The organism is Duganella rhizosphaerae (assembly GCF_040364205.1).
Taxonomy (GTDB): Bacteria; Pseudomonadota; Gammaproteobacteria; order Burkholderiales; family Burkholderiaceae_D; genus Rugamonas; species Rugamonas rhizosphaerae.
On the sequence record NZ_BPWK01000004.1, the window covers coordinates 222,543 to 279,548 of the forward strand.

Here is a 57,006-nt window from a genome sequence, read left to right on the forward strand (position 1 = left end):
TATATTTACTCTGTTGTTACAATGGAAAACCACAGAGGCCACGCCAACCTGCAGCGCGAGCTCTGTGGTTAAAAGGTACTGTTTTCCGTCACCGAGGTGACGAAAGAACCTTAGTGTAAGGTTTTATGCAGCCCTTGTAAATCGTACACTTGCAACTCGTCCAAATGACGGATGCCTTCGACCGCCGCTTCCGCGCCGGCGATGGTGGTGTAGGTGGTCACGCGCGAGGCCAGCGACGAGGTGCGGATCGCACGCGAGTCGGTGATGGCGCTGCGTTTCTCTTCCACCGTGTTGATCACCAGGACGATCTCGTGGTTCTTGATCATGTCGACCACGTGCGGACGGCCTTCGACCACCTTGTTCACCGGCGTGACCGGAATCCCGGCCGCCGCGATGACGGCGGCGGTGCCCTTGGTCGCCACCAGCGTGAAGCCGATGTCCACCAGGTCGCGCGCCACTTTCACGGCGCGCGGCTTGTCCGACGATTTCACCGACAGGAACACCTTGCCCGATTTCGGCAGCTTGATGCCTGCGCCCATCTGCGACTTGACGAAGGCTTCGCCGAAGGTCTTGCCGACGCCCATGACTTCACCGGTCGATTTCATCTCAGGTCCGAGGATGGTGTCGACGCCCGGGAATTTCACGAACGGGAACACGGCTTCCTTGACGCTGAAGTAAGGCGGCACGACTTCTTTCGTGATGCCCTGCTGCGCCAGGGTCTGGCCGACCATGCAGCGCGCGGCGATCTTCGCCAGCTGCAGGCCGGTGGCTTTCGACACGAACGGCACGGTGCGCGATGCGCGCGGGTTCACTTCCAGCACGTAGACCACGTCGCGCATTTCGCCGTCGCGTTCCTGCTTCTGGATCGCGAACTGCACGTTCATCAGGCCGACCACGTTCAGGCCCTTGGCCATCAGCGAGGTCTGGCGCTTCAGTTCATCGATGGTCTCTTGCGCCAGCGAGTAAGGCGGCAGCGAGCAGGCGGAGTCGCCCGAGTGCACGCCGGCTTGCTCGATGTGTTCCATCACGCCGCCGATGAAGGTGGTTTCGCCGTCGGAGATGCAATCGACGTCGCACTCGATGGCGTCGTTCAGGAAGCGGTCCAGCAGCACCGGCGAATCGTGCGACACCTTGACCGCTTCGCGCATGTAGCGCTCCAGGTCGCGCTGCTCGTGGACGATTTCCATCGCGCGGCCGCCCAGCACGTAGGAAGGACGGACCACCAGCGGGTAGCCGATTTCCTGCGCCAGCGCCAAGGCGTCGGCTTCGGTGCGGGCGGTGCGGTTAGGCGGCTGGCGCAGGCCCAGCGTGTGCAGCATCTGCTGGAAACGCTCGCGGTCTTCGGCGGCGTCGATCATGTCCGGCGAGGTGCCGACGATAGGCACGCCGTTCGCTTCCAGGTCCAGCGCCAGTTTCAACGGGGTCTGGCCGCCGTATTGGACGATCACGCCGACCGGCTTTTCCAGGTCGACGATTTCCAGCACGTCTTCCAGCGTCAGCGATTCGAAGTACAGGCGATCCGAGGTATCGTAGTCGGTCGACACGGTCTCCGGATTGCAGTTGACCATGATGGTCTCGTAGCCGTCTTCGCGCATCGCCAGCGCCGCGTGTACGCAGCAGTAATCGAATTCGATACCCTGGCCGATACGGTTAGGGCCACCGCCCAGCACCATGATCTTCTTCTTGTCGGTCGGAGCGGACTCGCACTCTTCATCGTAGGTCGAGTACATATAGGCGGTGTTGGTCGAGAACTCCGCGGCGCAGGTGTCCACGCGCTTGTACACCGGACGGATGTTCAGTTCATGACGCTTGGCGCGCACGGTCTTGGCATCGGTCTGCAGCAGGAAGGCCAGACGGCGGTCCGAGAAGCCTTTTTGCTTCAGCTTGTACAGCGTAGGCTTGTCGATCTGGTCCAGCTTCTGCGTGTCCATCCACAGTTCCAGGTCCACGATTTCTTTAATCTGGATCAGGAACCACGGGTCGATCTTGGTCAGGTTGTGCACTTCTTCCAGCGTGAAGCCCTGGGCGAACGCATCGCCCACGTACCAGATACGCTCAGGACCTGGCTCGCCCAGTTCCTCTTCGATCTTCTCGCGGTCCTTGGTTTTTTCGTTCAGGCCGTCGACGCCGACTTCCAGGCCGCGCAAGGCTTTCTGGAACGATTCCTGGAAGGTGCGGCCGATCGCCATCACTTCGCCGACCGATTTCATTTGCGTGGTCAGGTGGTGGTCGGCGGTCGGGAATTTCTCGAACGTGAAGCGCGGGATCTTGGTGACGACGTAGTCGATCGACGGTTCGAACGAGGCCGGGGTCGCGCCGCCGGTGATCTCGTTGCGCAGCTCATCTAAAGTAAAACCAACAGCCAGCTTGGCCGCCACTTTGGCGATCGGGAAGCCGGTGGCTTTCGACGCCAGTGCCGACGAACGCGATACGCGCGGATTCATCTCGATGACGATCATGCGGCCATCTTCCGGATTGATCGAGAACTGCACGTTGGAGCCGCCGGTGTCGACACCGATTTCACGCAGCACCGCCAGCGAGGCGTTGCGCATGATCTGGTATTCCTTGTCGGTCAGCGTTTGCGCAGGAGCGACGGTGATCGAGTCGCCGGTGTGCACGCCCATCGGGTCCAGGTTTTCGATCGAGCAGATGATGATGCAGTTGTCCGCCTTGTCGCGCACCACTTCCATCTCGTACTCTTTCCAGCCGATCAGCGATTCTTCGATCAGCAGTTCGGAGGTCGGCGAAGCTTCCAGGCCGCGTTTGCAGATGGTCTCGAATTCTTCTTCGTTGTAGGCGATGCCGCCGCCGGTGCCGCCCATCGTGAACGACGGACGGATGATGACCGGGAAGCCCAGCGTGCGCTGCACGGCCCACGATTCATCCATGGTGTGGGCGACGCCCGACTTGGCCGAACCCAGGCCGATCTTGGTCATCGCGTCCTTGAACTTGGAGCGGTCTTCGGCCTTGTCGATGGCTTCCGGGGTGGCGCCGATCAGTTCAACCTTGTACTTGTCCAGGATGCCGTGGCGATGCAGGTCCAGCGCGCAGTTCAGCGCGGTCTGGCCGCCCATGGTCGGCAGGATCGCGTCCGGCTTTTCCTTGGCGATGATGCGTTCCACCACTTGCCAGGTGATCGGCTCGATGTAGGTGACGTCGGCCATTTCCGGGTCGGTCATGATGGTCGCAGGGTTGCTGTTGACCAGGATGACTTTGTAGCCCTCTTCGCGCAGGGCCTTGCAGGCCTGTGCGCCGGAATAATCGAACTCGCAAGCCTGGCCGATGATGATCGGGCCAGCGCCAATAATCAGAATACTTTTAATGTCTGTACGTTTAGGCATCTTATTTTTTCTCCGTTGCTTCCATCATGCCGATGAAGCGGTCAAACAGGTAAGCGACGTCAGTCGGGCCGGGCGATGCTTCAGGGTGGCCCTGGAAGCAGAAGGCCGGCGTGTCGGTGCGGGCGAAGCCTTGCAGCGAACCGTCGAACAGCGATTTGTGGGTTACGCGGCAGTTGGCCGGCAAGGTGTCAGGGTCCACTGCGAAGCCGTGGTTCTGGGACGTGATCAGCACTTGTTTGCTGTCCAGGTCCTGCACCGGGTGGTTGGCGCCGTGGTGGCCGAATTTCATCTTCAGGGTTTTCGCGCCCGAGGCCAGGCCCATGATCTGGTGGCCGAGGCAGATGCCGAACAGCGGCAGCTTCTTGGCCATGAAGACCTTGGCGGCGGCGATCGCGTAGTCGCATGGCTCAGGGTCGCCTGGGCCGTTCGACAGGAACACGCCGTCCGGGTTCAGCGCCAGCACGTCGGCGGCGCTGGTTTGCGCCGGCACCACGGTGACTTTGCAGCCGCGCGCGGTCAGCATGCGCAGGATGTTGCGCTTGACGCCGAAGTCGTAGGCGACCACGTGGAATTTAGGATCCGTCAGTTTGCCGTAGCCTTCGCCCAGCGTCCATTCGGTTTCGGTGAAGTCGTAGGCCGCCTTGACGGTGACTACCTTGGCCAGGTCCATGCCGGCGATGCCGGGGAAGGAGCGGGCCAGGTCCAGCGCTTGCGCAGCCGACGGCTCGTTGCCTTGGGTGCCGACCAGGATGGCGCCGGACTGGGCGCCCTTCTCGCGCAGGATGCGGGTCAGCTTGCGGGTGTCGATACCGGCGATGCCGACGATGTTCTCGGCCTTCAGGTAATCGGCCAGCGATTGGGTGGAGCGGAAATTCGACGCCATCAGCGGCAGGTCACGGATGATTAAACCGGCCGTGTGGACTTTGGTGGATTCGACGTCTTCCGGATTGACGCCGGTATTGCCGATATGAGGATACGTCAGGGTGACGATCTGGCGGCTATAGGAAGGATCGGTCAGGATTTCCTGATAGCCGGTCATGGACGTATTAAAGACTACTTCGCCGGTTGTATGACCGGCGGCGCCGATCGAAAAACCTTTGAAAATAGTTCCGTCAGCGAGGGCCAGTATGGCTGGAACGGCAGGGCCAGAAAAAAATGGCGGCAAGGGCAACTCCTGATAAAGTTACCGTAGCTGCGCCACGTCAGACGACCGTCGTGTGTCCCCCGCCGTCGCAGGCCAGGGTGGAAGGTCAATTGATGATGGAGTGAGTGGTAGTCGCTACGGTAGAGGTGAGATTGGCTAAACCTTTGAATTATAACCAAATCTCCCCTGCTTGGCAATGGACCGTCGGCGAAATACCGGCAAAAATTTCCCGCAGATAGAGGGGCTTTATTTACTCGCAATATTGGAGGCTGGCTTGGGTGTCGACTCGGCGGGTAGCTGCGGCAAGCCCTGCCGCCCCACATAATCCGAGATCGCGACAGACAGCAATTGATTAACACTACATCCTTGCAATTGCGCCAATTCTGCAACATCCCTGTGCAGGCTACGTGGAATACGTAACGCAACCTTCCCGCTAAAATCAAATGGCCGTATCGGCTCTGCGATCGACTGCCCGTGAGCAAGCGAAACCGCGAGCCAGGACGCAGCAGCTTTATCCAGATTGATCAACGCTTCATCGGCACTCCCACCTTCGGCGACACACCCCGGGAATTCATGGATATAAGCGGTATAGCCACCCGCCTCGTCAGGCAAGAGCCGGCGAACATAGGGCCGAGAAAGAATGGCCCGGACTTTGCTCTCACTTTTCGCTACCATCGCGCTCTCCTTGTAAATACTTCTCCCATTGCGCCACATCGCCAAGCAAGGTATCAATAATACTTGCGGCTGTCCCCACCCTCACGTCTGGGTTGTGGGCGGGAATACTAAGCGGTCGTGTCAACTCAGGGGCTTGCCGGCGCATATAGGTAGGTTTTGGCCAAGTGCTTTGGGGTCATGGCATCGCAGCGATATCGCTGGCGATATCACATTATAGACATGCCGTTTGCATGCTGCGACGATTCTCCAATAGAAAATGCCGCCTGGTTTTGCGCCAGGCGGCATTCTTGTGCTGCGGTCGGTTGTGGCTGGAGCTTAATTCAACGCGGCGATGCCGGCCTTGGCAACCTGCACATCCTCTGCCGACTTGACGCCCGAGACGCCGACGGCGCCGATGACGTGGCCGTCAACGATGATGGGGACGCCGCCTTCCAGCAGGCCGTCCGCCATCGGCGCCGGGGCGCTCAGGAAAGCGGTGCGGCCGTTGTTGATCATGTCTTCGTAGATCTTCGATTCGCGGCGGCCCAGCGCCGAGACGCGTGCCTTGGCCGGGGCGATGTGCGACGACAGCGGCGCGGCGCCGTCCTGGCGTTGCAGCCACAGCAGGTGACCGCCGTCGTCGACGATGGCGATGACGACCGGCCAGTTGTGGGCGACCGCCTCGGCTTCGGCGCCGGCAGCGATCTTCTTGATGTCGGCAAGCGACAGGTATGGTTTGGTTTGCATGTGCTCTTCCTTATTCTTGGACCGGATATTGTACTGCTACGGCCTGCGCTTGGCTTCCAGTTTCTGCTTGATCTGCGACATCACCTGCGCGGCGGCCTGCTCGCCGGCCAGGATCGCCTGGTTGCGGCCGGCGAAATCGTTGCCCGCCATTTTGCCCAGGCTGGGCGCGATGACCACGTCCGCATCCTTCAATTCGTACTGGTTGATGCGCTGGCCCATGATGCTGAAAGTCTGCATGATGACGTCGAGCGAGCTGACGGTGGCCTGCACGTCGGCCTGGGTCGAGATGTTGACGGCGATGACGAAGTCCGCGCCCATGTCGCGCGCAAAGCGCACCGGCACCGGCGCCACCAGGCCGCCGTCCACATACGAGCGGCCGTTGATCACCACCGGCTGGAACACGCCCGGCACCGACGACGACGCCCGCACCGCCATGCCGGTATTTCCGCGCTGGAACAGGATGGGCTGGCCGGTCTTCAGGTCCGACGCCACGGCGCCGAACGGGATCTTCAACTTCTCGATCGGCTGGTTGTTGACCGCCTTGTTGACGTAGGATTGCAGCGCCTCGCCTTTCAGCACGCCGGAGCTCTTGCCGAACAGCGGCACGGCCCAGTCGGAGATCGCCGCTTCGTCCATGTCCATCGCCACTTTCTGCAACTGGAAGCCGGTATTGCCGGCGGCGTAGAGCGCGCCGACCACCGAGCCGGCGCTGGTGCCGACCACGATGTCCGCATAAATCCCCTGCGCCTCCAGCGCCTTGATCACGCCGATGTGCGCGAAGCCGCGCGCCGCCCCGCCGCCCAGCGCCAGGCCGATCTTGATCTTCTTGGGAGGCAGCGGCTCCGGCACCGCCAGCGGCGGCGCCGTCGGCGTTTCGATCACCGGATTGGTTTTGCAGCCGAAGATGGCGGCTGCGGCGAAGATGGTTAAAGCGACAAGGGAAAGGCGGCGTGAGGGCATGTAGGGGTTCAATCTGCTGGTGCTGGGTTTGGGCGCAGCAGATTGTAACCTACGATGGTCATCCGCCTCAGAGCGCGAAGATCGGCTTGCGCGTCTTCCAGGCCCCGGCCGTGAAGTCCGGGAAGTCCAGCGTCTGGAAGTTCTGCGCGATCGACTGCTCCGACAGCGGCGTGATGGCGCTCCACGTCACCGCGTCGTAGATATCGATCGGCATCGGCGCCCTCGCCTTCAGCGCTTCGATGAAGGACTGGATGACGAAGAAGTCCATGCCGCCATGGCCGGCGCCCTCCGCGTCCTTGGCATGCTTGCGCCACAGCGGGTGGTCGTACTTGTCCTGGTAGGCCTGGAAGTCCTCCCACTGGTGCGGCTTGCTCTTGCCCTCGATGTGGATGGAATTGTTCACGTCCATCCACAGGCCGTCGGTGCCCTGCACGCGGAAGCCCAGTGAATAAGGGCGCGGCAGCGAGGTATCGTGCTGCAGCAGGATGGTCTCGCCGTTCTCGCACGACAGCGTGGTGGTGACCACGTCGCCCAGCTTGAATTGCGTCTTCGCACTCGGGCTGTTGGCGCCGCCCGGCTGCTTGACGATGTAGTCGTGCAGGCCGCGCGCCTTGGTGGCGAAGCTGTTGATGCGCGTGAAGCGGTTGCCGCGGTTGATGTTGGTGTACATCGCGCACGGGCCGATGCCATGGCTCGGATACAGCTCGCCGTTGCGCTGCACCGAGTGCTCGGTGCGCCACTTGGCCTCTGACCAGCCTTTGGCGCCGAACTCCACGCCGCCGCCATACGGCTTGGCCGGATCGCCGCTATTGAGCTTCACCGCGCGCAGGTCGTGCTGGTAGCCGCCCTGCAGGTGTATCAGCTCGCCGAACAAACCGGAACGCACCATCTGCAGAACCGCCATCACATCGCGGCGGAAGCAGACGTTCTCCAACAGCATATACGGCGTGTTGGTCTTGAGCTGGGTATTGAGCACATCCCAGTGGTCTTGCAGCGTGATGCCGGCGACCACCTCGCAACCCACGGGCACCTTGGCCTGCATGGCGGCGATGGCCATTGGCGCATGCCACTCCCATGGCGTGGCGATAATCACGCCATCCAGCGCGCCGGCATCCAGCATGCGCTTGTAGGCTTGCGGATCGCGGTCCTCGCCGAAAGTCTTCGGCTTGGCCTTGCCGGATTTTTCCACCTGCTTGAGCGCACGGCCCAGCATGATCGGTTCGATGTCGCACAGCGCGACGACTTCCACGTCGTCGCGGCGCAGCAGTTCCTGCAACAACACCTGGCCGCGCATGCCGGTGCCTATCATACCGATGCGCACCCGCTCGCGGGTGGCGCCAAAGGCGGTCGGCAGCATCAGGCTGCCCGCCAATGCTGCGCCGGCGGTCAGGAAGTCGCGTCGATTAAAAACTGATTTCATGGTGCTCCTCTTAAAATTCTTCTTATTGCTGCGGCAGCGTGGCCACATCCACCGCCGGCTGCTGGCCGGTGGCGGCACGGGTGAAGTTCTGGTTCACCGGCACATAGTCGCCGAAGAAGCCGCCGTTGCGCAGGTAGAACTGACCGTTATCCAGGCCGCCGGCGTAGTCCATGCGTTGGACGTTGGTCACGGTGGCGTCGCCGGTGAAGCGCGCCTTCGTCACCTCGGACCATGCGCCCGACACGGTGCGCGCCCACTGGTTGCCGAACGATACACGCCGTCCAGTATAGCCTTTGGTATCGATGAAGTTCTCCAGGAAGGAGTAGGCTCCGGTCAGATACGTGGTGGTGGCGGGACGCTTCCAGGTGGCGATAAAGCGCCACACGCCCAGCTCCGGCGCGTAGAACCACGCAGAGTAGTCGGTGGCGCCGGCGCCGTCCGGCCGCGCGCGGGTGATGAAGCGATAGGTGTTCCCGCTGATCCAGTTATAGCTCAGGTAGGACTGGCCGCCCGTGCCCTCGCCGCCGAAGCTGTTGTCCACCACGCCAGCGCCCTTCTTCACCAGCGTGGTCTTGCCGCCGCCGTCCGGGTCCCACACCGAGAACAGCACCCAGCGCTCGCTGGGCGACTTGACCTGGATGCCGAAGTAGCCCTGGCCGAAGCCGTTGGCCATGTAGTAGGAGCCTTCCGGGTCCTGCCCCGCCGGCACCGTCACCTCGTTGTAGAAGTACTCGGTGTTGGCCGGCGTGGTGTAGCCCATGTGGACCGAAGGTCCGCGCCGCGACCAGTAGTAGTTGGCCGCGTCGTCGGCGTAGTTGATCGCGGACGTGGTGGTTACCCGCAGCGCCGAGACGTCGCCGAAGTAGCCGCCGTCCTTGCTCACACCCTGCAGGTCGACCTTCACATAGCCCGGCGCCGCCACGTTGACGGTGCCGACCTTGTAGGTCCTGCTGCCGTTGACGGACAGCTTGACCAGGAACGGCGTGCCGTTGACCGTGACGCGTATGGTGCTGTTGTTGCTGCCGGCCAGCCGGGCGTCCAGCCCCAGCGTGACCGAACCTGCGGACGCCATGCGGAAGTAGGCGCTGGTGACGGTGCCCGGGTTGCTCCAGTTGGCCAGGCCGTTGTCGTTGATTTCCTCCTCCGCGTCGGCCGGGGCGCTGGTGATGAAGGCATTGCCGGCCAGCGCCACCGTCTTCGAGTTGGCGGCCACGATGCCGGCCTGCGGCCCGCCCATCACCACCTGCGCGGCCGTCTTGTCTGCCTGGCCGCCGGTGCTGGCGCCGCCGCAGGCGCTCAACGTCAATGCGGCGGAAAACAGGAACACGCGTCTTTGGTTAAAAAGTCGTCGATTCATGGAATCCTCCTCAGAAGAACTTGTAGTTGGCCGAGAACGAATACATGCGGCCGAACAGGTTCTGGCTATGGTTGTAACCTTCCCAGCCGTTCGGATCGTAGGTGGGCTGTTTGTTCAGCAGGTTCTTGATGTTCATGCCCAGCTCCAGGTTCTTCATCGGCTTCCAGTTCAGGCCCAGGTTGACCGTGTAGTACGACGGAGCGCCGCCGCACAGGTTCTGAGGCAAGGCGACAGAAGCGGCCGTGCAGTTCTCCGGCGTGTTGTCGGTATCCCACGGAGCGTAGGCCCACTTGGTCTTGCCGGTGTAGTTGACGAACAGGCTGGTGACGAACTTCTCATAAGCCCAGTCGGCATTGAAGGTGGCGCGCACGCGCGGCGAGTCGTAGAAGCCGACGTAGTTGCCCGAGAAGCCGGCGCCGTCATCCAAGTTATAGAGCTCGCGGCGGCGGATAGTGGCCGCCACGCCGGTGTTCAACTTGCCGTACTCGCCCAGCGAGAAGCGGGTGCGGGCATCGATATCGACGCCGTCGACCAAGGTTCGGCCACGGTTGGCGTAGGAGTTGATCAAGCCGCCCAGGTTACCCACCGAGTACTTCGGCGCGCCGCCGGAGCAAGCCGCCGCGTTGGCCGGGTTGTTGCACATGGAGGCGACGGCCGCCATGTTGGCGCGATCGGCGTCGGTGATCGGATTGCGGATGGCGGCGCTGGTGCCGGCCAGGCCCGGGCCGTATTTCTCCACCAGTTTCGTGAACAGCTCATTGAAGTCCTGGCGTATGATCTCGTTGCGGCGGTAGACGAACCAGTAGTCCACCGAGATGCTGACATCCTTGACCGGTTGCAGTACCAGGCCGGCGGTCGAGATCTTGGCTTTTTCCGGACGCAGCGACGGGTTGGGCGGCGTCAGGCCGCCGACCGTGGTCGAACAGTTCGAATTGAGCAGGTTCTTGCCCTGCTCCGCTTCGGCCGGCGAGACGGACTTCATCAGCACCTTGGCTATCGCATTGGTTTCGTCGCAACGCACGGTGTCGCGGATGCCGCCCACCTGCGCGAACACCCCGCCGCTGCCCGATTCGGCCAGGTTAGGGGCGCGGAAGCCTTCCGAGTAGGTGCCTCGCACCATCACTTCGGGACGCGCGCGCCACAGCACGCCGATCTTCGGCGCCAGGTTGGCCGGGAAGTTCGGATATTTGTCGAGGCGCGCGGCGGCGTTCACTTCCAGCTTGTCGGTCACGGGTATCACCACTTCGCTGAACAGCGCGGCGATATTGCGCTGGCCGTCGAACCAGGAGCCGCCCTGCTGCGTGATGTAGCCGTTGGCCGCATCCTGGTTGCCCGGCGTGTAGAAGCTCTCGCGCATCAGGCTCGCGCCGAAGGCGGCGCGCACTTCGCGCTCGCCGATCTTGGCGATGGTGCCTTCCAGCTTGCCGTCCCAGGTAATCAGCTTGGTCCAGGACTGGATGTCGAAGGTCGGATAGGCGGCGCGCAGCAGCGCGGCGTTGCTGTCGCTGATCTCGCCGAACTTGTAGGCCGGATTGTCGGCGATGTAGGTGCGGCCGCTTGCCGCGTCGGTGGTGAACGGGCCGAAGGCCTTGGCGAAGCCCTGGGTGTTGATGTTAACCGTCTGGAACAGCGTCGAATGGCTGCCCGCGACGCTGAGCGCCGTCTCGAAGTCCCAGCCGCCGCCGATGCTGCCGCGCAGGCCCGCCACCGCGCGGTAGTTGTTGTCCTCATTGGTCTGGCCGAAGTGGCCGGGGGCGTCGAGCATGAGGTAGTTCAGCCCCGCCGCGCCGCCCATCTTGGCCGCCATGTCGGCATCCAGCTTGCCTTTCAGGTAGGCGTTGTTCGGTCCCAGGTAGGGCGTGACGAAGGTGTTGAGCGTGGTGCCGGTATTGCGCGCGAACCAGTTGCTGGTGCTGCCGCTGTTGAAGCTGCGCGGGCCGTTCTCGCCGCGCAGCTTGATGTGGGTGAGGGTCGCTTCGGCGTAGCCTTCCAGGTTCTCGCTGATCTTCAGGCGGCCGCTGAGGAAGCCGGTGGCGCGGTCGGAGGTCGGGCCGGTGTCCAGCTGGTACGGCAGCGAGTTCCACACGCAGCGGCTGCCAGAGGCCTCGGTGATGGAGGTAGTGCAGCCATTGACGGCGCGCTGGGTGCGGGCATTGTTCTTGGACTTGTCGAAGACGAAGAAGGTGCCGGGATTGACCACGCCAGGCTCGCTGCCGACACCGACGCGCATGCCCGAGACAAAGGTCGGATTGTTGACGTAGAAGTAGTCGGGCCGCTTCAGGTAGGTGTCCGCCGACGAAATGCGGTCGCGCTGGTAGACGTTGAGGGCGCCGTAGACGTTGTAGCCATCGGTGTTCAAGTCACCCAGGCCGTAGATCACACTGGCCTGGCGTTCGCCGTAGGATTTGACGCTCGGCGTGGAGTCGTTGGTGGCGCGGACTTCCAGGCCCTTGTAGTTCTTCTTGGTGATGACGTTGATCACGCCGGCCACCGCATCCGAACCGTAGACGGCCGATGCGCCGTCGGTCAGCACCTCCATGCGCTCGATGGCGGCGGCGGGAATCGCGTCGATGTTGACGAACATGGTTTGGAAGCCGGCCGGCGCGCCATAGAACGACAGGCGGCGGCCGTTCAGCAGCACCAGCGTGCCCTGCGCGCCCAGGCCGCGCAGGTTGGCCTGCGAGGCGCCGTCGGAACCGGTGAACATCGAGCGGAAGTCCTGCTGCGCCGGACGCGCGGCCGGCAGGTTGTCCAGCACTTGCAGCAGCGTGCGGGCGCCCATGTTTTCGATCTGCTTGGCGTCGATCACCTGCACCGGCGACGCGGTTTCGGCGTTGATGCGCTTCAGGCTGGAGCCGGTGATTTCAACCCGCGTGAGCTTCTGCTCATTCGCGCTCTTTTGTGCCTGCTCATCCAGCTCGTCGGCGGCCAGCGCCGTGGAAGCCAGACCCACCGCTACCATCGCGGCCACCAGTTTTTTCATATGCATCTTTATCTCCCTATTATTAGTGGTTTATTTGAGGCTGCAACCGCCCCTCCCCGGTCCGTGGAGGGGCTCTTTCTTGTGAAGCTAGAGGGTGAGGTCAGCGCGGCCGGACGGTGCTGCCCTCTGTGCCTATCAGGACCGCATTGGCCCAGTTGCCGCAGACCTGGGCCGGCTTGCTGCCGCGCGCGCCCAGGGTGCGCAGGCTGAGTTGACTCAGTCCGCGCACATCGATTTCCGGCTTGACCACGGCGGGCGCCGTGATCAGGCCACTGTCGTACAACATCCGTTCGCCGCTCCAGACCTGGAACTGCATGCCGCCGGCGCTGCGGCAGCTGTCGTCCACGCCCAGGTCGGCGCGCAGCAGGTTCCAGTTGCCGGCCAGTTGCAGGTCGACGCGGCTGGTCGCGCCCACGCCCAGGCCCTTGCGGAACCACAGGCCGTTCATGCGCATCTCGGTGCCATGCGCGGGCTTGTCGCGGCTGATGTTCTTCGGCAGCGCCAGGTCGGACAGGAACTGCTGTACTTCCGGGCCTTCCTTCGGCTGGTAGGCCATCACGTGGAACTCGGACAGCGTGATCGGCTGCACCTCGCTCGGCACGGCGGCGTTGTAGGCGCGCGCGGCCGGCGTGGCGACGGCGGTCACCATCGGATCGGTGGCGGCTGCGCCATCGCCCTCGGGGTTCTGCGTGCTCATGACGCGGAAGCGCAGCAGGCGGCCGGCGGCCGGCGGGAAGCTGATCGTCTGCAGGCCCTGCTCCAGCTTCAACTGGCCGCGCTTGATCGGCTGGCCCCAGTCGCCGTTGTTGTCGCCCATGTAGATCTCGTAGTCGCGGATCTGGCCGTGCTGCCAGTGCTGGTCGGTGCGCGGCGCGAGTTCGATGCCATCGATCAGGCGGCGCTCGGTGAAGCCGATCACCCATTCATGCGGACCGCCCTGCACCGCCGGGCTGCGCGTGGTGCGGAACCAGGTGGCAGGGTTGTTGTCGAACGCGTTTTCCAGCGGGTGGCCGGTTTCTTCGGCTGGACGGTTCATCACCATCATGGCGTCGGCCGGGATGGCGCGGCCCAGCACTGGGGCGGACGGGAAGGCGTCGTCGGCGACGGCGACCGCCACACCGGTCTGCACGGAGAAGCGCAGCGGCTGGCGGATGTCCTGGCTGGCGGCCTTGACATGCAGCGTGCCCTGACGATCGGCGGCGTCGAAGTACCAGCCTGCGGCGGCGGCGTCGAAGGCGGCGCGGTCGGCCAGCGGCGGCAACACTGCACTGCCTGTGCTGACGGCGGCCGGACGCTGGCGGGTCAGCAGGCGCAATGCGTAGGCGCGGCGCGCCGGCTGGCCGGCATAGCTGCCCACCACCGGCTCAACGTCGATCTTGACGCCATCGGCTGCGGCATTCATGCGGATCAGCTGCTGGCTGAAGGCGCCATCCTGGTATTTGCGGGTGTTGCCGTCATCCTCGTACAGCGTGAATTCGGAAGCGCCGTGCGGATACAGGTCCAGCGTCAGCACGTCCTTCGGCTTCTCGCCGTCGTACAGCATCTCCGGGTACATCGGCAGGATGGCGCCGGCGCGGACGAACACCGGCAGCTTGTCCAGCGTGACGGCGAGGTCGATATCGCGCCCGCCCTTGCCGGCCGTGGCCTGGCGGCCGTCCCAGTAATCGAACCACTGGCCCTGCGGCAGGTGGATGCCGCGGCGCCAGCCCTGGCTGACGGCCTGGCTGCGGTAGACCGGCGCCACCAGCAGGTCGCGGCCCAGCAGGTACTGGTATTTGTAGGCTTCGGTGTAGGCCGCCGGATCTTCCGGGTTATCCCACATCAGGCCGCGCACCAGCGGGGCGCCGCTCTGCTCCGCCTCGCGCATCAGCGTGTACATATAGGGCGTCAGGCGCATCTTCAACTTCAGGTAGCGGCGGTTGATGCTGACGTAAGGCTCGGCGAACCACCACGGGTGCTTGCGCTCCGCCGCCGCCCAGCCGGACATCCCCATCAGCACCGGGGTAAAACTCTTCCACTGCAAATCGCGGGTGTAGGTCTCCGGGCTGCCGCCGAAGATCGCGTCGACGTCGCCGGTGGCATAGGCCTGGCCGGACAGGCCGGAGCCGATCAAGGTCGGCACGTGCCAGCGGATGTAGTCCCAGCTGGCGCTCTGGTCGCCGGTCCAGGTGACGGCGTAGCGCTGGGTGCCGGCCCAGCCCATCACAGTCCAGATGAACGGACGGCCATCGGAATTATTCAGGATGCCGTCGTAGGCCGACTTGTTGGCGTCCAGCGAGAACTGATAGCCCTTGCCGGTCCACGCCACGTCCAGCTTCTGCACGCGGGTGCCGGCGGTGCCGACTTCCCACGCCATTTTCTCGACGCCGTTCTCGGTCCACAGGCCGGTGCGGAAGCCGTATTTCGCCAGGCCCTGCACCGTCTCCGGCAGCGCCGAATAGCCGCAGCCGTAGCCGTCGTTGGGCAGGATCCAGCCGCCCGGCATGTCGTGCTCGCGATACTGGCGCGCCACGGTTTCGATCACGTCCGGCGTCTTGCCGGTGGGGCCGTCGGTCCAGCCTTTGGGCACGGTGCCCGGCTTCTTGACGTTGTCGCCGTCGTTGTAGCAGTCGGCGTCGCCGTATTCCAGCGCCCAGCGCGGCAGCATGCGCGCGCGGCCGGTCCATTCGGTGTAGCGGGCCAGCACGTCGCGCAGGTCCTTGCCGACGAAGTAGTAGGCGTCGAAGCGCGCTTCGTTGTGCTCCAGCGAGATCTGGTCGTTCTGGCGCAGATCGTAGCTGCCGTCGGACCAGGTGTTGCGCAGCATGCCCCAGCCGCGTGAGCTCATCAAAAACGGCGCGGGGCTGGGACGGTCGCCCTCTTCCCAGCCGCCGGAGTACGACACCTGCAGCTGCTTGCCCTTGAATTCATAGCGGCCGTTCTGCTGGCCGCCGCCGAAGAAGCGCTCGGCCTTGTCGCTCGACAGCGTCTGCACGCTTTGCTTGTCGCCCAGCTCCAGCGGCTGGATCTCGCGCCACAGCGGCTGCGCGTCGCCGGCGCGGAACAGGGTGAAACGCAGCGGCTTGCGGTCGATGCGCAGGCTCAGGGCCGCCGTGCGGATCAGGATATGGTCGGCCTGCTCGCTGACGCTGTGCTCCACCGTGGCGGCCGGCGTGGCGACGACGATGGGCGCGGCCTTGTCGCCGGCGCCGGTCAGGCCGGACTTGGGGCCGGCCCAAATATGCAGCACATCGGCGCGCGGAAGGCTAAGCTGTATGTGGGCGCCGGTGTCGGTGACCAGATCCCATTGCTGGCCGGCGCCAGCGGTGACGGTGCGTAGATTGCCGATCGGCGCGGCCAGGGCCAATAAAGGTGCGCTGGCCAGCAAGGCGGCAATGGCTGAAATCTGTTTCATAGTCTGCTTCTCGAAAGAAAATGCGTTGCGATGCAATTACTCTAGGAACAAAAATAAGCCCGGTCAACAAAAAGAAAGGAAATATTTAAAAAGAGTCGGTCAAATCTTTCGTATTGATAGTTGATCGAATAATATACTTTCGTTTCCGTGGCAAAAGTGCTACAACCACACGTATCAGCGTCGCGAACCAACTTTCTTTTTGCTTTCGAATTTGACATTCCGAAAATAAAACCTTATTCTTTCCCTGACTTAACCAGACTAATTCTTTCGATGACCAACTTACTCCAACGTGCCCCCCAAGCCTGGCGCGATATCGGCGGCCTCGATACCGCCGAAGAAATCGTCCATCAGCCAGCCCTCTGGCGCGAACTGGCGACGCACCTCGCCACGGAAAAAAGCCGCATCGCCGCCTTCCTGGGCGACACCCTGAGCAATCCGCAGCAGCGCGTGATCCTCACCGGCGCCGGCAGCTCGGCCTATGTGGGCGAAATCATCGCCGACGAAATCAACGCCGCCTGGCCGTGCCAGGTGCGCGCGCTGTCGACTACCAGCCTGCTGACCCACCCTGCGCTGTACCTGGAACGCACGGCGCCGACGCTGGTGGTGTCCTTCGCCCGCAGCGGCAACAGCCCGGAAAGCACAGCGGCGGTGCAGCTGGTGCGCGACATGGTGCCGACCGCGCGCTTCCTCAACATCACCTGCAACGCCGAGGGTGCGCTGGCCCTGCAAGGCGCCGACGACGGGCAAACCCTCAACCTGATGATGCCGGCCGCCAGCTGCGACCGCGGCTTCGCCATGACCAGCAGCTTCACCTGCATGCTGCTGGCCGCGCTGTGCGTGCTCGATCCCGACTTCCAGCCGGAGCGCCTGGACACCTTGGCGCAACTGGGCGAGCAGGCGCTGGCCGCGTGGTCGGCGCCGGTGGCCGAACTGGCCGCGCAGCGCGTCTCGCGCGTGGTCTACCTGGGCAGCGGTCCGCTGGAAGCGCTGGCCAAGGAAGCGGCGCTGAAGATCCTCGAACTGACCGCCGGCAGCGTGCTGGCGATGGCCAACAGCGCGCTCGGTTTCCGCCACGGCCCCAAGGCCGCGCTGAACAAGGAGACGCTGGTGGTGCTGTTCCGCAGCTCCGATCCGCTGTCGCGCCGCTACGAACACGACCTGCTGCTGGAGCTACAGCGCGACCAGGTCGCCGGCCGCTGCCTGACCGTGGGCGCCGGCGCCGACATCGGCATCGACGCGCCGGCCTGGCCGGACGCCTGGCTGGCCCCTTTGTGGCTGCTGATGGCGCAGCAGTACGCGCTGCACCAGTCGGCGCTGCTGCAACTGCGTCCCGATAATCCTTTCGCCGGCGGCACCGTCAACCGTGTCGTGCAGGGCGTCACCATCTACCGCCATGACGAATTCTGAACCAAGCGGCTATCACGGCATCGACATCGGCGGCACCAAGATCGAGCTGGTGGCGTTTGCCGAGCAAGGCCATGAACTGAAGGAATTCCACCGCGAGCGCATCGCCACCCCGGGCACCGATTTCGCCGAATTCCTGCTGGCGATCCAGGGGCTGGTGGGCCGCGCCGACAAGGCGCTGGGCCTGCGGGCGCCGGTCGGCATCGGCCTGCCCGGCGTGATCGACAGCGCCACCGGACGCCAGCTCAGCTCCAACGTGCCGGCGCTGAACGGACGCGCCGTGGCCCATGCGCTCAAGGACGCGCTGGAACGCCCGGTCGTCGTCGGCAACGACTGCCAGTGCTTCGCGCTGTCGGAAGCGCAAGGCGGCGCGGCGCACGGCAAGCCGACCATGTTCGGCGCCATCATCGGCACCGGCGCCGGCGGCGGCTATTGCGTCGACGGCCGCCTGCTGCGCGGGGCCAACGGCGTGGCCGGCGAATGGGGCCACTGGCCGCTGCCGGCGGCGCTGCTGGTATCGCAATGGTCCCCTGCCGCGTTGCCCGTCTTCGACTGCCCCTGCGGCCGGCGCGGCTGCCTGGAGCGCTATGTCTCCGGCCCCGGCATGAACCGGCTGCACCAGCACCTCGGCGGCGGCGACGAGACGCCGCTGGCCATCGTCGCGCAGGCGCGCGCCGGCTCGGCCATCGCCGCCAAGACCATGGCGCTGCACGCCGATCTGCTGGCCCACGTGCTGGCCACACTGGTGCTGACGCTGGACCCGCACGCCATCGTGCTGGGTGGCGGCCTGTCGCAGCTGGCCCACCTTTACGACCAGCTGCCGGCCGCGATACGCCGCCACCTGTTCCCCGGCGTGCGCGTGCCGCCCATCCTGCCGCCGAAATTCGGCGACGCCGGCGGCGCGCGTGGCGCCGCCCTGCTCGCCCGTCAGCAACTGACCGCTCACTGACCGCTCAATAAGCAAACGCATATGAAAACTACCGAAGCCCTGTCCCCCGTCCAGCAAATCGTCGCCGCCCACCGCCGTGGTGAAGCAACAGGCTTGTACAGCGTGTGCTGCAGCCATCCGAGCGTGCTGCGCGCGGCGATGCGCGTGGCGGCCGACTACGACACCGTGCTGCTGGTGGAGGCGACCTCGAACCAGGTCGACCAGTTCGGCGGCTACACCGGCATGACGCCGTCCGCCTTCCGCGACTACGTGCACAACCTGGCGCGCGGCCAGGGCTTCCCGCTGGAGCGCCTGGTGCTGGGCGGCGACCACCTCGGCCCCAACGCCTGGCAGGGACTGGACGCGGTCACCGCCATGCAGCACTCGGAGACGCTGATCGCCGCCTACGCCGCCGCCGGCTTCCACAAGATCCACCTCGATTGCAGCATGCGCTGCGCCGACGATCCGCAACTGCTGAGCGATGAAACCATCGCCGCCCGCTCCGCGCGCCTGTGCGCGGTGGCGGAAAAGGCCGCCGAACAAGCCGGCCTGCCGCCGCCGGTGTACGTGATCGGCACCGAAGTCCCGATCCCGGGCGGCGAAGCCAATCTGGCGCAGGCCGGCGCCGTCACCTCGCCCAAGGCCGCCGCGCGCACGCTGGACGTGCACCGCCTGGCCTTCTTCGCGATGGAACTGCACGACGCCTGGCGCCGCGTGATCGCGATGGTGGTGCAGCCAGGCGTGGACTTCGACCACAGCCAGATCCAGCACTACGACGCCGCGCAGGCCACCGCGCTGTCGGCCTTCGTCGCCGGCCAACCAGGCCTGGTGTTCGAAGCCCACTCCACCGACTACCAACGCGAATCGGCGCTGCACGACATGGTGCGCGACCACTTCGCCATCCTCAAGGTCGGCCCGGCCGCCACCTTCGCGCTGCGCGAGGCCTTGCAGGCACTGTGCCTGATCGAGGAAGAACTGGTGGCGCCGGGCCAGGTCTCGCGCCTGATGCAGGTGCTGGACGAAACCATGCTGGCGCAACCCAAGCACTGGGCCAAGCACTACCCCGGCAGCAGCGCCGAACAGCGCCTGCTGCGCCGCTATGGCCTGAGCGACCGTTGCCGCTACTACTGGGGCGAGCCGGCGATCGTGGCCGCCGTCGACAAGCTGTGCACCAACCTCGATGCGCTGGCGATCCCGCTGTCGCTGCTGAGCCAACACCTGCCGGAGCAGTATCTGGAAGTGGTGCAAGGCCGGCTGGCCACCAAGGCCGAAACGCTGCTGGAGCACAAAATCGGCCGCCTGCTGGCGCAATATGCGCGCGCCTGCAACCGCAACGGGGCGGCAAATACGGTATTCAATGCCACCGCGCCTGCTGGCACAGCGGCTGCGATCTGTTAAGCTCGACGTTTTTGTAAACTCGACTGCACAATAATGCGAAATACCAGTCAACGCCGCGCCTCCATCCTGCAAGCGCTTACCCAACACGGCTCGGTCCAGGTGGCCGCGCTGGTGGACCAGCTGGGCGTGTCCGCCGTCACCATCCGCAGCGACCTCAGTGCGCTCGAATCGCAGGGCCTGGCCACGCGCAGCCACGGCGGCGCCACGCTGACCCGCACGCCGCCGCCCGAGCAGACCATACCGCAGAAGGACGCGCTGAACCACGAGCAGAAGGAGCGCATCGGCGCCTGGGCCGCGCGCATGGTGCAGCCGGGCGACAACATCATCATCGATTCGGGCACCACCACCATCTCGCTGGCGCGCCACCTGCACGAGGCGCAGAACGTGACGGTGATGACCAATGGCCTGAACATCGCCTGGGAACTGGCCGACGCCCCCGGCGTCGACCTGATCCTGACGGGCGGCCTGCTGCGCAAGCAGTCGCTGTCGATCCAGGGCACCCAGGCCGAAGCCTGCCTGCAGGCCTACAGCTTCGACAAGCTGTTCCTCGGCGTCGACGGCTTCGACCTGCAATTCGGCGTCACTACCCACCACGAGGCGGAAGCGAGCCTGAACCACAAGATGGTGGAGCGTGCCAAGAAAATCATCGTCCTCGCCGACGCCTCCAAATTCGGGCGCGTCAGCCTGCACCGCATCGTGCAGCTGGATCGCGTCCATACCGTCATTACCGACGCCAGCATCAGCGCGGAATACCGCGATGGCCTGCTGGAAGCCGGCATCGAACTCCTGATAGCGGAATAACAGTGTTAAGCAACGAAGTGTTAAGCGGCAGAATCCTCACACCACAAGGCTGGATCACGGGCAGCATCGCCTTCAGCGAGCAAACCCGGCGTATTCAAACCATCCAGGCGGACGCGCAGGCCGGCAACAGCAGCGGCCTAACCATCCTGCCCGGCTTTATCGACCTGCACGTGCACGGCGCCGCCGGCGTCGACATCATGCAGGGCGGCGACGCCGGCGCCAGTGTGGCGCGCAGCCACGCGCGCCACGGCACCACGGCGATGCTGGGCACCACCATGACGGCCACCGACAATTCGATCCGCCGCGCGCTCAAGGGCCTGGCCGGCGTGATCGCCGAACGCCCGGCCGGCGCCGCGCGCATGCTGGGCGTGCACCTGGAGGGGCCGTTCCTGAGCATCCACCGCCTCGGCGCGCAGCCGGCCGACGCGGTGGCCGTGGCCAGCCTGGAGCTGGTGCGCAGCTATCACGAGCTGGCGGCCATCCGCGTGCTGACCCTGGCCACCGAAGTGGACGGCCACCTGGACCTGATCCCGATGCTCAGGCAGATGGGCATCCGCGTGCAGCTGGGCCACAGCAACGGCAGCTACGAGGACGGCGTGGCCGCGCTCAACGCCGGCGCGGCCGGCTTCACCCATCTGTTCAACGGCATGACGGCGCTCAACCACCGCCACCCCGGCATCGCTGGCGCCGCGCTGGCGCACGCCGAATACGCCGAGATCATCCCCGACCTTCAGCACGTGCACGAAGGCGCGATCCGCGCCGCGCTGCGCGCCATCCCGCGCCTGTACGGCGTGACCGACGCCACCTCGGCCACCGGCATGCCGGACGGCGAGTATGGGCTGGGCAGCCAGCGCGTCTACAAGTGCCTGGGCTGCGTGCGGCTGGCCACCGGCTCGCTGGCCGGCTCGGTGCTGACCATGGACCAGGCGCTGCGCAATTTCGTCGGCCTCGGGCTGGACCTGGCCGACGCCTCCAACCGATTGTCGCTCTACCCCGCCGACTACCTGGGCGAGACGGAGCGCGGCCGCCTGGCGCCCGGCGCCTGGGCCGACCTCGTCGTTTTGAATGCCGATCTGCAGCCGGTGGCCGTCTTCGTTGAAGGCGAAGCCATCGATCTTTCTTCACACTAGCCGGAGTTTCGATGCAAGCCACCCTGCCAACCGCACCCGCCCGCGCCATGGGCTTTCTGCTGTTTATCGCCGGTATGGGAGGGCTGCTTTACGGGATAGACGTCGGCATCATCGCCGGCGCTCTGCCCTATCTGGAATCGACGGCGTCGGTGGCGTGGAAGCTGAGCGCGCAGCAGCTGGGCTTTATCGTCGCGGCGGTGCTGCTGGGGTCCGTGCTGTCGTCGCTGTTCGCCGGCGCGCTGGCCGACCTGGTCGGACGACGCGCGGCGATGGTGCTGGCCGGCGCCCTGTTCACCTTGAGCATACCGCTGATCGCGCTGGCCGACGGCTACCTGCCGCTGATGCTGGGCCGTCTGCTGCAAGGCGTCAGCGGCGGCTTGATCGGCGTGGTGGTGCCGCTGTACCTGGCCGAGTGCCTGCATGCGCGCCATCGCGGCCGCGGCGCGGCGCTGTTCCAGCTGCTGCTGACCATCGGCCTGGTGGCGGCGGCGCTGATCGGATTGTTCCAGGCGCAGACGGTGGAAACCGCCACGGCGGCGGCGCAGCACTTGGCGGAGGCGGCCCGCGCCGACGCCGTGTTCGCGGCCAAGGACCACGCATGGCGCAGCATCTTCTGGGTGTGCCTGGCTCCGGGCCTGGTGTTCACGCTGGGCGGCCTGCTGCTGTCGGAATCGCCGCGCTGGCTGGCGCGCAAGGGCCGCATCGCCCAGGCCCGCGCCGCGCTGCTGCGCACCCGTCCCGCCGCCGAGGCGGAAGCGGAACTGCGCGACATCGAACTGGCACTGTCGCCGGTGACGTCGACCGGCGGCGCGGTGGTCAACGATCGACTGCTGAGCCGCCGCTACGTGCTGCCCTTCCTGCTGGCCTGCCTGGTGCTGGCCCTGACGCAGGCGACCGGCATCAATTCCATCCTGGCCTATGTGGTCACGATCCTGAACCAGGCCGGCCTGCCCGGCGCCACCGCCAACATGGCCGACGTCGCGCTCAAGGTGCTCAACGCGGTGATGACGGTGGTGGCGGTGGCGCTGGTGGACCGCAAGGGCCGCAAGTTCCTGATGATGCTGGGCACCGGCGGCATCGTGCTGGCGCTGTTGACGGCCGGCCTGCTGTTCCGCAGCGTGGAGGGCGAGCAGCGCGACATCAGCGCCATGCTGCAAACGCGCGTGCACGCCGAAGCCCTGGAACTGCGTCTCGACCCGGCCACCCTGCAGACGCTGGGCGCCACACCGGCCGATGGCGCGCCGATGCAGCTGTCGATCGCCTATTCCTACGGCCCATTCACCAACGTGCAAAGCCGCCGCAGCGACGATCCGGCGCTGCCGCTGCTGCGCGTCGCCCGTGAAGACACGGTGCAGGCGGACAGCGTGATCGGCGCCTTCTTCCGCCGCCTGCATCTGAATCCGTTCGCCGATCCGGCCGAAGCGGTCGGCGCTCCGCTGCGCATCGAGCAGGCGCACCTGTCGGCGGTGCCGCCGTCCACACACGGCTGGCAGGTGGCGCTGGCGATCTGCCTGTTCGTCGCCAGCTTCGCGGTCGGCCCCGGCGTGTGCGTGTGGCTGGCGCTGTCGGAGCTGATGCCCAACCGTATCCGCTCCAACGGCATGAGCGTGGCGCTGCTGATCAACCAGTTCGTGTCCACCGTGATCGCGGCGGTGTTCCTGCCGACGGTCGGCCAGTATGGCTACGCCACGCTGTTCTTCTACGGCGCCGGCTGCGCGCTGCTGTACTTCCTGACCGCCACCTTCCTGCTGCCCGAAACCAAGGGCAAGACGCTGGAAGAAATCGACGCCCACTTTTCGCGCTGAGCGCGCGGCAGGCGCGGGCGGCTTAGGCCAGGCAGGCTTCGAGCGACGTTTCGAGCAGCGGGAAGTGGCCGCTGTCGACCAGGCGCACATTCGCTTGCGGGAAGATGGCGCGCCAGATGGCGCCATCCCGTTCCGCATCGATCATCGGATCATGGCGGCCGAACAGCACCGAGACCGGTCCGTTGAAGGCGCTGCGCCCCGGCGGCTGGAAGCTGGCCGCAAAGTCATCCGACACGGCGACCGAGGTCGGGCCGTCGAAGGCGCCCGGCTGTTGCAGCACTTCGAGGAAATGGCGCGGCGCATCGCCGGCATCCGGGCCGAAATACAAGGACGGCACATCCGGCAGCAGTTGCAGCACGCCGAACACGTCCCAAAAGCGCGCCCGCCCCGGTGACGCTTCGTAGGCCGCCAGCGCCGCGGCGACCTTGGGGGCGTCTGCATGGCCGGCGTTGCGCGCCAGCGCGTGCCGCGCCAGCCGCAGCGCGGCCTGTTCGGGATTATAAGTCGGCGCCAGCAGCACCACGCGCGCCACCAGTTCCGGCGCGTGGTTGGCGACATGGGTCGCCAGGTGCGCGCCGAAGGAACTGGCCATCACGGTCAGCGGCGCGCCGTGCGCCTGCGCGCTGCGGCGAAACCCGGCCAGCGTGGCCTCCAGCAAATCCAGGTAGGGGCGCTGCGCGCACGGCGCCGCAGGCGGCTGCTGCCACCATTCCACGTCGCAGGCCTGCGGGAAGCGCGTGCTTTCAATGGCGACGCTCAGGCCTGGGCCGCCATGCAAGTAGAAAATCGATGCCATGCTTGCTCCTTGTGTGTGGGCTGGCTCCAGCGTAACGCAAGAGTGCTTTTTTAACAAGTATGCAGCTAGTTGATTGACTTCGCCGGGCGCTGTGGTCAAATGGGCGCATGAAAAAATATCTCCTTGCGATGTCCCTGCTGCTGGCGGCCGCCCATGCGCCGGCCCAGGTGCTGCCCGTACGCGAACAGGCGGCGGTGATCAACCAGCTGCTGGCCGAACGCTTCGACACGCTGCTGCCGGACATGATGGCGCAGACCGGCATCGATATGTGGATCGTGGTCTCGCGCGAATACAACGAAGACCCGGTGCTCAAGACCATGCTGCCGGCCGAGTGGCTCAACGCGCGCCGCCGCACGGTGCTGCTGTTCTACCGCGATCCGGCCAGCGGCCGCGTCGACAAGCTGGCGGTGGCGCGCTACAACGTCGGCAAGAGCATCGCCGCCGCATGGGACACGCAGAAATTCCCCGAACAGTGGGCGGCGCTGGTGGCGCTGATCCAGCAGCGCAAGCCGGGCAAAATCGCGCTCGACACCTCGCGCCATTTCGGCCACGCCGACGGCATCGACCACACCGACTACGCCGAGCTGCTGCAAGCGCTGCCGCCCGAATACCGCACCAGGGTGGTGTCGGCCGAGCCACTGGCGGTGCGCTGGCTGGAGACCCGCACCGAACGCGAGATGCAGATCTATCCACAGCTGGTCGACGCCACGCACAAGATCATCGCCGAAGGTTTTTCCGAGCGCGTGATCACGCCCGGCATCACCACCAGCGAGGACGTGGTGTGGTGGTTCCGCCAGAAGATCCGCGACCTGGGCTACGACACCTGGTTCCACCCGTCGGTGGAGATCCAGCGCGCCGGCAAGGGCCTGGCCAACGCCGACGTCATCATCCCCGGCGACCTGCTGCACGTGGACATCGGCATCACCTACCTGCGCCTGAACACCGACGTGCAGCAGCATGCCTATGTGCTCAAGCCCGGCGAGAGCGCCGCGCCGGCCGCGCTGGTGCAGGCCTTCGCCCGCGCCAACCGCCTGCAGGATATCCTGACCGCGCAGTTCCGCCACGGCCGCACCGGCAACCAGATGCTGGCCGCGGCGCTGGCGCAGGCGCGCGCCGAGAACCTGAACCCGACCATCTACACCCATCCGATCGGCTACCACGGCCACGCGGCCGGCCCGACCATCGGCATGTGGGACATGCAGGACGGCGTGCCGGGCAGCGGCGACGAGGCGCTGCGCTACCGCACCGCCTACTCGATCGAGCTCAATGCGGCCACCGCGCTGCCGGGCTACGCGGAGCCGGTGCGCATCATGCTGGAGGAAGACGCCTACTTCGACCAAGCCGGCATCCGCTACATCAGCGGACGCCAGAAGGAGCTGCTGCTGGTGCCGCGCTAGCCCTTGCGCGTGAAGCCGTCGTCGCTCCACGTCTCGCTGCCGACGCCGTGGCGCACGAAGAACAGGCCGTGCGGATCGTACTGCCGCTTGGCGCGCGCCAGCCGCTCGTAGTTGGCGCCCCAGAACGCGGCCTGCCAGTCCTTGAGGAAGTAGTCGCTCTCCGACACGTAGGAGCCGGCCTTGGGCGCGGCCTTGTACAGTTCCGCCATCGCCCGGCCAATCGCGGCGGCCCGTTCACGGCCGCGCTGCGCGCCCTTCTCCGCATCCTCTTGCGCGCCTGGCATGCCCGGATAGCGCGGGCCGTCGCCACCGGCGATGATGGCCAGCGCGAAGGCGCCCAGCACGTCGGGATTCATCGCCGTGTCGCGCGCGGCGGCCAGGTCGGCGGCCGAGGCGCCGGCCAGTCCCTTGTTGAAGTGCAGGCCGACGCGCCAGTGCCGCGTGCTGCGGAACAGCGCGTCGGCCAACCGCGCCTGCTGCTCGGCGGCCAGCAGCGTGGCCGGCAGCCAGGCCGACTGGTAGCCGTGGATGAACCAGCCCGCGTCCTCGGCGTCGCCCTTCCACACGCCGTGGTGCGCCGGGGCGCCGGGACGCTCGTCGGCCAGCATGAAGCCGGGCGCGTATTTCTTGAAGAAGGCCACGTTCCAGAACTGCCGCGCCGGCAGCGCCACCGCGCGGAACGGTTTCTCCAGCGTGTACTCGGGCCGCTCGCCCAGCCAGGCCAGGAACGGCGCCCACACCGCCTCCGCCTGCTGCTGGTTCAGGCCCTGGAACACCATGGACACGTCCACCGTGTTGCCGGTGTTGAAGCCGATCTGCTCGCCCCAGTTGGCGTTGAACAGCGCGCCGGCGTAGAACGCCAGCACCTGCGCGATCAGCGCGCGGTAGGCGTCGTCGGAGCCGGCCTTGATGGTGAAGAACACCGCGCCGAAGGTCTCCGGCAGTTCGCGCGTGCGCAGCGTCAGCCGCGTGACCACACCGACGCTGCCGCCACCGCCGCCCTTCAAGGCCCAGAACAGCTCGGGGTTGGTGCAGGCGTTGGCGATGCGCACCTGGCCGTCGGCGGTCACCACCTCCGCTTCCAGCAGGCCGGCGGCGGCGGTGCCGTAGTTCTTGGAGAAGCTGCCGAAGCCGCCGCTCTGCACCAGCCCGGCGACGCCGACCGTGGTGCAGCCGCCGCCCTGCACGTAGCGGCCGCCGCGCGTGGTGACGGCGTCGTAGGCGTCGATCCACATCGCGCCCGCGCCCAGCGTGACGGCCGGCTGCGGCGCGTCGTTGCAGCCCTGGGCGACGAAGGCCGGTTGCAAGGTGGCGTCGTTCATCTGGCGCGTCCAGACCAGCAGCGAATCGGGCGCGTCGGACGTGCCCTGGTAGCTGTGGCCGCCGCCTTTGACCACCAGCCGCAGATTATGCTCGCGCGCGAAGTTGACCGCCGCCACCACGTCGGCCGTGCCGCGCGCCGCCACCGCGTAGGCGCTCGGCTGCGAGGACCAGGCGTCCAGCCAGCCGCTGGTCTGCGTCAGCGCCGGCTGGTCGCCGATGGCGTAGGTGTTTTTCAGCTCGTCCAGCGCGGCGGTGCAGGCCGGCGCAACGGCGCTGGCGGCGCAGGCGGCGAACGGCGCATCCAGCTTGAGCAGGCGGCCATCGACCCGCGCCTTCAATTGCTGCCAGGCCGTGGCCGACGGCCAGGCGGCGTCGCCGGGGCGCACGCGGCGGCGCGGCGCGGTGGCGGCGGCGCTCCACGCAGGCAACGAGGTCAGCGAAATCAGCGGCAAGGCCGCCACCGACTTGAGCAAGCTTCTTCTTTTCATGGACTGGCTTTCATGAGTGATAGGGACAGCGCCACCTTAGCGCAGCCGTCCGCCGCCGGTCCACCGCTATGTGGCGAGACGGACAAGGGCGTGGCGAAGCGGATAATCTATTGACCAGGCAAAACGAATGATGCCGGCAAGCTCTGGTGTGGCAAAAACAGGCCGCACCTGCCAAGATAGTGCTACAGGCGTCCGGCCAGAGCGCCTGTAACAGCACGCTCTCTTTGGCCCAACACCATCCAGGAGAAGTACATGAATTCGTTTGTGGAAACCATTTCGCCAGCAGCAAAAAATCACGCGCTCGCCCGCATCGACTATTTCAGCGACCTGACGCTCGCCACCCTGCAATCGGTGCGCCAGCTGTCCGAGGTGAACCTGCAATTCAGCCGCGACTGGCTTCAGGATTCCACCGCAGCGCTGCGCACCGCCCTGCTGACCCCGCAGGCGGAGCGCACGCAGGCCGGCACGCCGTCGACCGAACAGGCGGCGCACAAGCTGCAGGCGTGGCAGCAGCAGCTGAACCAGATCGCCAGCGAGTATCAGACCAGCATCAACCAGGTGGTGCAGCAGCATGCGCCGCAGGCGGCGCGCACCGCGACCGAGCTGGCCGAGGCGGTCACGCACAAGGCCGTCGCCCAGGTCGACCAGCAGCTGCGCCAGGGCAAGGCTGCCGGCAAGGAAATCATCGACCAGGCCCACCACTTCGCCAGCGTGGCGGCGCAGAACGGTTCGATGGCGCAACCGGCCTCGATGCAGAGCGCCGACGAGCATGCCGGCGCCTCGGGCAACAAGAACTAGGCGCCGTTACAGGAAGCGTTCCGGAATATCCTCGATGAAGGGATACATCGAGAAGTACGGTTTCGCTTCGTCCAGCACCTGCTTGACCGACGGGCGGCCCACCAGCCGCTCGAAGTAGCCGTTCAGGTGCTGGTATTCCTCGGGGAACGGCAACAGCGTGGCGGCGTAGAACAGCGCGGGCGCCGCCGCGCAATCGGCCATGCTGAAGGCGTCGCCGCACATCCAGCTGCGCGTGGCCATGCGCTTCTCGATCATCTTGTACGCCGTCTTGAGCTTGGTGCGCTCCTTGGTCTGGTCGCACTGCAGGCCGCTCAGGTGGCCGCCGACGATGGTCTGCACCGGCTCCTGCACATAGTTGTCGAAGAAGCGGTCCCACAGGCGCACATCGAGCGCCGCGTCCCAGTCGGCCGGGATCAAATCCTGCGGGCCGGGAAAGTAGCGGTCCAGGTATTCGATGATGACCGAGGTCTCCGGCACGTCGCGCCCGCGCTGGTGGTCGCGCAGCACCGGGAACTTGCACAAGGGCCAGATCGCTTCCAGCTCGGCGCGGTCGGCTTCGTCGCCCAGGTTGATCAGGCGCCGTTCGAACGGCGTGGCGTTCTCGTACAGCGCGATCAGCACTTTGTGGCAGAACGAGGCCAGTGGATGGTAGTACAGCGTCAGGGACATGGTTGGCTCTCAGGAGGTCGGGCACCGCCACGCGGTACCAATCAATTCAGCAGATGATACTTCAGACAAGCCGGTAGCGGCGGACGGGAAATGTTGCGACACTTCGCTCCGTCATACGCCGGGCCCACTCTGACAAGCGCCGGCGGACCTCCGAACCATCATCTCACAGGATCCTTCATGCGCCTTGCCATTAGCCTTGCCCTCGCCTCCCTTTGCGCCTTCAGCGGCAACAGCCACGCCGACGCCCTCGACCTGCCTTCGTCGTCCGGTCCGCAAACCGCGCCCGCCGCCGGCGACAGCCTGACCGTGGGCGGCGGCATCGCCTATGTGCCGGAATACGCCGGCAGCAAGAAAAGCCGCGTGGTGCCGCTGCCCTACATCGAACGCACTTTCGACAATGGCATCTTCCTCAGCACCATGCGCGGCATCGGCTTCCAGACCAGCGCGAGCGGCGTCGGCCTGAGCGCGGCGCTGAGCTACGGCGGCGCGCGCGCCGACCACAAGCGCAATACCTTCGAGGGCTCCGACGCGCTCAAGGGCATGGGCGACATCCAGGGCGCGGTCCAGGCAGTGCTGGGCGCCAGCTATCAGTTGGGCACCGTCGGCATCAGCCTGGGCACCACGCAGAACCTGGCGCACCGCGAGCACGGCGCCACCTACACGCTGGGCGCGTCGACGTCGCTGTACACCACCGCCAGCGACCAGGTCGGCCTGAGCCTGTCGACCGAGTACGCCGACAAGAAGCACATGCAAACCTATTTCGGCGTGACCACCGCGCAAAGCGCCGCCTCCGGCTACAAGGCTTACACCGCCAAGAGCGGCATTGCCAACGTCGCGGCCAGCGTCAGCTGGAACCACGTGCTCGACAAGAACTGGTCGGTGCACACGGTGCTCGGCGTGACGCAGCTGGCCTCCGATGCCGCCGACAGCCCGCTGACCAAGCGCAAGACCACGCCGTTGCTGATGACGGGTGTTGCCTATAAGTTCTAAGCCGCTTAGCTGGATGATACTATTGAGGGAAATTCAATTTACCGTTTCCCTCACATGCCGACTCTCACGCTGCTGACCTTTATCGCCCTCGCGCTGTCTGTTGGGGCCGTCTGGCTCCCACGTTTTTCCCACCTCCCGCTCGCGCCATGGCAAGCCTTGTTTGCCGTGGCGCTGCTGTGCGGCGCGCTGTCGGGCGTGCTGCAGGCGCCGGCCTTCATCGCGCTGGCCTTGTTCGGCGGCGCGGCCTGGCTGACCGGTGCGGCGTCCAAAAAATATCTGCGGGTTGTGTTTGGCGTGGTCACGCTGGTGCTGGCGTTTGCGCTGGCGATCCACAAGCTGCCGGGGTTCAGCAATCCGGTGGTGATCGCCGGCGCGGTGTTCTCGGCCGGCGCCAAGCCGTTTACGCAGTATGCGAATTTCGACAAGGGCGCGGTCGGCCTGATACTGCTGGCCTTCCTTTGCCATCGCACTGCGTCGCTGGCTGAATTTGGCGGCGTGCTGAGGAAGACTGGGCCGGTGCTGTTGCTCACCGTGGCGGCCGTGATGGCGTTTGCCACCGGCGTCGGCTTCGTGCAGCCGGCATTCAAGCTGCCGGAGGTCACACTGCAATTCCTCGCGGTGAATCTGTTCTTCACGGTGGTCGCCGAAGAGGCGTTCTTCCGCGGCTTCCTGCAAGCACGACTGGTATCGGCGCTGTCCGGCTTCCGTCATGCCGCGTGGGTGGCGCTGATCTGCTCCGCCCTGCTGTTCGGCGCCGCCCATCTGGCGGGCGGTCCGCTGTACGCCTTGCTCGCCTCGGTTGCCGGCCTGGGCTATGCCTACGTTTACCACATCACGCAGCGCATCGAAGCGCCCATCCTCGTGCACATCGCGCTCAACGCCGTGCACTTCATCTTCTTCACCTACCCATAATTAAATGAATTTCAGCTTCACGAAAATTTTGCTCGCAATCGTGCTTGCGGTAAGCGCCGTCATCGCCAGCGGCGTCTCCGGTTTGCTTTTTGTAGTCTGGCCAACCGGTCTGTCCGACCGCGCGATCGTCGTCACGCCAACGATGCGGGCCCAGCTCGCGCAACTGAAGGCGGAGCAGAAATTCCTGCCGGACCTGCTGCACGCGTATCCCGGCGCGCCGAACGAGAGCGTACGGGCGCAGGCGCAGGCGGAAGTCGACGCAGTCCTCGTCACGTTGATGACGGATCTTCCATCACATGCACGCCGATCTTTTGTCCTGAAGACGTTCAAGTCCGCATTGGGAAAGTTCGATAGCGCCGAATCCGAGGAGCGCGATCAATTCCTGTCCTACCTGCAGCACATGATGGTCATTATCGGCGTCAGCGATAGCGCCGAACTGTTCAACGTCTGGCGCTATGGCTTTCCATATGGCTGGATGATAGGCTGAGCAGGGGGTATAGGACAGACAGCCAGATCATCGCACGCTTGACGGCAAAGCCACGAAGAGTATTGTTATAGGCAGTGTGGATAGCGACTTCAAAAGGACGCGATGATGCTGCTTTCTGAAACGTCAAATATTGAGATTCAAGACACTTTGGCCAACGTCGCACAGACGGTAGACCTGGCCGAAGGCGATCAGCGACAGCTAAACATTCGCGACTTTGAAAATGCCTCGCGTGTGGTAAGCGCTCAGCGCTTGCGCTTGGAGCATCAGGTTGCAAAGGTTCGGGCGACCTTGACCCCAGACATCCTGGATCCAGAAATGGCGATACATGGCCGTTTGGAAAAAATGAAGGAAAGCCTGCGCATCGTCCGCCGCAGAATCTTAGACCTGCAACAGGAAGAGCGCCAGCTTCCAAACAGCCTCAAGCTTCAACAAGCCATCGCTGATCTACGCAACATCACAGAAGAAACGTACACGACCGCGAACAAGCTGCAATGGGAAATCGCCGAACATGATGCGACCAGCGACTCGCGAGGCGCCCCCTGGTTGGTGACTAATCAGGACCAGCTGGATAACGCGCTGAACAAAATTCAAGGTCTATACGAGTCATTTGACCAGCAACGACTCGCACAAAGCCAGCTTTACGTTTGAGAACCACACAGCGTTCATGCGTAACTGCGGCACCCATGACGAAGTCGACAAAAACCCCTGAACGCATTAGTTAAGTAGCAACTCCGGCTGCTGCTGCACGATGGCGGTCTTCGGCAGGCAGACGATGAAGGAGCTGCCCTTGCCGGCCTCCGACTTGATCTGCAAGGTCGAGCCATGGCGCAGCAGCACGTGCTTGACGATCGCCAGTCCCAGCCCGGTGCCCTGGGTCTCGCGCGAACGGCTCTTGTCGACCCGGTAGAAGCGCTCGGTCAGGCGCGAGATATGCTCAGGGCTGATGCCGATGCCGGTATCTTCCACCATGAACTTGACGCCGCCTTCATACGCTTTCCACACCAGCTGGATCTTGCCGCCGGCCGGCGTGTAGCGCACCGCGTTCGAAGCCAGGTTGCCGAAAGCGCTGTGCAGCTCTTCGTAGCTGCCCATGATGTCCGGCCCGTTCACGGCCATGGTGATCTCGTGCTTGCCGGCAGACAGTGCCCGCGCGTCGCGCAATACCTGCTCCATCAGCTTGGGCACGTCGACCTGCTCCGGCCGCATCGGATAATCCACCGACTCCAGCCGCGACAGGGTCAGCATGTCCTCGATCAGGTGTTGCATGCGATGGCCCTGCTCTGTCATCAGCTTCAGGTGCGCCGAGCGGGTGGCCGCATCGAGCCCCTCGGAAGCGGCGATCTCCAGGAAACCAACGATCACCGTCAACGGCGTGCGCAGCTCGTGCGACGCGTTGGCGATGAAGTCGCGCCGCATCTCTTCGATGCGCTCGCTCTCGGTGGCGTCGTGCGTCACCAGGATTTGCCGGCGGTTTTCAAACGGAATGATATGCACGATCAGCTTGCGCTCGCGGAAGCTGATCGTCAGCGGCTGCTCGTAGCGGCCGAGGATGATGTAGTCCATGAAATCCGGGCTGCGCACCAGGTTGGTCACGCGCATGCCCTTGTCGCGCTCGTGCGTCAGGCCCAGGTGCTTCTCGGCGGCCGGATTGCACCACTCCAGGAACAGCACGTCGTCCATGATGACCACGCCGTCCGGCAGCAAGTGCATGGCCTGGCGGAAGCGCGCCAGCCATTCGGTCAGCTCGGCCTGGTTCTTCTCGTCGTCGCGCCGCATGCGGTACAGGCGCGAGAAGATATTGGTCCAGGCGCCCCAGCCGTCGGGCAGCTTGGCGCTCTGCGGATCGTCCATCCAGTTGCTCAACTGGTAGAGATACGACAGCTGCACGAACACCATCACCATCATGGCCAGCAACGCCAGCACCAGGCCGTGTATCCAGCCGAACATCCAGCCCAGCGTCGCGCAGCCCGCCAGGATGATGGCGGTGCGCAGCGCGGCCGGCACCCAGAACACCAGTTTTGGATTCATTATTTCTCCGACAGCATGTAGCCCACGCTACGCACCGTCTTGATCAGATGCTCGGCCTCTTTCAAGGCCTTGCGCAGGCGCAGCACGTGGACGTCGACGGTACGCTCTTCGATCACCACATGGTCACCCCACACCTTGTCGAGCAGCTGGCTGCGCGAGAACACCCGTTCCGGATGCGCCAACAGGAACTTCAGCAGCTTGTACTCGGCATGGCCGATGTCGATCTTCTGCTCGTCCATCAACACCGTGCAGCTGACCGGGTCCAGCATCACATTGGCCGCGCGCATGGTCGCTTGCGCATGCTCCGGGCTCTTGCGGCGCAGCAGCGCCTTGGCGCGCGCCAGCAGCTCGCGCGGCGAGAACGGCTTGGTGACATAGTCGTCGGCGCCGCTGTTGAGGCCCGCCAGCTTGTCTTCTTCCATGCTCTTGGCGGTCAGCATGATGACCGGGATTTCATTGAACTGGCGGTCGGAACGGATGCGCGCCAGCAGGCGCAGGCCGGTCTGGTCGGGCAGCATCCAGTCCAGCAAGATCAGTTGCGGGGTCTTGGTCTGGATGAAGTCCCAGGCCTCGGAACAGCTTTGCACGGCGCAGCAGTTCCAGCCTGCTTCGCGCAGCGAAAACGTCACCAGCTCGACAATGGCGGGCTCGTCTTCGACGATCAGTACGGTGGTTTTATCGGATGCCATTATTTCTCTTATTTCTTATTGCGCCTGCTCGGGCACGTCGTCCGGTATCGGTGCGGTCTTGGTGTGGCGGATGTCCTTGCCTTCGACGACGTAGATGACGTATTCGGCGATGTTCTTGGCGTGATCGCCGATGCGCTCGATCGCCTTGGCCACCCACAGCGTGTCCAGCGCGGCCGAGATTGTACGCGGATCTTCCATCATGAAGGTGATCAGATTGCGCATGATCGAACGGAACTCGTGGTCGATCACGGCGTCCTGGGCGATCAGCTGCAAGGCTTGCTTGCCGTCGTTGCGGGCGAACGCGTCCAGCGCGTCGTGCAGCATGTCGCTGGTGTTGTTGGCGATGCCGCGCACCATCTCGTAGTGGTTGACGGTCACCGCGCCGCGCGCGTGCAGCGCCTTGGCGGTGCGGGCGATCTTGGTCGCTTCGTCGCCGATGCGCTCGAGGTCGGTGATCACCTTGATCGTCGCCATGATGGTGCGCAGATCGTTGGCGGCCGGCTGGCGGCGCACGATCAGGTGGCTGCAGGCGTCGTCCAGCGACACTTCCAGCTGGTTGACGGCGTCGTCCTCGCGCATCACGCGGTCGGCGCGCTCGGGATTGCCGATGCGGAAGCAGGTCATGGCGTCGAGGAACTGGGTCTCGACGATGCCGCCCATCAGCAGCACCTTGCTGCGGATGGCTTCCAGTTCGTTGTCGTACTGCTTGGATGAGTGTTCACCGATCATGCTGAGCTCCGTAGTCGTTTTGCTATTATAAGTTCGATCAGCCGAAGCGACCGGTGATGTAATCCTGCGTCTCTTTGCGCGCCGGATTCATGAAGATCTGGTCGGTCTCGCCGAACTCCACCAGCTCGCCCAGGTACATATAGGCGGTGTAGTCCGAGCAGCGCGCCGCCTGCTGCATATTGTGGGTGACGATGGCGATGGTGTAGTCCTGCTTCAGCTCGCTGATCAGCTCTTCCACCTTCGAGGTCGAGATCGGATCGAGCGCCGAGGTCGGCTCGTCCAGCAACAGCACGTCCGGCTTGACGGCGACGCCGCGCGCGATGCACAGGCGCTGCTGCTGGCCGCCCGACAGCGACAGGCCGGATTTGCTCAGCTTGTCCTTGACCTCGCCCCACAGCGCGGCCTTCTTCAGCGCCCATTCGACGCGCTCGTCCATCTCGCCTTTCGACAGGTCTTCGTACAGGCGCACGCCGAAAGCGATGTTGTCGTAGATCGACATCGGGAACGGGGTCGGCTTCTGGAACACCATGCCGACCTTGGCGCGCAGCATGTTGACGTCCTGGCCCTCTTCCAGGATGTTACGGCCGCGGTACATGATCGAACCCTCGGCGCGCTGGCCCGGGTACAGGTCGTACATGCGGTTGAGCGTGCGCAGCAGCGTCGACTTGCCGCAGCCCGAAGGACCGATGAAGGCCGTGACCTGCTTTTCGTGCACGTCCAGGTTGACGTTGGTCAGGCTCTGGGTTTTACCGTAGAAAAAATTCAGGCCCGAAATCTCGATGGTTTTACGTTTGCCGTTGGCGGCTACCACATTCTCTTGGCTCAGTTGCGTATTCATTGTTGATCGCTCTTATCAGAATTTGATATTCGGGTTTAATTCGGGACTTTTTGGCTGAACAGGGTGCGCGAGATGATGTTCAGCGCCAGCACGCTGAAGGTCACCAGCAGCGCGCCGCCCCAGGCCAGCTCGCGCCAGTTGTCGTACGGGCTCATGGCGAAGCCGTAGATCACCACCGGCAGGTTGGCGATCGGGCGGTTCATGTCGGCGCTGAAGAACTGGTTGTTGAGCGCGGTGAACAGCAGCGGCGCGGTCTCGCCGGAGATGCGGGCCACGGCCAGCAGCACGCCGGTGATCACGCCGGCCTTGACGGCGCGCAGGCGCACCATCATCGCCACTTTCCAGCGCGGCGCGCCCAGCGCGAAGGCCGCTTCCAGCAGGCTGTTGGGCACCAGGCGCAGCATGTTGTCGGTGGTGCGCACCACCACCGGCACCGCGATCAGCGCCAGCGCCAGCGAGCCGGCGTAGCCGGAATAGTGGTTGACGGTGGCCACGTACAGCGCCCAGACGAACATGCCGATCACGATCGACGGCGCCGACAGCATGATGTCGGTGACGAAGCGGGTCAGGCTGGCGATCTTGTTTTCCTCGCCGTATTCGGCCAGGTAGATGCCGGCCAGCACGCCAACCGGCGTGCTCACCAGCGTCGCCAGGCCGACGATCATCAGGCTGCCGACGATGGCGTTGGACACGCCGCCGCCCTCGCTGCCGGGCGACGGCGTCGGCTGCGTGAACAGATGCAGGTTGAGCGCGCCGAAGCCCTTGACGGCCAGCGTGACCAGGATCCAGGCCAGCACCAGCAGGCCGACCGACATGGCCAGCACGGACAGGGCGATGCCGATGCGGTGCGCCAGCAGGCGCTTGCGGTAAACCGGGTTGACCGGCGACGAGGTAGCTACTTGCTTCATTTGACGCCTTCCTTGCGGGACATGCTCGCCAACATCAGCTTGGCGGAGGACAGAACGATAAAGGTAATGACAAACAGGATCAACGCCAGCGCGAACAGCGACGACGTGTGCAGCGGCGTGTCGGCCTCGGCGAATTCATTGGCCAAGGTCGAGGCGATCGAATTGCCGGCCGCGAACAAGGACCACGACAGCTTGTTGGCGTTGCCGATGACGAAGGTCACGGCCATGGTCTCGCCCAGCGCGCGGCCCAGACCCAGCATGACGCCGCCGACCACGCCGGTCTTGGTGTACGGCAGCACGATCTTGCGCACCACTTCCCAGCGCGTGCAGCCCAGGCCGTAGGCCGATTCCTTCAGCACGGCCGGCACGATCTCGAACACGTCGCGCATCACCGACGAGATGAAGGGGATGATCATCACCGCCAGGATCAGCGCCGCCGTCAGCACGCCGATGCCCATGGTCGGGCCGCTGAAGAACTGGCCGATGATGGGCAGGTGGCCGATGGTGTTCTTCAGCAGCGGCTGCACGTAGTCGCCGAACAGCGGCGCGAACACGAACAGGCCCCACATGCCGTAGATGATGGACGGCACGCCGGCCAGCAGCTCGACCGCCGTGCCCAGCGGGCGGCGCAGCGAGGCCGGGCAGATCTCGGTCAGGAACAGCGCGATGCCGAAACTGACCGGGAAGGCGATCAGCAGCGCGATGCCGGAGGTGACCAGGGTGCCGACGATGGCGATCGCCGCGCCGTACTGGTCGTTGACCGGGTCCCACTCGACGCGGGTGACGAAGCCGGGACCGAATTCCTTGAACGCCGGCCAGGCGCCCACCAGCAGCGAGACGATGATGCCCAGCAGCACCGCCAGCACCGACAGCGCGAACAGCATGGTGGTCTTATGGAAGATGAAATCCTGGATGCGCTGGTTGCGCATGGTGCGGTGCATGGCCTTGGTGGCGGCCTGCTCGGCTGCCGCGTGGGCGGCGGTGGCGGTGTGCATGGCCGGCTCCGGTTTGGTCAGGGGCGTGGAAGTGATATCAGCGCTCATATTGTTGTCTCGTGGATGTAAGCTAGCCTGCGCCTCCCCAATGGGCGGCGCAGGCTAGCCCCCTCGCCGCCCGTGCTGCCGGCGGCGAAGGGTGGGCAAGGATTAGTAAATCGCTTTACCCGAAGCGTCTTTCAGGTTGGCTTTCCAGGAATCCTGGATCAGCTTGACCACCGAAGGAGGCATAGGCACGTAGTCCAGTTCGGTCGCGGCGGTGGCGCCGTTCTTGAACGACCACTCGAAGAACTTGATCACTTCCTTGCCTTTGGCGGCGTCGGCCTGGGCCTTGTGCATCAGCACGAAGGTCGCGCCGGTGATCGGCCATGCGCTCTTGCCTGGCTGGTCGGTCAGCACCACGGCGAAACCTGGCGTCTTGGCCCAGTCGGCGTTGGCGGCGGCGGCCTTGAAGAACTCGTCGTCAGGCTGCAGGAAGTTGCCGTCCTTGTTTTTCAGCTGGGTGTGCGACATCTTGTTTTTCTTGGCGTAAGCCCACTCGACGTAGCCGATCGAACCCTTGATGCGCTGCACGTTGGCGGCGACGCCTTCGTTGCCCTTGCCGCCCACGCCCACGGCCCATTTCACGGCAGCGTCGGCGCCGATCTTGGTCTTGAATTCAGCGTTGGTTTTCGACAGGAAGTCGGTGAACAGGAAGGTGGTGCCCGAACCGTCGGCGCGGTGCACCACGGTGATTTCTTCGGCCGGCAGTTTCACGCCAGGGTTCAGCGCGGCGATGGCGGCGTCGTTCCACTTGGTGATCTTGCCCAGGTAGATGTCGCCGATCACCGGGCCGGTCAGCTTCAGCTGGCCAGGGGTGACGCCGTCGATGTTGACCACGGCGACCACGCCGCCCATGATGGCAGGGAACTGCATCAGGCCTTCGGCGTCCAGTTCAGCGGCGCTCAGCGGCTTGTCGGACGCGCCGAAGTCGACGGTCTTGGCCTTGATCTGCTTGATGCCGGCGCCGGAGCCGACGGATTGATAGTTCAGGCCGTTGCCGGTGGCGGCTTTGTACATATCGGCCCATTTGGCGGCGATAGGATACATGAAGGAAGAGCCGGCGCCGGTCATATCGGCGGCATGGGCTGCGGACGAAAATGCCACGACGGCGGTAACGCCAACTACCAGGGAAGAGAACAACTGTTTCATTCGCATATCAAGTCCTTTTGTTATGACAGGTTAGGATGCTGCGCAGTCTACCGGGGCAATATGACAGGTTTATGACATGGCCGAAATATGTCAAAAATAGTTATTCCATCCCGAAAACGGCGCCCTCTTCCTCTGAGAACAGGCCATGGTACCGCTGTGGTAACGCCATATATTACGCCCATCGTGTCATAATCGGCGCGTCATCCAGGTCATTTATGACAGCGGATGTCACGGAGTTGTCATATTTCTTCTTTACACTGTTGCATCATTCTTCCGCTATACAGAAGCGATACAGGATAGAATGAGATTAACTGCAAAGTGAACAAAAAGACATGAAGCCTGACTTGCATGCTGAAGTAAACAAGAACTCCGCGTTCCTGGACCGCGAACTGTCGCAACTGATGTTCAACCGGCGCGTGCTGGCCCAGGCCGAGGACAAGAGCATCCCCCTGCTGGAGCGGTTGCGCTACCTGTGCATCGCCAGCAGCAACCTGGACGAGTTCTTCGAGGTGCGCGTGGCCAGCCTGCTGGCGGCCGGCAGCGTCGAAGGTTCGCTGTCCAACCACCCGGCGCTGGTGGCCACGCTGTCGCGCATCAGCAATGAATGCCACGCGCTGGTGACCCACCAGTATGAGATCCTCAATCAGGAAGTGCTGCCACAGCTGGCCGCCAACGGCGTGCACCTGGTGCGCCACAACGAGCGCAACGAGGCGCAGCGCGCCTGGGTCAAGGAATACTTCGACACCGAGGTGCGTCCGCTGCTGACGCCGATCGGCCTCGATCCGGCCCACCCCTTCCCGCAAGTCGTCAACAAGAGTCTCAACTTCATCGTCTCGCTGTCCGGCAAGGACGCCTTCGGCCGCGGCACCGCCATCGCGATCGTCAAAGCGCCGCGCGTGCTGCCGCGCGTGATCCGCCTGCCGGACCATTTGTCGAAAAGCGGCGGCGTGTCGTTCTGCCTGCTCTCGTCCATCATCCACGCCCACATCTCCGACCTGTTCGCCGGGCGCGAGGTGATCGCCTATTCGCAGTTCCGCGTCACCCGCGACTCCGACCTGTGGGTCGACGAGGACGAGGTCAAGAACCTGCGCCAGGCGCTCAAGGGCGAATTGCAGGGCCGCCAGTTCGGCACCTCGGTGCGGCTGGAAGTGGCCAAGAACTGCCCCCCGGAGCTGTCGCAGTTCCTGCTCGACCAGTTCGGCCTGCACCAGAGCCGGCTGTACGCCGTCAACGGCCCGGTCAACCTGGTGCGCCTGACCGAGATCATGGACCACGTCGACAACCCGGCGCTACGCTTCCCGCCGTTCTACCCGGGCATCGCGCAAAAGCCGGGCAGCCCGGACATCTTCGCCGCCCTGCGCGACGGCGACATCCTGCTGCACCACCCCTACCAGACCTTTCAGACGGTGATCGACTTCATCCGCAGCGCCGCGCTCGACCCGGCGGTGGTGGCGATCAAGCAGACCATCTACCGCACCGGCATGAACTCGGACCTGATGGAGTCGCTGATCCTGGCCGCGCGCTCGGGCAAGGAAGTGACCGTGATCGTCGAGTTGAAGGCGCGCTTCGACGAGGAAGCCAACATCAACTGGGCCGACAAGCTGGAACAGGCCGGCGCCCAGGTGGTGTACGGCGTAGTCGGCCTGAAGACCCACGCCAAGGTGGCGCTGGTGATACGCCGCGAAGACCACAAGCTGCGCTTCTACGCCCACCTCGGCACCGGCAACTACCACCCGACCACCACCAAGTTCTACACCGACTTCGGCCTGCTGACCTGCCATCCCGGCATCAGCCAGGAGGTCAACGAAGTGTTCATCCACCTGACCAGCCTGACCAAGCCGCACCGGCTGGTGCACCTGTGGCTGGCGCCGTTCGCGCTGCACAACGAGATCATCAAGGCCATCCGCAACGAGGCGCGCATCGCCCGCGCCGGACGGCCGGGGCGGATCATCGTCAAGATCAACGCGCTGGTCGACGAATCGGTGATACGCGCGCTGTACGCGGCCTCCAAGGACGGCGTCAAGATCGACCTGATCGTGCGCGGCGCCTGCATGCTCAAGCCGGGCGTGCCGGGGCTGTCGGAAAACATCAAGGTGCGCTCCATCATCGGCCGCTTCCTCGAGCACAGCCGCATCTACTACTTCCGCAACGACCTGGCGCACGACGTCATGCTGGCCAGCGCCGACTGGATGAGCCGCAACCTGTTCCGCCGCATCGAGGTGGCCTTCCCCATCCTCGACAAGGCGCTCAAGCGCCGCGTGCTGACGGAAGGACTGAATCCTTATTTAAAGGATAATATGAACGCGTGGGAGCTGGAAGCGGACGGCCACTACCAGCGCCGCAAGGCGCGCGGCAAGCAGCTGCCCTACAGCGCCCAGCAGCACCTGATGGAAACGCTGGGCATGCCCGGCGCCCATCTGGGAGAATAAACGGAGCGGGATCTTTTTTCGCAGGTCGTTCAGGAGAAAAACATGGATCTCATATTGTGGCGGCATGCCGAGGCCGAGGACGCCGAACCCGGCATGTCCGATCTGGAGCGCGAACTGACCGTCAAGGGTTTGAAGCAGGCGCGCCGCATGGGCCAGTGGCTCGATTCCCAGCTGCCCGACAGCTGCCGCATCCTGTGCAGCCCCGCCGTGCGCACCCTGCAAACGGCCGAGGCGCTGGGGCGCAAGTTCAAGATCCACACCGATCTGGCGCCGGGCGCCGACGCCTCCGATATCCTCAAGGCCGCCAACTGGCCGGGCAACAAGGATTCGGTGCTGGTGGTCGGCCACCAGCCCACGCTGGGCCAGGTGGCTTCGCTGTTGATGACGGGCGACGACCTGGAATGGGATATCCGCAAGGCCAGCGCCTGGTGGTTTTCCCAGCGCGACCCCGGCAACGCCATCAGCGTCTACCTGAAAGCGGTGATGGCGGCCGACCTGGTGGTGAAATAAACGGAAAATACGCTGCGTAGAGCTTGTAAAGCGGCAACCATCTGCTAAAGTTTAATTGTAACAACTTGAGGGAGGGTTACCATGTTCACCTTGCTCACGATGGGGATCTTCGGAGGGATGATCGCCCTGGTAGTGTATGAATTGATCGAGGAAATGCGCGGCAGCAAACACAAATTGGTCGACCGCTATCACGAATAGCTACCGCTTCACTGAAGCAGAAATCGGCGCCGCTGGCGCCGATTGCCGTTTACAGGCCGGTTTTGAACTTGGTGTAGATGCGGGTAATGTTGCGGCGGATATCAGCCGGCACCGCTTCCGGCGCGGCCATGCGCTGCTTGTCGGCGTCCGACAGGAACACCGTCTTGTTGCCGGCGATATCCTTGCGCACGAACTTCAGGCTGGCCAGGTTAGGATTGGCGTAGAACACCTTGTTGGTCAGGCTGGCATGCACCTCGGGCCGCATGATGTAGTTGATCCACAGGTGGGCGTTGTTCGGATGCGGCGCGTCGGCCGGGATGGCCATGGTGTCGAACACCAGCGCGGCCGAGGTCTTCGGCACCAGCACCTCGATCACATTGCCGTTCTTGGCGTCGATCGCGCGCTGGCGGGCGATGTTGATGTCGCCCGACCAGCCCAGCGCCACGCACACCGCGCCGTTGGCCATGTCGTTGATATAGCCCGACGAGCTGAACAACGTCACATTCGGGCGGATCGCCTGCAGCAGCTTGCCCGCCTCGGCGTAGTCGGCGGCGTTCTTCGAGTAGGCCGGCTTGCCCAGATACAGCAGCGCGGCCGGCAGCACCTCGGACGGCGAATCGAGGAAGGACACGCCGCACGACTTCAGCTTGGCCGCGTATTTCGGGTTGAAGATCAGGTCCCAGGCGTTGTCCGGCATTGGCATGCCGCCCAGCGCGGCCTTGACCTTGTTGACGTTGATGCCGACCGTGGTATAGCCCCACAGCCAGTCGACCAGGTATTCATTGTTCGGATCGATGCCGGCCAGCTTGGCCTGGATCGCCGGATCCATGTTCTTCAGGTTGCTCAGCTTGGATTTATCGAGCTTGCGCAGCAGCTTGCCGTCGATTTGCAGGCGCGCCCATTGCGCGGTCGGCACCACGACGTCGTAGCCCGACTTGCCGGCGGCCAGCTTGGAGTTGAGGATTTCGTTGTTATCAAACAGGTCATAGCGAACCTTGATACCGGTTTCTTTTTCAAAGTTTTTGACGGTATCGTCGGCGATATAGTCCGACCAGTTATAGATGTTGAGGACTTTCTCCTCTTGCGCCTGGGCCGCCACCTGCCCCGCGCCCGCCATCAAGCCAGCCGCCACCAACGCCGCACCAACGAACTTCCCTGCCATAACCCCTCCGAGTGGAATCAATCACAAGCCGTGATGATCGGGCATAGCCAGTTTCGACGCAAGGAATTCGTTAGAAATATCAATCTGAAATATTAACCCAGCATATCGAACAGCGTGCCCGACTTGCCGGCCGCGCCGTTGAGCGCGCTGCCGGCGCCGGTCTGGGCCTGGGCCGTGTACAGCGCCGCCAGCGCCGTCGCCTGCGCCGTCAGCGCCTTGGTCAGCACGGTGCGGCGGCCGTTGATGCTGTTGATCTCGCGGCCCAGCATGCCAGCTTCCTTGCTGATCACGCTGCTGTCCGAGGTCAGCGCCGAGGCCTTGGCCGACAACAGGTCGGCGATGCCCTTGCCGTTGTTGGTGAACAGCTTGCCGACAGCGGCCGAATCGCTGGCCAGCGCGGCCTTCAGCTTCTTGTCGTCGATCACCAGCTGGCCGTTGCTGTCCTGGCTGACGCCGGCCGCGTTGAGCGCCGACATCGAGACGCTGCCGCCGCCCGTCTTCAGCAGCAGGTTCAGCTGGTTGCTGACCTGGCCCATCGCCGTGTCGGACTTCAGGTCGCCTTTTTGCAGCGCTTGCAGCTTCTTGTTCAAGTCGTTGTAGGCGCTGACGAAGGATTTCAGGTTGCTGCCGATCTGGCTGGCGTCCTGGGTGATGGTGACATCGGTCTTGCCGGCCGCGGTCAGGGTCAGCGTGGCGCCGGCGATGGCCTTGTCGACCGTGTTGCTGGCGCTGGTGACGTCCTTGCCGTCGACGGTGAGGATGGCGTCCATGCCGGCGCTGGTCTGCTTGAGTTTCTGGGTGCCGTCGGGATCGAAGCCGAGCAGGTTTTTCAGCGCGGCGTCGCCGCTGACGCTGATGCGCATGCTGTTGGCCGCGCCGCTCGGGCCGGCGATCGCCAGCGAGAACTTGCCGTCGTCGCCCTTGACCACCTTGACGTCCACGCCGGCCGCCTTGAACGCGGCGGCGATGCCGTCCAGCGTGTTGTTGCTGCTGTCGATGGTGATGGACTTGCCGGCCGCCTTGCCGTTGACGGCAAAACCCTTGTCGCCGCCGGCCGTGCCGAAGTCGATCTTGACGGTGGTGGCGGCGCCCGAGCCGATCTTGGCGGTGGAAGATGCGAACGCGTCGCTGGTAAGGAACTGCCCTTGCGCCAGCTGCTTGACCTCGACCGCATAGGTGCCGGCCTTGGCGGTGCCGGTGGAGGCGGCGGTCAGCATGTTCTTGACCGAAGTGGCGGCGCTGGTGCTCAAGCCGCTGCCGGTCAGGCCGGAGGCGATCGACTGGAAATTCGCCAGCGCGCTTTGCAACTGGCCGAGCGCCGACAGCTTGGTCTGGTCGTTCTTCAGCGTCGTATTCAGCTTGGTCGCGGCGCTGTTCTGCGATGCCATCGTTTGCTGGACGCGGTTGTAGATATCGTTCGACACCGTTGGACTGCCGGTATTGCCGCTGGAAGTAATGCTGGAGGTCGCCATGATCCGTTCCGCCTGAGTTGGTTACATAGTATGCAACACAAACGGTATTTCAAAGCCGCGAACAGAGCATCTTTTCCCCACCACCTCCGGGGTCAGATCTGACATTCGGACACAAGCTCTGCCGTAATGGCTTCTACGGCAAAGCTCGTGTCCGAATGTCAGACTTGACCCCGGGGTTACCAGCTTGGCAGGGAGGAGCCTAATTCGCTGGCGGGCCGGGTCCATGCCATCGGCGCGCCGTCGATTGCCACCGGTGGCCGGTAGCGGCGCGCCTCGCCCCACGCGGTTTGCTCCAGCGCCGGCGCCAGATCGGCGTCGCTTGCCGCCGCCAGCGGCTGCGCCTCCGCAGCCTCCGACGGCGACAGTTCCGTCAACAGCAAGGCGGTGCGCGCCAGCGACAGGCGCGCCTGCGTCGCACTCCCTTTTGCCAGACGGTTCAACAACCCGCGCACCACCGCCGCCGCAGCCAGATAGCCGGTGGCGTGATCCAGCGCCTGCACCGGCAAGGGCACCGGCTTGTCCGCGCCCCGCCACTGCATGCCGCGCTGGGCGATGCCCGTGCTCATCTGCACCAGGCTGTCGAAGCCGCGCCGCCCGTTCAGCGGCCCGGACCAGCCGTAGGCGTCCAGCGCCACATCGACCAGGCCCGGATTCAGCTGCCGACGCATCTGATCGCCGTATCCCAGTCCCTCCAGCGCATCGGAACGATAGCCGTGCACCAGCACGTCGGCCTCCGCCAGCAACTGCTCGAACACCGCGCGGTCCGGCGCCAGCCGCAGGTCCAGCCGCGCGCAGCGCTTGCCCAGGGTCACTTCAGGTATCACGCCCGGCTCGTTCCAGCCGGGCGGATCGATGCGCAGCACGTCCGCGCCATAGCCGGCCAGGAAGCGCGTCGCCACCGGTCCAGCCAGCACCCGCGTCAGATCCAGTACTTTCAGCCCCGCCAGCGGCCGCGACGGCGTCGGCGTCCAGCCCGCATTGAAACTGCCGGCCCGCGTCGTCAACGCGATCAAGGGCTCGCCAGCCACCGCCCGCCCCTGCTCGTGCGCCGCCCATTCTGCGCAGGAGCGCATGATTGCCGCGCAGCCGCCCTGCGCCACCACCGCCGCTTCGAGCTCGGCGCCGCGCCAGCCGGCCACCGCCCGCGCCACCGCACCGCGATCGGCCGGCGCCTTCAGCACCGCCAGCGCCGCGTCGCGGTGATGCGGCGCGTTGGTGTGCAGGCGTATCCAGCCGTCGGCCGTCCGATAGTCGCCAGCCACCGGGTCCCACAGCGGCGGCAGCTCCCAGCCCACCGGACGCAGCGACCAGTTGAACCACAGCGACGCCAGCCGCCGATCGACCACCACTTCCGCCGGTAGCCCGCCCTGCGCCGCGATCAACTGCCGCACCGCCAGCGCGGCCGCGCCCACCGACGCCGCCGCCAGCTCTGTCACCGCATAGCACGATGGCAGTTCGCCCTCGCCGGTGAACCGCACGCACTCCCGCGCCGACAACGACAGCGCGGACGAAATAGCCTCCAACATTTTAGACATGAGCGCTCCAGGAATTGATATGCTGTCCCAGCTTAGGACCGCCCACAAGGTGCGTCAATCTTGACTTGAAGTGTCAACATAGGAAACCAAGAATGGTCTGGATGACAGCGGCAGAAGCGCTGAAGGTACTGAATGTCCGCCCGCAAACGCTGTACGCCAACGTCAGCCGGGGCAAGATACGCGCCAAGTCCGACGAGGCCGATCCGCGCCGCAGCCTCTACCACCGCGACGACATCCAGCGCATGGCCAGCCGCAGCAACGGCCGCCGCAAGATCGAAATGGTCTCCGCGCAGGCGATGCAGTGGGGCGACCCGGTGCTGCCATCCGCCATTTCCACCGCCGCCGACGGCCGCCTGCTATACCGCGGCCACGACGCCGTCACGCTGTCCGAAACCGCCACACTGGAACAGATCGCCGATTTGCTGTGGGAGGCCGAACCCGGCCAGGCGCAAGCGGCGATGGCCGGCGCCTCACCCGCACAAGCCGCCATCGCGCCGCCGGCGAGCGCACTGGGCGCCGGCCTGCTGGCGCTGGCGCTGCGCAGCGCCAGCGACGCGCCCTCGATGGGCCGCCCCGCCGCCGACCTGCGGGCCGAAGCCGCCAGCATCCTGTCCACGCTCGCTGAAGCGATGATCGGTCCCGCCCTCGCCGGCCGCGTCACCGCCGGCACCGATGTCGGCGCCCCTGCCGCCGCCGGCGCGCCGCCCGCCACCATCAGCCAGCGCCTGGCCCGCGCCTGGCAACGCCCGGCATCCGAAGACCTGCTGCGCCGCGCGCTGGTGCTGATGGCCGACCACGAACTGAACGCCTCCACCTTCGCCACCCGCGTCGCCATCTCCACCGGCGCCTCGCTGGCGGCCGGCGTGCTGGCCGGCTTCACCACGCTGACCGGCCCGTTGCACGGCGGCGCCTCGGCCGAATTCGCCCAACTGGCCGCCGCCGCCCGCGCGCACGGCGCCGAGGCGGCCGTCGCCACATGGCGCGCCAGCGGCCGCGCGCTGCCCGGCTTCGGCCACATGCTGTACGCGCAAGGCGACCCGCGCGCCCGCGCCTTGATGAAGTTATTACCGGAATTGCAGCCGCACACAGACCTCGCCGCCGCAGCCGAAGCACAGGCGGGGGAATTGCCGAACATTGATTTTGCGCTGACCTTGCTGGCCGCCGCCCACGGGCTGCCGGATGACGCGCCGTTCATCCTGTTTGCGCTGGGCCGCTGCGTCGGCTGGCTGGCGCATGCACTCGAACAAGTGCAGGCCCGCCGCCCGATACGCCCCAGAGCCCGCTACATCGGCCCTAGCGCAGGAACTTGTTGATGGCGCTGGCGTTGGCCGCGTCCAGATTGAGGAACTGGTAGCCGATCTTGAAATGATCGCCGCTGAAAATGCAATAACTCACCTTGGAACGGCAGGTCAATATCTGCGGCTTACCATCGAGGAACAGCTCGAACGTCACCTGCCCCATATGCCCGACGGCCAATTTATGCTCGAACGTAATCGACAAACCATTGGCGCTGATATCGATCGTGCGTCCCGGCTGCGGCGGCATGCCATCCATCACCGCCACCACCTTGGAGCGCAGAATCTTGCGCGCGACTGACCTCTGATCAACTAACACTATCTATCCTTTGTACGGTTACCAATTATTCAGTATTAACGATTACAACACGTAACAATACAACGTTATTGGATTTCGCGCAGCTTATTGAAGGCATCGTCGATACGATCAACGGCGATGATGGTCATGCCCTCGATCGGCTGCTTGGGCGCATTGGCGGTCGGGATCATCGCCATCGAGAAGCCCAGCTTGGCGGCCTCACGCAGACGCTCCTGCCCGCGCGGCGCCGGCCGGATCTCGCCGGCCAGACCGACCTCGCCGAACACCACGAAGCCACGCGGCAGCGGCTTACTGCGCATCGACGAATTAATCGCCAGCAGCACCGCCAGGTCGGCCGCCGGTTCGGTGATCTTGACGCCGCCCACCGCGTTGATGAACACGTCCTGGTCGAAGGCCGCGATGCCCGCGTGGCGGTGCAGCACAGCCAGCAGCATCGCCAGCCTATTCTGCTCCAAACCGACCGACAAGCGGCGCGCATTAGGCAGGTGGCTGGCGTCCACCAGCGCCTGGATTTCCACCAGCAAGGGACGCGTGCCCTCCTGCGTCACCATCACGCAGGAACCGGGCACCTGGTTGTCATGCTGGGACAGGAACAGCGCCGACGGATTCGACACGCCCTTCAAACCCTTCTCCGTCATCGCGAACACGCCCAGCTCGTTGACCGCGCCGAAACGGTTCTTGATGGCGCGCACCAGGCGGAAGCTGGAATGGTTGTCGCCCTCGAAATACAGCACCGTATCGACGATGTGCTCCAGCACGCGCGGCCCGGCCAGCGCGCCTTCCTTGGTCACGTGGCCGACCAGGATGATGGTGATGCCGGTCTGCTTGGCCACGCGGGTCAGCTGCGCCGCGCACTCGCGCACCTGCGCCACCGAGCCCGGCGCCGAACTGAGCGCGTCCGAATACACGGTCTGGATCGAATCGATCACCGCCACTTCCGGCTTCAGGTCGGCCAAGGTGCCGAGGATCTTCTCCAGCTGGATCTCCGCCTGCAATTTCAGATCGCGGGCGTCGATGTTCAGGCGCTTGGCGCGCAGCGCGATCTGCGCGCCGGACTCCTCGCCGCTGACGTACAGGACTTTTTTCAGATGCGACACATTGGCCAGCGCCTGCAGCAGCAAGGTCGACTTGCCGATGCCGGGATCGCCGCCGATCAGCACCACGCCGCCCGCCACCAGGCCGCCGCCCAGCACACGGTCGAACTCCTCGATGCCGGTGCCGAAGCGCGGCACGTCGATGGCGTCGATGTCGGCCAGCGACAGCACCGGCGCGGTCTGCGCCAGCGACAGATGCTGCGGCTGCGAGTAACGGTTGTTGCCGCCCGCCTCGACGACGGTCTCCACCATCGTGTTCCACTGCTGGCAGGACGGACACTGGCCGGTCCACTTGGTGGCCGTGCCGCCGCACTCGCTACAAGTGTAGTTGGTTTTCGCCTTGGCCATCGGTTCAGCCTTCCACCACCGGCACGCGCTGCGCCAGTGCGCACATCAGCTCATAGCCGATGGTGCCGGCCGCTGTCGCCACGTCGTCGATCGGCATGCCGCGCCCCCACAGCGTGACCTTGCTGCCGACGCCAGCCGACGGCAGGTCCGTCAGGTCCACGGTCAGCATGTCCATCGACACCCGGCCCACCAGCGTGGTCGCCACGCCATCGACCAGCACCGGCGTGCCCATCGGCGCGCTGCGCGGATAACCGTCCGCATAACCGCAAGCCACCACGCCGATGCGCATCGGGCCCTCGGCCTGGAAGCGGCTGCCGTAGCCGACCACGTCGCCTGCCACAATGCTCTGCACGCCGATGATCTCGCTGCTCAGCGTCATGGTCGGTTGCAGGCCGAACGATTCCGCCGTGGCGCCGCCCGGCGAGCCGCCGTACAGCATGATGCCGGGACGTATCCAGTCGTTGCGCAAGGTTTGCTGGTGCATCAGCACGCCCGCCGAATTGGACAGGCTGCGCGCGCCCGCCAGCCCGGCCGTGCCCTGCTCGAAGCGGCGCACCTGCTCGGCAATCGGCAGCAGCGGATGCTCGGCGTCGTCGGCGTTGGCGAAGTGGGTGATCATGGTGATGCTGCCGACGCAGGAGATCGCGCTCAGGCGCGCGTGCGCGGCGGCGTAGGCGTCCGGCATGAAGCCGAGCCGGTTCATACCGCTGTTCATTTTCAGATGCAGATCAAATTTGATGCCGCGCGCCGTCAGCTCCGCTTGCGCCGCCTCCAGCCACGCCAATTGCTCGACACAATGCACGGCGGCCTGCAGGTTGTAGCCGGCCATGGTGTGCAGATCGGCCGGATCGAAGAAGCCCTCCAATAACAGGATGGGCTTTTTCCAGCCCAGCTCGCGCAGGCGCACGGCGTAGTCGACTTCCACCAGCGCCAGCCCGTCGGCGTCGGCGAAACCGCGCATCGCCCGCTCCAGGCCGTGGCCGTAGCCGTTCGCCTTGAGCACCCCCCAGGCTTTGGCGCCGGGCGAGTTCGCCTTGGCGCGGGCCAGGTTGTGCTTCATGGATTCAACGTGGATGGTTGCAAGGATCGGCCTAGGCATAAGCAATTTGAGCAGAATATGGGAAGGCCGTATTTTACCGTGTAGCAGCCCAACTGCACGGCTCAATTCTTGGGGATACGATCAAAGCATGGTATAAAGCAAGCCAGATAAGTTTTCAGGCACCCCAGAATGAATCGTGGTTTCTATACCATTATGGCAGCGCAATTTTTTTCGTCATTGGCGGATAATGCGCTGCTCTTTGTTGCGATCGACCTGCTGGTAACAATGAAGTCCCCGGCGTGGATCACACCACTGCTGAAACTCTCATTTACGCTCTTTTACGTGCTGTTGGCGGCATTTGTCGGCGCCTTCGCCGATTCGATGCCCAAGGGCAAGGTCATGTTCATCTCCAACCTGATCAAGGTTGGCGGATGCCTGCTGATATTCGCCCACGTCCATCCTTTATTGGCCTATGCGCTGGTCGGTTTTGGCGCCGCGGTCTATTCGCCGGCCAAATACGGCATCCTCACCGAATTACTTCCCGCAGAGAAACTCGTGGCCGCCAATGGCTGGGTCGAAGGCCTGACCGTGATGTCGATTATTTTCGGCACCGTCATGGGCGGCAAGCTGGTCGGCGGCCAGGTGTCGTCCTTCCTGCTCGGCTTTGACTTCCCGCTGATCGACACCGGCATCGACACCCCGCCCGAGGCGGCGCTGTGCGTGGTGGTGTTCATCTACATGCTGGCGGCGCTGTTCAACACCCGCATCCCGGACACCGGCTGCGTCTACGGCCACCAGGAGCGCAACCCGATCAAGCTGATCACCGACTTCGCCAACTGCTACGGCCTGCTGTGGAAAGACAAGCTGGGCCAGATCTCGCTGGCCGTCACCACGCTGTTCTGGGGCGCCGCGCAGACGCTGCAATTCATCGTGCTGGAGTGGGCCAACCGCACGCTCAAGCTGAGCTACGAACAATCGACCAGCCTGGTCGGCGTGGTCGCCATCGGCGTCGCGCTGGGCGCGGTGCTGTCGGCGCGCTTCATCTCGCTGCGCAAATCGCTCAACGTGATCCCGATGGGCATCGCCATGGGCGTCATCGTCATCAGCATGGTGATGGTGAAATCGGTGGCGCTGGCCTATCCGCTGCTGATCCTGGTCGGCCTGCTGGGCGGCTTCTTCCTGGTGCCGATGAACGCGCTGCTGCAACACCGCGGCCACGTGCTGATGAGCGCGGGCCACTCGATCGCGGTGCAGAACTTCAACGAAAACCTGTCCATCCTGACCATGCTGGCCGTGTACTCGCTGATGCTGCGCGGCCATCTGAACCTGGACGTCATCATCGTGCTGTTCGGCCTGTTCCTGGCTGGCACCATGTACTTCATCATGCGCAAGCATGCGGCCAACCAGCGCGAGTTCGATTCGGTCGCGCTGATCGGCGAGCTGAAACACTGACCTCCGCTTAAGAAGGCAGCGCCCCGTCCTGGCGGCGCTGCGCGGCTTGCGCGCGCCAATCGTCGGGCACCACGAAGCCCCGGCGCCGCTCCACCAGCCATTCTCCCTGCTGCTCCAGTTCCGCCACCATCACCGGCGCGGCCACCTGCGCCATGTGCTCGTGCAGCGCCGCCAGCAGTTCATCCTTGCTCATCGCGGTCGACTCCAGCGGCATCTTCAGCGGCGCCAGCCAGTGCAGGCGCGGCATGATCGCGTAGCGTTCGCCCTGCAATGCGGCGGCCTGCTGCAGCGTGATCCAGAAGCCGTTGCAATGCGGCTGGGAGATGCCCGCCATCGGCTGCGCGCCCTCGCCGCCCGGATAGAACAGCCAGCCCTTGACCAAGGCCTGCGCCCGCGCCACCGGTTGCGGCAGCAAGGGCTGGGCCGCCGGATGGCTGGCCAGCGATAGTTGCTTGTCGAAGATCTTGCGCATCTTGGCGCCCAGCGTGTCGGCCAGGTTGGGGCCGATCAGGCCGTTGAAATCGGCGCCGGCCTCGCTCGCATCGAGCAGGTAGAACTTGGTGGCGAATTCCAGGTGGACCAGCTCGTCGCCGTCGCGCAGCAGGAAATCGAATTCGCCGACGGTGTCGTTGCGGCTGGCGCGCACCTGCAGGCCGTGCGCGACCAGTTTGCCGTGTTCGGCGAAATAGAAGGCCATCAGCTTTTCCGCATACAGGCCGAGGCGCGAATAATGGCGGCCGCCCAGCGCGGCTTCCAAAGGAATCGGATCCTGCTCCAGCGCGGCCAGCCAGTCGGCCGTTTCCGCCGACATGGCGCCCAGCGTGGCGATGCGGCCGTGCCAGTGCGGCGAGGCCGGGTCCAGCAAATCGGGGGCGTCCAGCAGCCAGGCCAGCGCCCGCACGTGCGGCCGGGTCAGGTGTCCCCAGCGCTGTTCGAAGCGTGACTGATAGCTGTCCGCCGGCGTGGCCGGGTTGACCGGTGCGGCGGGCGGCAGGCTAGTCACGGGCCGCCTTGGCGAGACACAGGTCGCCCCAGGCCTTGGCCTTGTCTTCCGGCTTACGCAGCAGGTCGTCCGGGTGATAGGTGGCCACCACCGGCAACTGGGCGGCGCCGTAGCGCATCACCTGGCCGCGCGCGGCCGGCCCCATCATCAGGCCCTTGGCGGCGTACTGGCCGAAGGTCATGGCCATGGTCGCGCCGGTCAGCGCCAGCTCGCGCTCCAGGAATGGACGGCAGGCCAGCAGCTCCTCGCCGCTCGGCGCGCGATCGGCGCCGTCGGGGCCGGACGGACGGCATTTGACCAGGTTGGTCACGTAGACGTCCGCCTCCGGTTTCAGGGCGATGGCTTTCAGCATATTGTCCAGCAACTGCCCCGCCTCGCCGGCGACCGCCTGGTTTTCCTTTTCGTCCAGGCGCGACGGCGCGGCCGCGATGGCGATCCAGGTCGCGTCGGCGGCGCCACGGCCGTTGACGGCGTTGCGGCGCGTATCGCACAGCGCGCAGCGGGTGCAGGTGGAGACGGCGGTGTTCAATGCGGGCCAGTCCATTGCGGCGATGTCGGCATCGCTGACCGGCGCGGCGCGGGCCGGCGCGGGCGCCTCGTCGAACCAGGCGGTCGAGTCTTCGCCGGCCATGGCGGGAGCTTCTTCCGCAGCCGGCGGTTCGGCGACCAACGGCGCGGGCGCGGGCGCGGGCACCACGGCAGCCGCAGCCGCAGCAACTGCCGCCACGGGCGCTGGCGCCGGGGCGGCAACGGCTGCGGGCGCCGGCGGCGCTTCAGCCAGCGCCGCTACCGGCTCGCCGGCCACGTCGTCCTCAACCACCGCCTGCTCGCCGACCGGCGGGTTGCGCAACTTCCATTGCACGCCCACGCCCATCTCATCGAGGAAAACGGTGCTGCGGGATATCGTCTGACTCATAAACTGAACCGCATAACGATTGCGTCCTCGCGTTGTTGATTGGCGGCCGGGTAATAGCCCTTGCGCCGACCGATGTGTTTAAATCCATAACGCTCATAAATCTCCAGCGCCCGCGTGTTCGATGGCCGTACCTCCAGCAGCACCGACGCCATGCCCAGCCCGCGCGCGCAAGCCACGGACTGGTTCAGCAGGAACCGTCCCAGGCCCTGCCCCTGCCTCTCCGCCGACACCGCCACGTTCAGCAAATGCGCCTCGTCGACGATCGCCATCAGCAGGAAATAGCCCAGCAAGTCGCCATGCTGGTCGCGCAGCACCCACGCCTCATAATTGCTGTTCAGGGAATCGACGAAATTGGCCATGCTCCAGGGATGCGGATAAACGCTCTCCTCCAGCGCCACCACATCGTGCAAATCGGCTGACCGCATCGGTTCATAGTTCAGCCGCGCCAGGTCCCACATCTGCTTCATGCGCCACCTTCAGCGGCTTTGGCGGCCGCCATGTCGCGCCGCTCGGCCTGGGTGTAGGCGATCTTGTTACGCAAATACAGCGGCTGCGCTTCGGCCGCCGTCACGGTGGCGCCGGCGGCAAAGGCGATCGCCGCCAGTTGCGCGACCTGCGCCGCATGCGGCATCACCTCGGCAAAGCCACCGCCGGCAAACGCCTCGGCGTAGGCCGACAAGCCGTTGCCGCAGGCGACAGGCGCACCCTGCGGCTGCACGCCCTCGGGCGCCGACAGCGCCGGCGGCAGCACCGCCAGCGGCGGCGCGCCGTCCGCGAACCGGTACTGCGCCCAGTACACCTCGCCCATGCGCGCATCGAGCACCGCCAGCACGTCGCCGGCGCCATGCTGCTGATGGCAGGCCAGCGCCATCGCGTCCAGCGTCACCACCGGCACCACCGGCAAATTGCCGCCGAAGGCCAGGCCCTGCGCGATCCCGCAAGCGGTGCGCACGCCGGTGAACGAACCGGGACCGGAGCCGAAGGCGATGGCGTCGCAGTCTTTCAAGGCGATAGCGGCTTCGGCCAGCAACTCCTGTATCATCGGCAGCACCGATTGCGAATGGGTGCGCACGCCCGAGGACACGCGGCTGATGACGGTCTCGCCGCGCAGCAGCGCGACCGAGGCCAGTTCGGAGGATGTTTCAATGGCAAGAATGATAGGCATGCCGTATTTTAACCTGCCGCGCTGGCAGGCGCGACCCCGCGAGGGGATGTAGAATACCCCCCTTAGGCGCACAGGCCGCCGTTAGCCGACCAATACCATGCACAGTGTGACCCTGAATTCCGAGAATCGCGCAGAGATCGCCGCCGCCCTGGCCGGCGACCGCTGGATCGTGGCCTGCCTGTGCGCGGCCTGGTGCGGCACCTGCACCACCTACCGCGCCACGTTCGAGGAGCTGGCCGCGCGCCATCCGGACAAATTCTTCGTCTGGATCGACATCGAAGACCACGCCGACGTGGTGGGCGATCTCGACGTGGAAAACTTCCCCACGCTGCTGATCCAGCACCACGAACTGGTGGCCTTTTTCGGCACCATGCTGCCGGACGCCGCGCTGGCGCACCGCCTGGTGCTAGCCAAATCGGCGCTCGGCGACGCCGAACTGGCCGAACTGGCCGTCAGCAGCGAAGAGCGCCGCCGCTGGCAAGCCGACTGCAACCTGCGCACGCTGATGCGCAACGCGCAGGCCTGAGCGCCAGCGCCATCAAACGCTGTCGGAAGCCACCGGCAGCGCCTCGGCCTTCCAGCGCAGCATGCCGCCGGCCAGGTTGGCGACCTGCGTAAAGCCGGCCTTGGCCAGCAGCACGCTGGCCTGTGCCGAACGCACGCCCGAGCGGCACACCGCCACCACTGGCCGCGTGCGATCGAATTCGTCGACGCGGTCCATCAGCTGCGACAACGGCACCAGCCGCGCGCCCGGCACATGCCCCAGTTGGTCGATGAACTCCGGCGCCTCGCGCACATCGACGATCTGCGCCTCGGCCAGATGCTCGAGCAGCACCATCGGCTCGATTTCCCACACGCCGCTGAAGCGCAAGGTCAGCGGCGCCCAGGTCGGCGCGTCGGGCGCGGGCAGGTTGCCTTCCGGTTGGCCGCAGCGCATATTGGCCGGCACCGCGATCGCAATCAGCTTCGGATGCGGCAGGTGCAGGTTGTTCATATGCCCGGCAAAGTCACCTTCGTCCACATCGCCGCCCAGGCGCGGATTGAAACGGCGTTCCTCGGCCACGCTGGTCACCGTGATGCCGCGGTAGTCATGCGCGGGATACAGCAGGCAGGTTTCGGGCAGCGACAGGATCTGCTCGCGCACCGAAGCGAACAACTGCTGCGGACTGCCCTGCTGGAAATCGGTGCGGCCGCAGCCGCGTATCAGCAGGCTGTCGCCGGTGAAGGCCATGCTCTCGTCATCCAGCACAAAGGTCAGGCAGCCGTTGGTGTGGCCGGGCGTGGCCCGCACCGTCAGATGACGGCTGCCGAAATCGATGCGGTCGCCATGTCGCAGCGGACGGTCGGCCAGCTCGGCGCCGGCCGCTTCCGCCAGCGCGATCTGGCTGCCGCAGCTTTGATGCAGGCGCCAGGCGGCCGTCACGTGGTCGGCGTGGACGTGCGTATCGAGCGTGGCCAGCAGACGCAGGCCCAGTTCCTTCAACAAGGCCAGGTCGCGCGGCGCCTGCTCGTACACCGGATCGATCAGCAGCGCCTCGCCACTGTCGCCCAGCAAATAAGTGTAGGTGGAGGAAGTCGGATCGAAAAGCTGGCGGAAAATCATGATGGCGGTAATCTCAAATATCAAACAAGCCTAAGCTTAGTCTGCTTGCCCGGTGCTGCGCAAGTGGCGCGGGTCAACCTGCCTGCCAGGAATCCGGTTGCAGCTCCTTGATTCGTTGCTCGGTGTGTTTCGTCATGCAATCGTGATAGCTTTCAGCGCCGCCAGTGCCACCCTGATAAAGGCTCTGCCTCGCCGCGCAGTCGGCGTCACGAAACTCCACCCACTTTCGTTGCGACACAACGAGCAGCTTCTTCATGGCAGCGCCGTTGTCGTAGGACGCCAGCTGTTTGAGTACGGTTTGATACGCCGCATTCAGTTGCAGATCCTTCTTTTCAAATTTCTGCAAGGCGCACAGATTCACCTCGGGCGTGCCGCGCGGGGTGTCACATGGATCGTGGCCTTGGGCAAGCGCGCAGGCCGGGAGCAAAGCGCCAAGAGCAGCTATTAAAATACGACGCATCAACGGCCTCCTGTTTAACTGCCACCCAGTGCGGCAGGATGCGGGAGAATAGCATTTCGCGTCGTCGGAAGGTGCGCGGATTGTCACACCACTTCAATGCCGGCGCGCTTCAATTCCCTAGCAAGAAACGGGTAGCCGGCCACCCGCCTCATCCCTATGCTGAAGCCTCTCTATCACTTCAGCAAAAGGAAAATTCCATGCATCAGCTATCAGGGAAAGTGGCGATCGTCACCGGCGCAAGTTCAGGCATCGGCTACGAAACGGCCAGGTTATTTGCGCGTGAAGGTGCCAGGGTGGTCGTG

The 57,006-nt window shown here is 64.9% G+C and carries 49 protein-coding genes (1 of these 49 cut by a window edge); 18 read left to right on the plus strand and 31 right to left on the minus strand.

Annotation, left to right across the window (positions count from 1 at the left end; all coding sequences use genetic code 11):
- Nucleotides 1-110: 110 nt before the first annotated feature.
- From carB to RUGAMON1_RS11000, 9 genes are all read right to left on the minus strand, one after another.
- On the minus strand, nt 111-3,341 hold the full coding sequence (gene carB, locus RUGAMON1_RS10960; RefSeq protein ID WP_445230539.1) for a carbamoyl-phosphate synthase large subunit: 3,231 nt from the start codon (nt 3,339-3,341) through the stop codon (nt 111-113).
- A gap of 1 nt (nt 3,342) precedes the next feature.
- Nucleotides 3,343-4,506 (minus strand): glutamine-hydrolyzing carbamoyl-phosphate synthase small subunit, encoded by a 1,164-nt coding sequence (carA, locus tag RUGAMON1_RS10965; RefSeq protein WP_445230540.1) that lies wholly within the window; start codon nt 4,504-4,506, stop codon nt 3,343-3,345.
- 225 nt (nt 4,507-4,731) lie between these two features.
- The gene (locus RUGAMON1_RS10970) at nt 4,732-5,160 is read right to left on the minus strand and encodes a toxin-antitoxin system HicB family antitoxin (protein ID WP_445230541.1); all 429 of its coding nucleotides are present in this window, start codon (nt 5,158-5,160) and stop codon (nt 4,732-4,734) included.
- A gap of 315 nt (nt 5,161-5,475) precedes the next feature.
- The gene (locus RUGAMON1_RS10975; RefSeq protein WP_116989789.1) at nt 5,476-5,886 is read right to left on the minus strand and encodes a GlcG/HbpS family heme-binding protein; all 411 of its coding nucleotides are present in this window, start codon (nt 5,884-5,886) and stop codon (nt 5,476-5,478) included.
- Nucleotides 5,887-5,922: 36 nt separating this feature from the next.
- On the minus strand, nt 5,923-6,846 hold the full coding sequence (locus tag RUGAMON1_RS10980) for a patatin-like phospholipase family protein (RefSeq protein ID WP_445230542.1): 924 nt from the start codon (nt 6,844-6,846) through the stop codon (nt 5,923-5,925).
- A gap of 67 nt (nt 6,847-6,913) precedes the next feature.
- The gene (locus tag RUGAMON1_RS10985) at nt 6,914-8,266 is read right to left on the minus strand and encodes a Gfo/Idh/MocA family protein (RefSeq protein ID WP_445230543.1); all 1,353 of its coding nucleotides are present in this window, start codon (nt 8,264-8,266) and stop codon (nt 6,914-6,916) included.
- 22 nt (nt 8,267-8,288) lie between these two features.
- Entirely contained in the window at nt 8,289-9,623 is a 1,335-nt protein-coding gene (locus tag RUGAMON1_RS10990; RefSeq protein ID WP_445230544.1) for a DUF3472 domain-containing protein, read from the minus strand.
- Between the two features lie 10 nt (nt 9,624-9,633).
- A complete protein-coding gene (locus tag RUGAMON1_RS10995; protein ID WP_445230545.1) occupies nt 9,634-12,612 on the minus strand; it encodes a TonB-dependent receptor plug domain-containing protein in 2,979 nt (992 codons plus the stop codon).
- A gap of 94 nt (nt 12,613-12,706) precedes the next feature.
- On the minus strand, nt 12,707-16,000 hold the full coding sequence (locus RUGAMON1_RS11000) for a TIM-barrel domain-containing protein (RefSeq protein WP_445230546.1): 3,294 nt from the start codon (nt 15,998-16,000) through the stop codon (nt 12,707-12,709).
- Nucleotides 16,001-16,270: 270 nt separating this feature from the next.
- On the opposite strand from RUGAMON1_RS11000, the gene RUGAMON1_RS11005 reads away from it, so the two are divergent.
- The 6 genes from RUGAMON1_RS11005 to RUGAMON1_RS11030 are packed head-to-tail and all read left to right on the plus strand — an operon-like array spanning nt 16,271 to nt 23,466.
- The gene (locus RUGAMON1_RS11005; protein WP_445230547.1) at nt 16,271-17,407 is read left to right on the plus strand and encodes an AgaS family sugar isomerase; all 1,137 of its coding nucleotides are present in this window, start codon (nt 16,271-16,273) and stop codon (nt 17,405-17,407) included.
- Nucleotides 17,394-18,353: an ROK family protein gene (locus RUGAMON1_RS11010; RefSeq protein ID WP_445230548.1), complete on the plus strand. Its 960-nt coding sequence runs from the start codon at nt 17,394-17,396 to the stop codon at nt 18,351-18,353. Before RUGAMON1_RS11005 ends, RUGAMON1_RS11010 begins: the two co-directional genes overlap by 14 nt.
- 21 nt (nt 18,354-18,374) lie before the next feature.
- The gene (locus RUGAMON1_RS11015; RefSeq protein ID WP_445230549.1) at nt 18,375-19,730 is read left to right on the plus strand and encodes a D-tagatose-bisphosphate aldolase, class II, non-catalytic subunit; all 1,356 of its coding nucleotides are present in this window, start codon (nt 18,375-18,377) and stop codon (nt 19,728-19,730) included.
- Nucleotides 19,731-19,763: 33 nt separating this feature from the next.
- Nucleotides 19,764-20,531 (plus strand): DeoR family transcriptional regulator, encoded by a 768-nt coding sequence (locus tag RUGAMON1_RS11020; protein WP_445230550.1) that lies wholly within the window; start codon nt 19,764-19,766, stop codon nt 20,529-20,531.
- Between the two features lie 17 nt (nt 20,532-20,548).
- On the plus strand, nt 20,549-21,661 hold the full coding sequence (gene nagA / locus RUGAMON1_RS11025) for an N-acetylglucosamine-6-phosphate deacetylase (protein ID WP_445230777.1): 1,113 nt from the start codon (nt 20,549-20,551) through the stop codon (nt 21,659-21,661).
- An 11-nt stretch (nt 21,662-21,672) separates the two neighbouring features.
- Complete coding sequence (locus tag RUGAMON1_RS11030) at nt 21,673-23,466, plus strand: MFS transporter (protein ID WP_445230551.1); 1,794 nt, start codon at nt 21,673-21,675, stop codon at nt 23,464-23,466.
- A 22-nt stretch (nt 23,467-23,488) separates the two neighbouring features.
- On the opposite strand, the gene RUGAMON1_RS11035 is transcribed toward RUGAMON1_RS11030, so the two are convergent.
- A complete protein-coding gene (locus RUGAMON1_RS11035) occupies nt 23,489-24,262 on the minus strand; it encodes an alpha/beta fold hydrolase (protein ID WP_445230552.1) in 774 nt (257 codons plus the stop codon).
- Between the two features lie 107 nt (nt 24,263-24,369).
- On the opposite strand from RUGAMON1_RS11035, the gene RUGAMON1_RS11040 reads away from it, so the two are divergent.
- Entirely contained in the window at nt 24,370-25,659 is a 1,290-nt protein-coding gene (locus RUGAMON1_RS11040) for a M24 family metallopeptidase (RefSeq protein ID WP_445230553.1), read from the plus strand.
- Here RUGAMON1_RS11040 and RUGAMON1_RS11045 read toward each other — a convergent pair.
- The gene (locus tag RUGAMON1_RS11045) at nt 25,656-27,470 is read right to left on the minus strand and encodes an FAD-binding oxidoreductase (protein WP_445230554.1); all 1,815 of its coding nucleotides are present in this window, start codon (nt 27,468-27,470) and stop codon (nt 25,656-25,658) included. The genes RUGAMON1_RS11040 and RUGAMON1_RS11045 overlap by 4 nt on opposite strands.
- Nucleotides 27,471-27,722: 252 nt before the next feature.
- On the opposite strand from RUGAMON1_RS11045, the gene RUGAMON1_RS11050 reads away from it, so the two are divergent.
- The gene (locus RUGAMON1_RS11050) at nt 27,723-28,268 is read left to right on the plus strand and encodes a phasin family protein (RefSeq protein ID WP_445230555.1); all 546 of its coding nucleotides are present in this window, start codon (nt 27,723-27,725) and stop codon (nt 28,266-28,268) included.
- Nucleotides 28,269-28,274: 6 nt separating this feature from the next.
- Here RUGAMON1_RS11050 and RUGAMON1_RS11055 read toward each other — a convergent pair whose 3' ends face one another.
- A complete protein-coding gene (locus tag RUGAMON1_RS11055; RefSeq protein ID WP_445230556.1) occupies nt 28,275-28,937 on the minus strand; it encodes a glutathione S-transferase family protein in 663 nt (220 codons plus the stop codon).
- 177 nt (nt 28,938-29,114) lie between these two features.
- On the opposite strand from RUGAMON1_RS11055, the gene RUGAMON1_RS11060 reads away from it, so the two are divergent.
- From RUGAMON1_RS11060 to RUGAMON1_RS11075, 4 genes are all read left to right on the plus strand, one after another.
- Complete coding sequence (locus RUGAMON1_RS11060) at nt 29,115-29,927, plus strand: MipA/OmpV family protein (protein WP_445230557.1); 813 nt, start codon at nt 29,115-29,117, stop codon at nt 29,925-29,927.
- A 54-nt stretch (nt 29,928-29,981) separates the two neighbouring features.
- A complete protein-coding gene (locus RUGAMON1_RS11065; protein WP_445230558.1) occupies nt 29,982-30,839 on the plus strand; it encodes a CPBP family intramembrane glutamic endopeptidase in 858 nt (285 codons plus the stop codon).
- A 4-nt stretch (nt 30,840-30,843) separates the two neighbouring features.
- Nucleotides 30,844-31,326 (plus strand): DUF4844 domain-containing protein, encoded by a 483-nt coding sequence (locus RUGAMON1_RS11070; protein ID WP_445230559.1) that lies wholly within the window; start codon nt 30,844-30,846, stop codon nt 31,324-31,326.
- Nucleotides 31,327-31,428: 102 nt separating this feature from the next.
- A complete protein-coding gene (locus tag RUGAMON1_RS11075) occupies nt 31,429-31,974 on the plus strand; it encodes a hypothetical protein (protein WP_445230560.1) in 546 nt (181 codons plus the stop codon).
- A gap of 66 nt (nt 31,975-32,040) precedes the next feature.
- On the opposite strand, the gene phoR is transcribed toward RUGAMON1_RS11075, so the two are convergent.
- From phoR to pstS, 7 genes are all read right to left on the minus strand, one after another.
- Complete coding sequence (gene phoR / locus RUGAMON1_RS11080) at nt 32,041-33,354, minus strand: phosphate regulon sensor histidine kinase PhoR (RefSeq protein WP_445230561.1); 1,314 nt, start codon at nt 33,352-33,354, stop codon at nt 32,041-32,043.
- Nucleotides 33,354-34,043 carry a response regulator gene (locus RUGAMON1_RS11085; RefSeq protein WP_020706067.1) on the minus strand — a complete coding sequence of 230 codons (690 nt, stop codon included), beginning with the start codon at nt 34,041-34,043 and terminating at the stop codon, nt 33,354-33,356. Before RUGAMON1_RS11085 ends, phoR begins: the two co-directional genes overlap by 1 nt.
- Before the next feature lie 15 nt (nt 34,044-34,058).
- Nucleotides 34,059-34,772: a phosphate signaling complex protein PhoU gene (phoU, locus tag RUGAMON1_RS11090; RefSeq protein WP_020706066.1), complete on the minus strand. Its 714-nt coding sequence runs from the start codon at nt 34,770-34,772 to the stop codon at nt 34,059-34,061.
- Between the two features lie 37 nt (nt 34,773-34,809).
- The gene (pstB, locus tag RUGAMON1_RS11095; RefSeq protein ID WP_020706065.1) at nt 34,810-35,610 is read right to left on the minus strand and encodes a phosphate ABC transporter ATP-binding protein PstB; all 801 of its coding nucleotides are present in this window, start codon (nt 35,608-35,610) and stop codon (nt 34,810-34,812) included.
- 35 nt (nt 35,611-35,645) lie between these two features.
- Nucleotides 35,646-36,518: a phosphate ABC transporter permease PstA gene (pstA, locus tag RUGAMON1_RS11100; protein ID WP_445230562.1), complete on the minus strand. Its 873-nt coding sequence runs from the start codon at nt 36,516-36,518 to the stop codon at nt 35,646-35,648.
- Complete coding sequence (gene pstC / locus RUGAMON1_RS11105) at nt 36,515-37,513, minus strand: phosphate ABC transporter permease subunit PstC (protein WP_445230778.1); 999 nt, start codon at nt 37,511-37,513, stop codon at nt 36,515-36,517. Before pstC ends, pstA begins: the two co-directional genes overlap by 4 nt.
- A gap of 150 nt (nt 37,514-37,663) precedes the next feature.
- Nucleotides 37,664-38,710 carry a phosphate ABC transporter substrate-binding protein PstS gene (gene pstS, locus RUGAMON1_RS11110; RefSeq protein ID WP_445230563.1) on the minus strand — a complete coding sequence of 349 codons (1,047 nt, stop codon included), beginning with the start codon at nt 38,708-38,710 and terminating at the stop codon, nt 37,664-37,666.
- Between the two features lie 326 nt (nt 38,711-39,036).
- On the opposite strand from pstS, the gene ppk1 reads away from it, so the two are divergent.
- Both ppk1 and sixA read left to right on the plus strand, forming a co-directional pair.
- Complete coding sequence (gene ppk1 / locus RUGAMON1_RS11115; protein ID WP_445230564.1) at nt 39,037-41,133, plus strand: polyphosphate kinase 1; 2,097 nt, start codon at nt 39,037-39,039, stop codon at nt 41,131-41,133.
- Between the two features lie 42 nt (nt 41,134-41,175).
- Nucleotides 41,176-41,643, plus strand: a complete 468-nt coding sequence (gene sixA / locus RUGAMON1_RS11120) for a phosphohistidine phosphatase SixA (protein ID WP_445230565.1) — start codon at nt 41,176-41,178, stop codon at nt 41,641-41,643.
- A 247-nt stretch (nt 41,644-41,890) separates the two neighbouring features.
- Here sixA and RUGAMON1_RS11125 read toward each other — a convergent pair whose 3' ends face one another.
- The 3 genes from RUGAMON1_RS11125 to RUGAMON1_RS11135 form a co-directional block, all read right to left on the minus strand.
- Entirely contained in the window at nt 41,891-43,003 is a 1,113-nt protein-coding gene (locus tag RUGAMON1_RS11125) for a polyamine ABC transporter substrate-binding protein (protein ID WP_445230566.1), read from the minus strand.
- Nucleotides 43,004-43,095: 92 nt separating this feature from the next.
- Complete coding sequence (gene fliD / locus RUGAMON1_RS11130) at nt 43,096-44,475, minus strand: flagellar filament capping protein FliD (RefSeq protein WP_445230567.1); 1,380 nt, start codon at nt 44,473-44,475, stop codon at nt 43,096-43,098.
- Between the two features lie 176 nt (nt 44,476-44,651).
- Nucleotides 44,652-46,001: a CoA transferase gene (locus RUGAMON1_RS11135; protein WP_445230779.1), complete on the minus strand. Its 1,350-nt coding sequence runs from the start codon at nt 45,999-46,001 to the stop codon at nt 44,652-44,654.
- A gap of 101 nt (nt 46,002-46,102) precedes the next feature.
- On the opposite strand from RUGAMON1_RS11135, the gene RUGAMON1_RS11140 reads away from it, so the two are divergent.
- The gene (locus RUGAMON1_RS11140; protein ID WP_445230568.1) at nt 46,103-47,323 is read left to right on the plus strand and encodes a citrate/2-methylcitrate synthase; all 1,221 of its coding nucleotides are present in this window, start codon (nt 46,103-46,105) and stop codon (nt 47,321-47,323) included.
- On the opposite strand, the gene RUGAMON1_RS11145 is transcribed toward RUGAMON1_RS11140, so the two are convergent.
- From RUGAMON1_RS11145 to alr, 3 genes are all read right to left on the minus strand, one after another.
- Nucleotides 47,304-47,624, minus strand: coding sequence for a PilZ domain-containing protein (locus RUGAMON1_RS11145; RefSeq protein ID WP_332855609.1), 321 nt, complete (start codon nt 47,622-47,624; stop codon nt 47,304-47,306). The genes RUGAMON1_RS11140 and RUGAMON1_RS11145 overlap by 20 nt on opposite strands.
- 65 nt (nt 47,625-47,689) lie before the next feature.
- Nucleotides 47,690-49,066 carry a DNA repair protein RadA gene (radA, locus tag RUGAMON1_RS11150; RefSeq protein WP_445230569.1) on the minus strand — a complete coding sequence of 459 codons (1,377 nt, stop codon included), beginning with the start codon at nt 49,064-49,066 and terminating at the stop codon, nt 47,690-47,692.
- A gap of 4 nt (nt 49,067-49,070) precedes the next feature.
- A complete protein-coding gene (gene alr / locus RUGAMON1_RS11155; protein WP_445230570.1) occupies nt 49,071-50,165 on the minus strand; it encodes an alanine racemase in 1,095 nt (364 codons plus the stop codon).
- 129 nt (nt 50,166-50,294) lie between these two features.
- Here alr and lplT point away from each other — a divergent pair, with 129 nt between their 5' ends.
- A complete protein-coding gene (gene lplT, locus RUGAMON1_RS11160; RefSeq protein ID WP_445230571.1) occupies nt 50,295-51,557 on the plus strand; it encodes a lysophospholipid transporter LplT in 1,263 nt (420 codons plus the stop codon).
- Nucleotides 51,558-51,564: 7 nt separating this feature from the next.
- On the opposite strand, the gene RUGAMON1_RS11165 is transcribed toward lplT, so the two are convergent.
- The 4 genes from RUGAMON1_RS11165 to tsaB are packed head-to-tail and all read right to left on the minus strand — an operon-like array spanning nt 51,565 to nt 54,641.
- Nucleotides 51,565-52,560: a DUF1853 family protein gene (locus RUGAMON1_RS11165; RefSeq protein WP_445230572.1), complete on the minus strand. Its 996-nt coding sequence runs from the start codon at nt 52,558-52,560 to the stop codon at nt 51,565-51,567.
- Entirely contained in the window at nt 52,553-53,476 is a 924-nt protein-coding gene (locus RUGAMON1_RS11170) for a uracil-DNA glycosylase (RefSeq protein ID WP_445230573.1), read from the minus strand. The genes RUGAMON1_RS11165 and RUGAMON1_RS11170 overlap by 8 nt, the downstream gene beginning before the upstream one ends.
- Entirely contained in the window at nt 53,473-53,943 is a 471-nt protein-coding gene (rimI, locus tag RUGAMON1_RS11175; RefSeq protein WP_445230574.1) for a ribosomal protein S18-alanine N-acetyltransferase, read from the minus strand. The genes RUGAMON1_RS11170 and rimI overlap by 4 nt, the downstream gene beginning before the upstream one ends.
- Nucleotides 53,940-54,641: a tRNA (adenosine(37)-N6)-threonylcarbamoyltransferase complex dimerization subunit type 1 TsaB gene (gene tsaB / locus RUGAMON1_RS11180; protein WP_445230575.1), complete on the minus strand. Its 702-nt coding sequence runs from the start codon at nt 54,639-54,641 to the stop codon at nt 53,940-53,942. The genes rimI and tsaB overlap by 4 nt, the downstream gene beginning before the upstream one ends.
- 97 nt (nt 54,642-54,738) lie before the next feature.
- On the opposite strand from tsaB, the gene RUGAMON1_RS11185 reads away from it, so the two are divergent.
- Complete coding sequence (locus RUGAMON1_RS11185) at nt 54,739-55,167, plus strand: thioredoxin family protein (protein ID WP_445230576.1); 429 nt, start codon at nt 54,739-54,741, stop codon at nt 55,165-55,167.
- 12 nt (nt 55,168-55,179) lie between these two features.
- Here RUGAMON1_RS11185 and RUGAMON1_RS11190 read toward each other — a convergent pair whose 3' ends face one another.
- Complete coding sequence (locus tag RUGAMON1_RS11190) at nt 55,180-56,244, minus strand: rhodanese-like domain-containing protein (RefSeq protein ID WP_445230577.1); 1,065 nt, start codon at nt 56,242-56,244, stop codon at nt 55,180-55,182.
- A 73-nt stretch (nt 56,245-56,317) separates the two neighbouring features.
- The gene (locus RUGAMON1_RS11195; protein WP_445230578.1) at nt 56,318-56,704 is read right to left on the minus strand and encodes a lysozyme inhibitor LprI family protein; all 387 of its coding nucleotides are present in this window, start codon (nt 56,702-56,704) and stop codon (nt 56,318-56,320) included.
- 197 nt (nt 56,705-56,901) lie between these two features.
- Between RUGAMON1_RS11195 and RUGAMON1_RS11200 the strand changes: the two genes are divergently transcribed.
- Nucleotides 56,902-57,006, plus strand: the beginning of a protein-coding gene (locus tag RUGAMON1_RS11200; protein ID WP_445230579.1) for an SDR family oxidoreductase. 660 nt of this gene lie beyond the right edge of the window; 105 of the gene's 765 nt are visible here — the first part of the coding sequence; its start codon is at nt 56,902-56,904; the stop codon falls past the right edge of the window.

Bases quoted from the DNA above. Each gene is read 5' to 3' on its own strand.
- RUGAMON1_RS10980 (WP_445230542.1), bottom strand. From the start codon at position 6,846: ATGCCCTCACGCCGCCTTTCCCTTGTCGCTTTAACCATCTTCGCCGCA.
- RUGAMON1_RS11050 (WP_445230555.1), top strand. From the start codon at position 27,723: ATGAATTCGTTTGTGGAAACCATTTCGCCAGCAGCAAAAAATCACGCG.
- RUGAMON1_RS11190 (WP_445230577.1), bottom strand. From the start codon at position 56,244: ATGATTTTCCGCCAGCTTTTCGATCCGACTTCCTCCACCTACACTTAT.
- pstC (WP_445230778.1), bottom strand. From the start codon at position 37,513: ATGCACACCGCCACCGCCGCCCACGCGGCAGCCGAGCAGGCCGCCACC.
- pstS (WP_445230563.1), bottom strand. From the start codon at position 38,710: ATGCGAATGAAACAGTTGTTCTCTTCCCTGGTAGTTGGCGTTACCGCC.
- RUGAMON1_RS11125 (WP_445230566.1), bottom strand. From the start codon at position 43,003: ATGGCAGGGAAGTTCGTTGGTGCGGCGTTGGTGGCGGCTGGCTTGATG.
- pstA (WP_445230562.1), bottom strand. From the start codon at position 36,518: ATGAAGCAAGTAGCTACCTCGTCGCCGGTCAACCCGGTTTACCGCAAG.
- RUGAMON1_RS11075 (WP_445230560.1), top strand. From the start codon at position 31,429: ATGATGCTGCTTTCTGAAACGTCAAATATTGAGATTCAAGACACTTTG.
- RUGAMON1_RS11000 (WP_445230546.1), bottom strand. From the start codon at position 16,000: ATGAAACAGATTTCAGCCATTGCCGCCTTGCTGGCCAGCGCACCTTTA.
- RUGAMON1_RS11040 (WP_445230553.1), top strand. From the start codon at position 24,370: ATGAAAAAATATCTCCTTGCGATGTCCCTGCTGCTGGCGGCCGCCCAT.
- phoR (WP_445230561.1), bottom strand. From the start codon at position 33,354: ATGAATCCAAAACTGGTGTTCTGGGTGCCGGCCGCGCTGCGCACCGCC.
- RUGAMON1_RS11035 (WP_445230552.1), bottom strand. From the start codon at position 24,262: ATGGCATCGATTTTCTACTTGCATGGCGGCCCAGGCCTGAGCGTCGCC.
- fliD (WP_445230567.1), bottom strand. From the start codon at position 44,475: ATGGCGACCTCCAGCATTACTTCCAGCGGCAATACCGGCAGTCCAACG.
- RUGAMON1_RS11010 (WP_445230548.1), top strand. From the start codon at position 17,394: ATGACGAATTCTGAACCAAGCGGCTATCACGGCATCGACATCGGCGGC.
- RUGAMON1_RS10995 (WP_445230545.1), bottom strand. From the start codon at position 12,612: ATGCATATGAAAAAACTGGTGGCCGCGATGGTAGCGGTGGGTCTGGCT.
- RUGAMON1_RS11055 (WP_445230556.1), bottom strand. From the start codon at position 28,937: ATGTCCCTGACGCTGTACTACCATCCACTGGCCTCGTTCTGCCACAAA.
- RUGAMON1_RS10990 (WP_445230544.1), bottom strand. From the start codon at position 9,623: ATGAATCGACGACTTTTTAACCAAAGACGCGTGTTCCTGTTTTCCGCC.
- RUGAMON1_RS10975 (WP_116989789.1), bottom strand. From the start codon at position 5,886: ATGCAAACCAAACCATACCTGTCGCTTGCCGACATCAAGAAGATCGCT.
- lplT (WP_445230571.1), top strand. From the start codon at position 50,295: ATGAATCGTGGTTTCTATACCATTATGGCAGCGCAATTTTTTTCGTCA.
- RUGAMON1_RS11170 (WP_445230573.1), bottom strand. From the start codon at position 53,476: ATGAGTCAGACGATATCCCGCAGCACCGTTTTCCTCGATGAGATGGGC.
- RUGAMON1_RS11045 (WP_445230554.1), bottom strand. From the start codon at position 27,470: ATGAAAAGAAGAAGCTTGCTCAAGTCGGTGGCGGCCTTGCCGCTGATT.
- phoU (WP_020706066.1), bottom strand. From the start codon at position 34,772: ATGATCGGTGAACACTCATCCAAGCAGTACGACAACGAACTGGAAGCC.
- RUGAMON1_RS11070 (WP_445230559.1), top strand. From the start codon at position 30,844: ATGAATTTCAGCTTCACGAAAATTTTGCTCGCAATCGTGCTTGCGGTA.
- RUGAMON1_RS11185 (WP_445230576.1), top strand. From the start codon at position 54,739: ATGCACAGTGTGACCCTGAATTCCGAGAATCGCGCAGAGATCGCCGCC.
- RUGAMON1_RS10970 (WP_445230541.1), bottom strand. From the start codon at position 5,160: ATGGTAGCGAAAAGTGAGAGCAAAGTCCGGGCCATTCTTTCTCGGCCC.
- radA (WP_445230569.1), bottom strand. From the start codon at position 49,066: ATGGCCAAGGCGAAAACCAACTACACTTGTAGCGAGTGCGGCGGCACG.
- alr (WP_445230570.1), bottom strand. From the start codon at position 50,165: ATGCCTAGGCCGATCCTTGCAACCATCCACGTTGAATCCATGAAGCAC.
- carB (WP_445230539.1), bottom strand. From the start codon at position 3,341: ATGCCTAAACGTACAGACATTAAAAGTATTCTGATTATTGGCGCTGGC.
- RUGAMON1_RS11030 (WP_445230551.1), top strand. From the start codon at position 21,673: ATGCAAGCCACCCTGCCAACCGCACCCGCCCGCGCCATGGGCTTTCTG.
- RUGAMON1_RS10985 (WP_445230543.1), bottom strand. From the start codon at position 8,266: ATGAAATCAGTTTTTAATCGACGCGACTTCCTGACCGCCGGCGCAGCA.
- RUGAMON1_RS11060 (WP_445230557.1), top strand. From the start codon at position 29,115: ATGCGCCTTGCCATTAGCCTTGCCCTCGCCTCCCTTTGCGCCTTCAGC.
- sixA (WP_445230565.1), top strand. From the start codon at position 41,176: ATGGATCTCATATTGTGGCGGCATGCCGAGGCCGAGGACGCCGAACCC.
- pstB (WP_020706065.1), bottom strand. From the start codon at position 35,610: ATGAATACGCAACTGAGCCAAGAGAATGTGGTAGCCGCCAACGGCAAA.
- ppk1 (WP_445230564.1), top strand. From the start codon at position 39,037: ATGAAGCCTGACTTGCATGCTGAAGTAAACAAGAACTCCGCGTTCCTG.
- RUGAMON1_RS11020 (WP_445230550.1), top strand. From the start codon at position 19,764: ATGCGAAATACCAGTCAACGCCGCGCCTCCATCCTGCAAGCGCTTACC.
- RUGAMON1_RS11085 (WP_020706067.1), bottom strand. From the start codon at position 34,043: ATGGCATCCGATAAAACCACCGTACTGATCGTCGAAGACGAGCCCGCC.
- RUGAMON1_RS11005 (WP_445230547.1), top strand. From the start codon at position 16,271: ATGACCAACTTACTCCAACGTGCCCCCCAAGCCTGGCGCGATATCGGC.
- tsaB (WP_445230575.1), bottom strand. From the start codon at position 54,641: ATGCCTATCATTCTTGCCATTGAAACATCCTCCGAACTGGCCTCGGTC.
- RUGAMON1_RS11065 (WP_445230558.1), top strand. From the start codon at position 29,982: ATGCCGACTCTCACGCTGCTGACCTTTATCGCCCTCGCGCTGTCTGTT.
- RUGAMON1_RS11140 (WP_445230568.1), top strand. From the start codon at position 46,103: ATGGTCTGGATGACAGCGGCAGAAGCGCTGAAGGTACTGAATGTCCGC.
- rimI (WP_445230574.1), bottom strand. From the start codon at position 53,943: ATGAAGCAGATGTGGGACCTGGCGCGGCTGAACTATGAACCGATGCGG.
- RUGAMON1_RS11135 (WP_445230779.1), bottom strand. From the start codon at position 46,001: ATGTTGGAGGCTATTTCGTCCGCGCTGTCGTTGTCGGCGCGGGAGTGC.
- RUGAMON1_RS11015 (WP_445230549.1), top strand. From the start codon at position 18,375: ATGAAAACTACCGAAGCCCTGTCCCCCGTCCAGCAAATCGTCGCCGCC.
- RUGAMON1_RS11195 (WP_445230578.1), bottom strand. From the start codon at position 56,704: ATGCGTCGTATTTTAATAGCTGCTCTTGGCGCTTTGCTCCCGGCCTGC.